The sequence below is a fragment of the Ruegeria sp. A4 genome (genome assembly GCF_056543025.1).
Map to the genome: position 1 here is coordinate 1 of NZ_JBQGAW010000012.1, position 55,972 is coordinate 55,972.

At 58.3% G+C, this 55,972-nt stretch carries 54 protein-coding genes, 1 other RNA gene and 1 riboswitch (1 of these 56 cut by a window edge); of the genes, 35 read left to right on the forward strand and 20 right to left on the reverse strand.

Going from position 1 to position 55,972, the window contains the following annotated elements:
- Both ACR0E2_RS19455 and pdxR read right to left on the reverse strand, forming a co-directional pair.
- Positions 1–211, reverse strand: a 211-nt coding sequence (locus ACR0E2_RS19455; RefSeq protein ID WP_480447016.1) for a thiamine pyrophosphate-binding protein, incomplete at its 3' end; no start/stop codon positions are given.
- 125 nt (positions 212–336) lie between these two features.
- Positions 337–1,797 carry a MocR-like pyridoxine biosynthesis transcription factor PdxR gene (gene pdxR / locus ACR0E2_RS19460; protein ID WP_480447592.1) on the reverse strand — a complete coding sequence of 487 codons (1,461 nt, stop codon included), beginning with the start codon at positions 1,795–1,797 and terminating at the stop codon, positions 337–339.
- 133 nt (positions 1,798–1,930) lie between these two features.
- Here pdxR and ACR0E2_RS19465 point away from each other — a divergent pair, with 133 nt between their 5' ends.
- Together ACR0E2_RS19465 and ACR0E2_RS19470 are read left to right on the forward strand one after the other, a co-directional pair.
- Positions 1,931–2,239: an ArsR/SmtB family transcription factor gene (locus ACR0E2_RS19465; RefSeq protein ID WP_480447593.1), complete on the forward strand. Its 309-nt coding sequence runs from the start codon at positions 1,931–1,933 to the stop codon at positions 2,237–2,239.
- On the forward strand, positions 2,232–3,263 hold the full coding sequence (locus ACR0E2_RS19470; protein WP_480447594.1) for a permease: 1,032 nt from the start codon (positions 2,232–2,234) through the stop codon (positions 3,261–3,263). Before ACR0E2_RS19465 ends, ACR0E2_RS19470 begins: the two co-directional genes overlap by 8 nt.
- A gap of 56 nt (positions 3,264–3,319) precedes the next feature.
- On the opposite strand, the gene ACR0E2_RS19475 is transcribed toward ACR0E2_RS19470, so the two are convergent.
- The gene (locus ACR0E2_RS19475; RefSeq protein ID WP_171331869.1) at positions 3,320–3,709 is read right to left on the reverse strand and encodes a hypothetical protein; all 390 of its coding nucleotides are present in this window, start codon (positions 3,707–3,709) and stop codon (positions 3,320–3,322) included.
- Positions 3,710–3,760: 51 nt separating this feature from the next.
- Complete coding sequence (locus tag ACR0E2_RS19480) at positions 3,761–4,522, reverse strand: DUF1013 domain-containing protein (RefSeq protein ID WP_152459211.1); 762 nt, start codon at positions 4,520–4,522, stop codon at positions 3,761–3,763.
- 130 nt (positions 4,523–4,652) lie between these two features.
- On the opposite strand from ACR0E2_RS19480, the gene ACR0E2_RS19485 reads away from it, so the two are divergent.
- Positions 4,653–5,294: a ribonuclease T2 family protein gene (locus ACR0E2_RS19485; RefSeq protein WP_480447595.1), complete on the forward strand. Its 642-nt coding sequence runs from the start codon at positions 4,653–4,655 to the stop codon at positions 5,292–5,294.
- Here the strand turns inward: ACR0E2_RS19485 and ACR0E2_RS19490 are convergent.
- A complete protein-coding gene (locus ACR0E2_RS19490; protein ID WP_152459209.1) occupies positions 5,291–5,779 on the reverse strand; it encodes a hypothetical protein in 489 nt (162 codons plus the stop codon). The genes ACR0E2_RS19485 and ACR0E2_RS19490 overlap by 4 nt on opposite strands.
- 206 nt (positions 5,780–5,985) lie before the next feature.
- Here ACR0E2_RS19490 and ACR0E2_RS19495 point away from each other — a divergent pair, with 206 nt between their 5' ends.
- Positions 5,986–6,483 (forward strand): lactoylglutathione lyase family protein, encoded by a 498-nt coding sequence (locus ACR0E2_RS19495; RefSeq protein WP_152459208.1) that lies wholly within the window; start codon positions 5,986–5,988, stop codon positions 6,481–6,483.
- Positions 6,484–6,552: 69 nt separating this feature from the next.
- Here ACR0E2_RS19495 and recR read toward each other — a convergent pair whose 3' ends face one another.
- The 3 genes from recR to ACR0E2_RS19510 form a co-directional block, all read right to left on the reverse strand.
- The gene (gene recR / locus ACR0E2_RS19500) at positions 6,553–7,146 is read right to left on the reverse strand and encodes a recombination mediator RecR (protein WP_480447596.1); all 594 of its coding nucleotides are present in this window, start codon (positions 7,144–7,146) and stop codon (positions 6,553–6,555) included.
- A 61-nt stretch (positions 7,147–7,207) separates the two neighbouring features.
- The gene (locus ACR0E2_RS19505; protein WP_152459206.1) at positions 7,208–7,561 is read right to left on the reverse strand and encodes a YbaB/EbfC family nucleoid-associated protein; all 354 of its coding nucleotides are present in this window, start codon (positions 7,559–7,561) and stop codon (positions 7,208–7,210) included.
- A 400-nt stretch (positions 7,562–7,961) separates the two neighbouring features.
- The gene (locus ACR0E2_RS19510; protein WP_480447597.1) at positions 7,962–9,725 is read right to left on the reverse strand and encodes a DNA polymerase III subunit gamma/tau; all 1,764 of its coding nucleotides are present in this window, start codon (positions 9,723–9,725) and stop codon (positions 7,962–7,964) included.
- A 171-nt stretch (positions 9,726–9,896) separates the two neighbouring features.
- Here ACR0E2_RS19510 and ACR0E2_RS19515 point away from each other — a divergent pair, with 171 nt between their 5' ends.
- Positions 9,897–10,409, forward strand: a complete 513-nt coding sequence (locus ACR0E2_RS19515) for a protein-tyrosine phosphatase family protein (protein ID WP_480447598.1) — start codon at positions 9,897–9,899, stop codon at positions 10,407–10,409.
- Here ACR0E2_RS19515 and ACR0E2_RS19520 read toward each other — a convergent pair.
- A complete protein-coding gene (locus tag ACR0E2_RS19520; protein WP_480447600.1) occupies positions 10,401–10,808 on the reverse strand; it encodes a hypothetical protein in 408 nt (135 codons plus the stop codon). The genes ACR0E2_RS19515 and ACR0E2_RS19520 overlap by 9 nt on opposite strands.
- A 91-nt stretch (positions 10,809–10,899) precedes the next feature.
- Positions 10,900–11,121, reverse strand: a riboswitch (cobalamin riboswitch).
- Positions 11,122–11,191: 70 nt separating this feature from the next.
- Here ACR0E2_RS19520 and ACR0E2_RS19525 point away from each other — a divergent pair.
- A complete protein-coding gene (locus ACR0E2_RS19525) occupies positions 11,192–12,112 on the forward strand; it encodes an alpha/beta hydrolase family protein (protein ID WP_480447601.1) in 921 nt (306 codons plus the stop codon).
- Positions 12,113–12,151: 39 nt separating this feature from the next.
- On the opposite strand, the gene rsgA is transcribed toward ACR0E2_RS19525, so the two are convergent.
- From rsgA to ACR0E2_RS19540, 3 genes are all read right to left on the reverse strand, one after another.
- Entirely contained in the window at positions 12,152–13,177 is a 1,026-nt protein-coding gene (gene rsgA / locus ACR0E2_RS19530) for a ribosome small subunit-dependent GTPase A (protein WP_480447602.1), read from the reverse strand.
- A 158-nt stretch (positions 13,178–13,335) separates the two neighbouring features.
- An RNA gene (ffs, locus tag ACR0E2_RS19535) (signal recognition particle sRNA small type) lies at positions 13,336–13,434 on the reverse strand.
- A 39-nt stretch (positions 13,435–13,473) separates the two neighbouring features.
- On the reverse strand, positions 13,474–15,342 hold the full coding sequence (locus ACR0E2_RS19540) for a bifunctional 2',3'-cyclic-nucleotide 2'-phosphodiesterase/3'-nucleotidase (RefSeq protein WP_480447603.1): 1,869 nt from the start codon (positions 15,340–15,342) through the stop codon (positions 13,474–13,476).
- 182 nt (positions 15,343–15,524) lie between these two features.
- Here ACR0E2_RS19540 and nudC point away from each other — a divergent pair, with 182 nt between their 5' ends.
- From nudC to ACR0E2_RS19555, 3 genes are read left to right on the forward strand one after another with little or no spacing between them, the layout of a single operon-like run.
- Entirely contained in the window at positions 15,525–16,508 is a 984-nt protein-coding gene (gene nudC / locus ACR0E2_RS19545; RefSeq protein WP_480447604.1) for an NAD(+) diphosphatase, read from the forward strand.
- A gap of 37 nt (positions 16,509–16,545) precedes the next feature.
- Positions 16,546–17,013, forward strand: coding sequence for an SRPBCC family protein (locus tag ACR0E2_RS19550; RefSeq protein WP_480447605.1), 468 nt, complete (start codon positions 16,546–16,548; stop codon positions 17,011–17,013).
- A gap of 48 nt (positions 17,014–17,061) precedes the next feature.
- Positions 17,062–17,604, forward strand: a complete 543-nt coding sequence (locus ACR0E2_RS19555; RefSeq protein ID WP_480447606.1) for a chloramphenicol phosphotransferase CPT family protein — start codon at positions 17,062–17,064, stop codon at positions 17,602–17,604.
- Between the two features lie 4 nt (positions 17,605–17,608).
- On the opposite strand, the gene ACR0E2_RS19560 is transcribed toward ACR0E2_RS19555, so the two are convergent.
- Positions 17,609–18,442: a prephenate dehydratase gene (locus ACR0E2_RS19560; RefSeq protein ID WP_480447607.1), complete on the reverse strand. Its 834-nt coding sequence runs from the start codon at positions 18,440–18,442 to the stop codon at positions 17,609–17,611.
- A gap of 120 nt (positions 18,443–18,562) precedes the next feature.
- On the opposite strand from ACR0E2_RS19560, the gene ACR0E2_RS19565 reads away from it, so the two are divergent.
- The 5 genes from ACR0E2_RS19565 (at position 18,563) to ACR0E2_RS19585 (ending at position 24,928) form a co-directional block, all read left to right on the forward strand.
- The gene (locus ACR0E2_RS19565; protein ID WP_152459925.1) at positions 18,563–19,075 is read left to right on the forward strand and encodes a c-type cytochrome; all 513 of its coding nucleotides are present in this window, start codon (positions 18,563–18,565) and stop codon (positions 19,073–19,075) included.
- 171 nt (positions 19,076–19,246) lie between these two features.
- Positions 19,247–21,151, forward strand: a complete 1,905-nt coding sequence (locus ACR0E2_RS19570; RefSeq protein WP_171207020.1) for an extracellular solute-binding protein — start codon at positions 19,247–19,249, stop codon at positions 21,149–21,151.
- Position 21,152: 1 nt separating this feature from the next.
- Positions 21,153–22,247 (forward strand): microcin C ABC transporter permease YejB, encoded by a 1,095-nt coding sequence (locus ACR0E2_RS19575; RefSeq protein ID WP_480447609.1) that lies wholly within the window; start codon positions 21,153–21,155, stop codon positions 22,245–22,247.
- Complete coding sequence (locus ACR0E2_RS19580) at positions 22,248–23,354, forward strand: ABC transporter permease (RefSeq protein WP_480447610.1); 1,107 nt, start codon at positions 22,248–22,250, stop codon at positions 23,352–23,354.
- Complete coding sequence (locus ACR0E2_RS19585; protein ID WP_480447611.1) at positions 23,351–24,928, forward strand: ABC transporter ATP-binding protein; 1,578 nt, start codon at positions 23,351–23,353, stop codon at positions 24,926–24,928. Before ACR0E2_RS19580 ends, ACR0E2_RS19585 begins: the two co-directional genes overlap by 4 nt.
- A gap of 28 nt (positions 24,929–24,956) precedes the next feature.
- On the opposite strand, the gene ACR0E2_RS19590 is transcribed toward ACR0E2_RS19585, so the two are convergent.
- From ACR0E2_RS19590 to hemN, 3 genes are all read right to left on the reverse strand, one after another.
- Positions 24,957–25,436, reverse strand: a complete 480-nt coding sequence (locus ACR0E2_RS19590; protein WP_170328828.1) for a DUF995 domain-containing protein — start codon at positions 25,434–25,436, stop codon at positions 24,957–24,959.
- A 94-nt stretch (positions 25,437–25,530) separates the two neighbouring features.
- The gene (locus tag ACR0E2_RS19595) at positions 25,531–27,462 is read right to left on the reverse strand and encodes an elongation factor G (RefSeq protein WP_480447612.1); all 1,932 of its coding nucleotides are present in this window, start codon (positions 27,460–27,462) and stop codon (positions 25,531–25,533) included.
- A gap of 212 nt (positions 27,463–27,674) precedes the next feature.
- The gene (hemN, locus tag ACR0E2_RS19600) at positions 27,675–29,030 is read right to left on the reverse strand and encodes an oxygen-independent coproporphyrinogen III oxidase (RefSeq protein ID WP_480447613.1); all 1,356 of its coding nucleotides are present in this window, start codon (positions 29,028–29,030) and stop codon (positions 27,675–27,677) included.
- Positions 29,031–29,091: 61 nt separating this feature from the next.
- On the opposite strand from hemN, the gene fnrL reads away from it, so the two are divergent.
- Both fnrL and ACR0E2_RS19610 read left to right on the forward strand, forming a co-directional pair.
- Positions 29,092–29,835 (forward strand): transcriptional regulator FnrL, encoded by a 744-nt coding sequence (gene fnrL / locus ACR0E2_RS19605; protein ID WP_152459193.1) that lies wholly within the window; start codon positions 29,092–29,094, stop codon positions 29,833–29,835.
- A gap of 70 nt (positions 29,836–29,905) precedes the next feature.
- Positions 29,906–30,160, forward strand: coding sequence for a GlsB/YeaQ/YmgE family stress response membrane protein (locus ACR0E2_RS19610; protein ID WP_152459192.1), 255 nt, complete (start codon positions 29,906–29,908; stop codon positions 30,158–30,160).
- A 52-nt stretch (positions 30,161–30,212) separates the two neighbouring features.
- On the opposite strand, the gene ACR0E2_RS19615 is transcribed toward ACR0E2_RS19610, so the two are convergent.
- On the reverse strand, positions 30,213–31,052 hold the full coding sequence (locus ACR0E2_RS19615; RefSeq protein WP_171119850.1) for a universal stress protein: 840 nt from the start codon (positions 31,050–31,052) through the stop codon (positions 30,213–30,215).
- Between the two features lie 200 nt (positions 31,053–31,252).
- Between ACR0E2_RS19615 and ccoN the strand changes: the two genes are divergently transcribed.
- The 4 genes from ccoN to ccoP are packed head-to-tail and all read left to right on the forward strand — an operon-like array spanning position 31,253 to position 34,661.
- Positions 31,253–32,860, forward strand: coding sequence for a cytochrome-c oxidase, cbb3-type subunit I (ccoN, locus tag ACR0E2_RS19620; RefSeq protein ID WP_152459190.1), 1,608 nt, complete (start codon positions 31,253–31,255; stop codon positions 32,858–32,860).
- Positions 32,861–32,874: 14 nt separating this feature from the next.
- The gene (gene ccoO / locus ACR0E2_RS19625; protein ID WP_152459189.1) at positions 32,875–33,603 is read left to right on the forward strand and encodes a cytochrome-c oxidase, cbb3-type subunit II; all 729 of its coding nucleotides are present in this window, start codon (positions 32,875–32,877) and stop codon (positions 33,601–33,603) included.
- Positions 33,604–33,615: 12 nt separating this feature from the next.
- Positions 33,616–33,801: a CcoQ/FixQ family Cbb3-type cytochrome c oxidase assembly chaperone gene (locus tag ACR0E2_RS19630; RefSeq protein ID WP_050605006.1), complete on the forward strand. Its 186-nt coding sequence runs from the start codon at positions 33,616–33,618 to the stop codon at positions 33,799–33,801.
- A complete protein-coding gene (gene ccoP, locus ACR0E2_RS19635; protein ID WP_480447614.1) occupies positions 33,798–34,661 on the forward strand; it encodes a cytochrome-c oxidase, cbb3-type subunit III in 864 nt (287 codons plus the stop codon). Before ACR0E2_RS19630 ends, ccoP begins: the two co-directional genes overlap by 4 nt.
- A gap of 3 nt (positions 34,662–34,664) precedes the next feature.
- Here ccoP and ACR0E2_RS19640 read toward each other — a convergent pair whose 3' ends face one another.
- Positions 34,665–35,045, reverse strand: coding sequence for a hypothetical protein (locus ACR0E2_RS19640; protein ID WP_480447615.1), 381 nt, complete (start codon positions 35,043–35,045; stop codon positions 34,665–34,667).
- Positions 35,046–35,080: 35 nt separating this feature from the next.
- Here ACR0E2_RS19640 and ccoG point away from each other — a divergent pair, with 35 nt between their 5' ends.
- From ccoG to nusG, 6 genes are all read left to right on the forward strand, one after another.
- Positions 35,081–36,508 carry a cytochrome c oxidase accessory protein CcoG gene (gene ccoG, locus ACR0E2_RS19645; RefSeq protein WP_480447616.1) on the forward strand — a complete coding sequence of 476 codons (1,428 nt, stop codon included), beginning with the start codon at positions 35,081–35,083 and terminating at the stop codon, positions 36,506–36,508.
- 2 nt (positions 36,509–36,510) lie between these two features.
- Positions 36,511–36,969, forward strand: a complete 459-nt coding sequence (locus tag ACR0E2_RS19650; RefSeq protein ID WP_480447617.1) for a FixH family protein — start codon at positions 36,511–36,513, stop codon at positions 36,967–36,969.
- Positions 36,970–36,971: 2 nt separating this feature from the next.
- Positions 36,972–39,149 (forward strand): heavy metal translocating P-type ATPase, encoded by a 2,178-nt coding sequence (locus tag ACR0E2_RS19655; protein WP_480447619.1) that lies wholly within the window; start codon positions 36,972–36,974, stop codon positions 39,147–39,149.
- Positions 39,150–39,154: 5 nt separating this feature from the next.
- Entirely contained in the window at positions 39,155–39,313 is a 159-nt protein-coding gene (ccoS, locus tag ACR0E2_RS19660; RefSeq protein WP_152459183.1) for a cbb3-type cytochrome oxidase assembly protein CcoS, read from the forward strand.
- Between the two features lie 99 nt (positions 39,314–39,412).
- Positions 39,413–39,610 carry a preprotein translocase subunit SecE gene (secE, locus tag ACR0E2_RS19665; RefSeq protein WP_050605011.1) on the forward strand — a complete coding sequence of 66 codons (198 nt, stop codon included), beginning with the start codon at positions 39,413–39,415 and terminating at the stop codon, positions 39,608–39,610.
- Positions 39,611–39,809: 199 nt separating this feature from the next.
- The gene (gene nusG, locus ACR0E2_RS19670) at positions 39,810–40,343 is read left to right on the forward strand and encodes a transcription termination/antitermination protein NusG (protein WP_152459924.1); all 534 of its coding nucleotides are present in this window, start codon (positions 39,810–39,812) and stop codon (positions 40,341–40,343) included.
- A gap of 86 nt (positions 40,344–40,429) precedes the next feature.
- Here the strand turns inward: nusG and ACR0E2_RS19675 are convergent, their stop codons facing one another.
- The gene (locus ACR0E2_RS19675) at positions 40,430–41,659 is read right to left on the reverse strand and encodes a peptidoglycan-binding domain-containing protein (RefSeq protein ID WP_480447620.1); all 1,230 of its coding nucleotides are present in this window, start codon (positions 41,657–41,659) and stop codon (positions 40,430–40,432) included.
- Between the two features lie 382 nt (positions 41,660–42,041).
- Between ACR0E2_RS19675 and rplK the strand changes: the two genes are divergently transcribed.
- From rplK to ACR0E2_RS19720, 9 genes are all read left to right on the forward strand, one after another.
- The gene (rplK, locus tag ACR0E2_RS19680; protein WP_010440985.1) at positions 42,042–42,491 is read left to right on the forward strand and encodes a 50S ribosomal protein L11; all 450 of its coding nucleotides are present in this window, start codon (positions 42,042–42,044) and stop codon (positions 42,489–42,491) included.
- Between the two features lies 1 nt (position 42,492).
- The gene (gene rplA, locus ACR0E2_RS19685; protein ID WP_152459180.1) at positions 42,493–43,191 is read left to right on the forward strand and encodes a 50S ribosomal protein L1; all 699 of its coding nucleotides are present in this window, start codon (positions 42,493–42,495) and stop codon (positions 43,189–43,191) included.
- 122 nt (positions 43,192–43,313) lie between these two features.
- On the forward strand, positions 43,314–44,078 hold the full coding sequence (locus tag ACR0E2_RS19690; protein WP_480447621.1) for a nuclear transport factor 2 family protein: 765 nt from the start codon (positions 43,314–43,316) through the stop codon (positions 44,076–44,078).
- 322 nt (positions 44,079–44,400) lie between these two features.
- Entirely contained in the window at positions 44,401–44,919 is a 519-nt protein-coding gene (gene rplJ / locus ACR0E2_RS19695; RefSeq protein WP_152459179.1) for a 50S ribosomal protein L10, read from the forward strand.
- Between the two features lie 79 nt (positions 44,920–44,998).
- Positions 44,999–45,376 (forward strand): 50S ribosomal protein L7/L12, encoded by a 378-nt coding sequence (gene rplL, locus ACR0E2_RS19700; protein WP_152459178.1) that lies wholly within the window; start codon positions 44,999–45,001, stop codon positions 45,374–45,376.
- 250 nt (positions 45,377–45,626) lie between these two features.
- Positions 45,627–49,763, forward strand: a complete 4,137-nt coding sequence (gene rpoB, locus ACR0E2_RS19705; protein ID WP_171230644.1) for a DNA-directed RNA polymerase subunit beta — start codon at positions 45,627–45,629, stop codon at positions 49,761–49,763.
- A gap of 50 nt (positions 49,764–49,813) precedes the next feature.
- Positions 49,814–54,055, forward strand: coding sequence for a DNA-directed RNA polymerase subunit beta' (gene rpoC / locus ACR0E2_RS19710; protein ID WP_152459176.1), 4,242 nt, complete (start codon positions 49,814–49,816; stop codon positions 54,053–54,055).
- Positions 54,056–54,246: 191 nt separating this feature from the next.
- Entirely contained in the window at positions 54,247–54,729 is a 483-nt protein-coding gene (locus tag ACR0E2_RS19715; RefSeq protein ID WP_480447622.1) for a hypothetical protein, read from the forward strand.
- A gap of 90 nt (positions 54,730–54,819) precedes the next feature.
- A complete protein-coding gene (locus ACR0E2_RS19720; RefSeq protein WP_480447623.1) occupies positions 54,820–55,689 on the forward strand; it encodes a DMT family transporter in 870 nt (289 codons plus the stop codon).
- Here the strand turns inward: ACR0E2_RS19720 and ACR0E2_RS19725 are convergent.
- Positions 55,674–55,972, reverse strand: partial view of a putative rhamnosyl transferase gene (locus ACR0E2_RS19725; RefSeq protein ID WP_480447625.1) — the 3' portion only. It continues 508 nt past the right edge of the window; 299 of the gene's 807 nt are visible here — the last part of the coding sequence; the start codon falls outside the window, past its right edge — the gene reads right to left on this strand; it ends in the stop codon at positions 55,674–55,676. The genes ACR0E2_RS19720 and ACR0E2_RS19725 overlap by 16 nt on opposite strands.

Below are 55,972 nucleotides of genomic sequence, written 5' to 3' on the forward strand. Positions count from 1 at the left end.
CGATCATCATCGACATCTTGCCGGTGGCGCGGGTGTAGCCATCCGCCATCATCCCCGCGCTGCCTTCATGCGCGCAGTCCCAGAACATGATCCCGGCCTTCGGGAACAAGTCCGAGATCGGCATCATCGCAGATCCAATGATCCCGAACGCATGCTCGATCCCGTGCATCTGCAAAACCTTAACAAACGCCTCTTCCGTCGTCATCTTCATGTGAGTGCTCTCCAACCAAGAGTGAGTGAAACCGGGCACTGTGCCCGGCGTTTGATATGGTTTTGGCGCAAGGGTGCGACCTGCGTTAGGGCCAAAACGAAAGCCGGATTAGGTCCAGATGAGGTTCAAACGGCCCGAATTGCGTCTGCGATCAGTTTCACGCCCGGCGCGATGCGGTCAGTTGGAATTGAGGAATAGCCCAGGCGATAGAAATTCTGTGGCCTGTCCGGCCCCGAGAAGAACGGTGCGCCGGGCTCGATGTGAACACCCTGGTTTTGCAGCCTTAATGCCATTTGAGTTGTGTCGACATGTTCAGGGGCTGACATCCACATTGAAGAGCCGCCGATCACACCCCGTCCAGCCACGGTCAGCCCACTTTCCGCGATGGCTTTGTCCATCGCGTCGCGCCGTTCTTGCAGGGCCTTCGACATTCGCCGAATTTGCGCGTCGTAGTGGCCCAGCGACAGGAAATACGCCGCCGTGCGCTGAATGTGGCCTGGTGGGTGGCGCAGAACCAACGAGCGCAGCGCGCGTGCCTCGCGGATAAAGGGCTCTGAGCCGACCATGTATCCAAGTCGCAATCCTGGAAACAGCGACTTGGAAAAGCTGCCGACATAAATCACGCGCCCATCCCGATCCATGGATTTCAGTGCTGGCGAAGGTGCGCCTCGGAAGGCCATTTCAAACTCATAGTCATCCTCGACGACCATCGCGTCGAGTTCGCGTGCTCGGTCCAGCAACTGGTTGCGGCGGTCGATCGGCATCGTTGCGGTTGTCGGGCTTTGATGGCTGGGGGTGGTAAAGATGACGTCCGCTTCGTCGGGAATCGCCTCGGGAGGCAGCCCGTCCCGGTCCACGCTCAAGGGCGTAACCGCGCAATCCCAATGGTTCAGAAGGCTTCGAAGCGCATAGTAACATGGGTCTTCTATGACGGCCGTGCGATTGTGCGTCAGCAAGATGCGCGATGCCAGCCAGAGCGCGTTCTGCGCGCCCAGAGTGATCAGGATCTCTTCGGGGCGGGCCGCGATGCCACGGCGAGGTAGAGTGTGACGGGCAATAAATTCGATCAACAACGGATCATCCTGATCCACGTAATCTCCGGTCAGCGAATCGAAATCCTTGTGTCCCAACGCGCGGACGGCGCATAACCTCCAGTTGGCGTGGTCAAACAAGGTTCGGTCAGCCTGCCCGTAGATGAACGGATAACGGTACTCTCGCCAGTCGCTGGGTTTTGGCAGAACGTCACTGTCCAGAAAGCGGCGCGCCAGTGCATTGTCCCAGTCAACGGATTCTGTGCCGCGCTGGACAGGCGAATACTTGGGGGGGACAGGTGCGTTTTGCGAAACGTAATACCCGGACCGCCCCTTTGCCGTCAGATAGTCATTGGCCAAAAGTTCGGTGTAGGCCAACGTCACCGTTATTCGGCTGACACCCAGATGCGCGGCCAGTTTGCGTGACGAAGGGAGTTTTTCTCCGACGTGAAAGCGACCGGACAAGATGCCTTCGGCAATCATCTGCTGGATCTGGGCCTGCAATGTGCCCTGACCATTGAGCTCAAGAAAGAATGTATCGACCGAAATCCCCATGCCTGCTTATAGGGTGGACTTAAGGTCGGGGCAATCTGGACTTACATCGCAGTCACGAAATTTTGTCGGCGGGGTTGACCGGCGAGTTCCTTTGGACTAAATAACTAGAAATCTAGTTTAAAGGAGATAGTGGATGTGGGAAGCTGCTGCGGCCGGATTTTCTGCCATGGGCTCTGAAGCTCGGCTGAAAGTCCTCAAGACGCTGGTCCGGGCTGGCAAAGCCGGATTGACCGTTGGCGAGATACAGGACCGGACAGGGATTGCCCCGTCGACCCTGGCCCATCACCTGCGGTTTCTTGCAGCCGGTGGTGTGGTCGAACAGGAAAAGGTCGGTCGAACCACGATCAACCGCGCCAATTACGACGAATTGAGAAATCTGGCGCTATTCATTCTCAGCGAGTGCTGCGCTGACGAAGTTGGAAAGGCTGCGAACGATGGCTGAATTGACACAGAACCCGCGCATGACTGCCAAAGTGGCGCTGGACCTGATCAAGACACCCTGGACGCTGATCGTCGTCATTCTGGCGGCGGTGGCAATCCTGGATCCCGGAAACTTGCCCGAGGTGGTGACATTTGCAGCCAAGGCTCTGGCGCATACAGGGCAGTATATTCTGTTTGCAGTGCTTCTGCTGTCTTACCTCAAGGCGACCGGCGCAGAGGTGATGGTGGCGCGTGCCTTTGAGGGGCGCGAAACCCGGATGATCTTTCTGGCTGCCTTGTTCGGTGGTCTTGCACCGTTCTGTTCTTGCGAGGTTATCCCCTTCATTGCGGGTCTTCTGGCCCTTGGTGCTCCTTTGTCCGCAGTCATGGCGTTCTGGCTCAGCTCACCTTTGATCGATCCGCCGACGCTTTTGATTACCGCCGGTGCGCTGGGATGGCCCTTTGCCATCGGCAAGGCTGTTGCGGCGGTTGCGCTTGGCCTGTTCGGCGGGTTCGCGGTTCGGTTGCTGATGCGCAACGGCGCGTTTGCCCAGCCCTTGCGCGAATACAAGCCCGCCGGGTGCTGCGGATGTGGTCCGAAAACGGATGACAAACCGGTCTGGAAATTCTGGCAGGAGCCCGAGCGCCGCGTCCGGTTCCGTTCGGAATTCGTGCACAACGGTCTGTTCCTGTTGAAATGGCTTGCGCTGGCTTATGTGCTTGAGGCGCTCTTGGTCAACTATGTCCCCGCCGACCTGATCGCAGGCTTGGTTGGCGGAGAAGGCGTGCTGCCGATCATCGTTGCTGCGCTGGTGGGTATGCCGGCATACCTGAACTCCTACGTGGCGCCGCCTTTGCTGGCAGGGTTGATGGAGCAAGGTATGACAGAGGGTGCGGCCATGTCGTTCATGGTTGCCGGTGCCGTCAGTTCCATCCCGGCGATGGCTGCAGTCTGGTCGTTGGTCAAACCACGTGTCTTTGCAACCTATCTGACCCTGGGGGTCGGTGGCGCAATCGTGGCTGGTATCATCTTTCAATTGGTATGAACGCAAAAGCCGCCCGGTGTCACATCGGGCGGCTTTTATCCGTTCGGTTCCGTCGATCAACTACCGTCGCACAGACGTGGCAGTTTGAACCGGTATCGGGCTTCTCCGCTTTCGACGTAAACGCGTTTTTCGACACAGGCCGTCGTTCCCACTGTCTGCGAAATCTGCGCATCTGTGGACGTAATCGATGTGGCGGACCCATCCGGCAAGCGGACCGATGCCACGACGCCGTTCTTCAGATCTCCGTTCACCGGAGTTGCAGACAGAACCGGGACGATCAGAAACGCCTCATGCTCGTGTTCGCCTTCATCCCCCAGCAGAAACAATGTCGTGACGATGGCAATCATGACAACGCCGCCGGCCAGACCAAGCCCCCACGTTTTCAGAAAGGCATAAATCGTGACGGCGCGGTGCGGGCCAAATACCGCAGATAGAACGTTCAGCATGGCAAGTCCGTGAAAAAAGCCCCAGCCGAAATGGCCGAGGCTGTTTGCGCGTTACGGGCGAAGATCGTCTTCGTCTTCGTCATCCGCCCCACCCTTGGGCAGGTTGAAAAAGCTGTCTGCGTCGATGATCGGTTCATCTTCTTTCTCTTCCGACGGCTCGTCGGACAGCGAGAAGGTTTCCAGACCTTCAATTGCGGTCGGGATTTTCGGCGCTGCGTCCATTTCCAGCGACTGCTCGGTCGATACCAGCTTGCGACGTTCGTCATCGCTCATCACGCCGCCTTCAGCTGCCTTCTTGGCCGCCGCTTTCTGTACGGCCGTGTCCAGTTCGGACTGTTTGCACAGACCCAGAGCAACCGGATCAATCGGCTGCATGTTGGCGATGTTCCAGTGCGTGCGTTCGCGGATCGACTGGATGGTGGGCTTGGTGGTGCCCACCAGCTTGGCAATCTGGCCGTCGCTGAGTTCCGGGTGGAACTTGACCAGCCACAGGATCGAGTTCGGACGGTCCTGGCGTTTCGAAAGCGGCGTGTAGCGCGGACCCCGGCGCTTTTCCTCGCCGGCGGCCGATGGGTTGAACTTGAGCTTCAGCTTGTGAAGCGGGTTGTTCTGTGCCGCGTCGATTTCTTCCTGGGTCAGCTGGTTGTTGGCGATTGGGTCAAAGCCCTTGACGCCGGCGGCGACGTCGCCATCAGCGATACCCTGCACTTCCAACTCGTGCATTCCTACGAAATCCGCGATCTGCTTGAAGCTGATCGTGGTGTTGTCCACCAGCCATACGGCGGTTGCCTTGGCCATAAGCGGTTTTGCCATCAGCCCGTCTCCTATGCATACATCTGTCCCGTCGCCGGAATTCGGCGGCCCCTTGGTTTTGGGGCAGGTTTCCGTTGTCGGGGAACTTCGCCCGTATATAGTCGCGCAAAGGCAAGAAGGGAAGAGGCGAATGCGCCAAGGGATTACGGGGCTGGTTTTGTGGGTCTTGAGCGCGGTCGCTGCGCTGGCCGAGGGCGAAAAGGCGGGCGAGTTCGATTACTACGTGCTGTCGCTCAGCTGGTCGCCCAACTGGTGCGCCCGCGAAGGTGACGCGCGCGGCTCGGATCAATGTGACGATCGGCATGATCACGGCTGGATACTGCACGGGTTATGGCCACAGTTCCATCAGGGCTGGCCGTCCTACTGTCGTACCCCCGAAAGCCCACCTTCGCGACGCATGACGCGGGAAATGGAGGATATTCAGGGAAGTTCCGGCCTTGCTTGGCATCAATGGAAGAAACACGGCACATGCTCGGGATTGTCGGCATCCGACTACTTTGCCTTGTCCCGGCGGGCTTATGAAGCGGTCAAGCGCCCTGAGGTGTTCCGCAAGCTGGATTCATCCGTCAAACTGCCGGCTTCGGTGGTCGAGGAGGCATTCCTGAAGGCCAACCCTGAGTTGAAGCGCGACATGATCACGATCACCTGCAAACAGGGCTATATCGAAGAGGTCCGCCTGTGCCTGTCCCGCGATCTTGATCCCGTACCCTGTGGCCGCGGCGTGATCCGTGACTGCACCGCCAAGGACGCCCTGTTCGATCCGATTCGTTAAAGCTTTTTGTTCTGGCAGTCCCGCGCATAGTCCAGCGCCTTGGCGGTGCCTTTCAGATCGATGGCCATCACCACTTCACCTGCCGGATTGTAGACGGTCATCGTTTTGTTCTGAGCGATGGCGTTCACAAAGCTCCGGTCGGTGAAAAACACGGTTGCGCCCGGCACGTCGCGTTCGTTGAACCCGATGGCCGTCGCATCATAGCTTTTGCCGTCCAGATCAAAGCGGATCGGATAACTCTCACCCTGTTTAATGTCGCCCCATGCCTTGTTGTACACGGCGAAATACCCACGATTGCCCAGCGCATCATAGCCCAGCCGCACCACCGAGAGATCCTGATACACCGTCTGGATCAAGCACCCGTTGCCAAGCGCTGGGTCCATCATGATGTTCCAACCTTCGACAAAGCCCTTGTCCACAAGGTCCTGCGACAGGGCGGCGGTTGCAGTGAACGTGGCGAAGGCGAGGGCGAGAAGGCGGGCCATAACGTATTCCAATCAAAGGGATCAAGTCCGAGGCATTCTACTACGCGCGCACAGAAGGCAAAGCCCCTTTTGCTTTGTAGCGAGTATTTTGTCTCCGGGTCATGACCCATGCAGCGGGGTGAACCCTGCTATGAAGGCATGGGAAGCAACTTGAAAACTAAACGCTGTCCAATAGTTTTACGTCTTAGCAGATTAAGGAGCCTTCTATGTCTCAGTTTCCAAGGACTTTTTCACATATCGGGTTGTCCGTTCCAAACGTGGACGAAGCCGTGAAGTTCTATTCCGAGGTCTTGGGTTTTTACGTCATCATGCCGCCCACCGACGTGGTCGAGGATGACTCGGATATTGGCGTTATGTGCACGGATGTCTTTGGCCCGGACTGGAGGAAACTGCGTATCGCACATCTCGCGACAGCGGACAGGATTGGAATTGAACTCTTCGAGTTTGACGGGAATTACGAGCCTGAAAACAACATCGATTTCCGCAGAAATGGCACGTTTCACTTTTGCATTCAGGACCCTGACGTCGAAGGTCTGGTCGAAAAGATTGTGCAGGCTGGTGGAAAGCAGAGGATGCCGATACGGCACTACTATCCCGGAGAAAAGCCTTACCGAATGGTCTATGTTGAAGACCCCTTTGGTATCGTATTCGAAATCTACAGCCACTCGTATGAGCTGACCTACTCGTCTGGCGCATATACCTGAAGCCCGTAGGCCCGCGTCGATACGTGCTGGGGCGATGGCGCGGTTATCGCCCCGATCCTCTGAGGTTAGCTAGATTTCCTTCCGCGCCCGCAGCGCGGCCGTGATCGTCCCGTCGTCCAGATAATCCAGTTCTCCGCCAATCGGCACACCTTGCGCCAGTGAGGTCAGGCGCACCTGCCCCTCCAACTGATCGGCGATGTAATGGGCGGTGGTCTGGCCATCTACGGTGGCGTTCAGCGCCAGGATGACTTCGGAAATCCCTTCGGCCACAACCCGGTCCTTGAGGCGGGGAATGCGCAACTCGTCGGGGCCGACCCCGTCCAACGCCGACAGCGTGCCACCCAGAACGTGATAGCGCCCTTTGAACACTCCGGCACGCTCCATCGCCCACAGATCGGCGACGTCTTCGACCACGCAGAGCTCGCCGGTTGCGCGGGCTTCATCGTTGCAGATGTCGCAGATGTCAGTGGTGCCCACGTTGCCGCAATTCAGGCATTCCCGGGCGGTCACGGCGACTTGTTGCATGGCATCAGACAGGGGCGTCAGCAGCAGGGCGCGTTTTCGGATCAGGTGCAGAACCGCGCGGCGGGCTGAGCGTGGGCCGAGGCCCGGCAGTTTGGCCATCAGGTCGATCAGATTGTCGATGTCGCTGTTCGAACTCATGGCCAATCCTGTCTTGCGCCGGAGGGAGCCTCCGGCGGGAGTATTTCAGAAAAGATGAAGCTCAGAACGGCAGCTTGATGTCTGCGGGCAAGCCCATGCTTTCGGTCAGCTTGGCCATTTCTTCCTGCGAACGTTCGGTTGCCTTGGTCTGCGCATCCTTGATGGCGGCCAGGATCAGGTCTTCGACCACTTCCTTGTCATCGCCGTTGAAGATGGACGGGTCGATATCCAGACCTTTGAGTTCACCCTTGGCTGTCGCCGTTGCCTTGACCAGGCCTGCGCCGGATTCGCCGACAACCATCATGTTGTTCAGCTCTTCCTGCATCTCGGTCATCTTGGTTTGCAGGTCCTGCGCGGATTTCATCATCTTGGCCATGTCGCCCAGACCGCCAAGCCCGCCGAGTCCTTTCAGCATAGTATTCTCCTGTGTCTCCGTTTGCGCTCTAGATACGGGCAGCAGCCACATGGCACAAGGGTTCTCCCGCCGGTCGGAGGTTCTATCGTTCCGGCCGACATGTTGATCGGCGCAGGCGTCAGCAGGAACGCGCCGCCCATCTGCGACGCCATATTTGCCAGCAGGCCCGACACGCGCGGATCGTCCTTGGCGCGCATATGGTCTGCAACCGAGACTGATTGCATGGAGCACAGAAAATCTGGGCGGGGTTCGAATGGCTACGCGGCATCCGGATCAGAATTGTCACGGGCCGCCTTCCGTTCGCCGGTGTCGCAACGAACGATCTGAGACATGCAGGCGGATGTGTTCGAACGAAACCTCGATCAGTTTCGTTTGAAACAAGGGGTGACGGGCGGTGAGGTCAGTCTTCCTCGAACGGGTCCCACTCGTCTTCCACCTCGGGAAGCGCTTCGGTCTCGACCTTGGCGGCGCGTTGCTCCGGCGTTTCGATCCTGGTGATTTTCGCCTTTGGGAATTGCGCCAGTACAGCCTGCACCAACGGGTGTTTTTCGGCCTCGGATTTCAGAGCCAGCTCGGCCTCGTCCCGTATTTCTGCAATTGTGGGGGCTTCTCCGTCCGAGACGATCGAGACAGCCCACCGATTTCCTGTCCAGCGTTGCAGGGCAGAGCCCAGTCGTGGCGCCAGATCGGCCGGTGCCTGGGCGGCGGGCGTAAATTCGATTCGCCCCGGTTGATAGGAGACGAGGCGCACGCCGTTTTCCACCTCGACCAGCAACTTCACGTCGCGATTTGTCCGGATCAGTTCCACCACGTGGTCGAAGGTCGGGTACCGGGCAAGAGCCGTCTGGGCATCCTGCGCCAGGGCTGCAACCGGTGCGCCACCGGCACCGCGAGGGGACGGCGCATAGGTAGGTGGATGGGCTGCGCCAGCCGGCGCCGGACCGGTGCCCGGTCGGGATATCGAAACGCCGCCATTGGGCCCGCCCGGCGGCGGTGGCGGGGCATCTTGCAATCGTTTGATCAGCTCTTCGGGGCTGGGCAAATCCGCCACATGGGTCAGGCGAATAACGGCCATTTCGGCGGCCATCATGGCGTTGGGGGCTGCCGAGACTTCCTCGAGCGCCTTCAGCAGCATTTGCCACATCCGGGTCAGAACCCGCATCGGCAGAGCCTCGGCCATGTGTTGGCCCCGGGTCCGTTCGTCCGGAGAAACCGTCGGGTCCTGCGCCGCGTCAGGCGTGATCTTCACGACGGACACCCAATGCGTGATCTCGGCCAGATCGCGCAGCACCGCCAGCGGGTCTGCGCCTTCGGCGTATTGGCCGCTCAACTCGGTAAGTGCTCCGGCGGCATCGCCGCGCAGGATCATGTCCATAAGGTCCAGAACCCGGCCACGGTCTGCCAGTCCAAGCATCGCACGGACCTGATCAGCGGTCGTCTCGCCAGCCCCGTGCGAAATCGCCTGATCCAGCAACGAGGTTGCGTCCCGCGCCGATCCTTCTGCTGCTCGGGTGATCAGCGCCAGCGCGTCTTCGGCGATCTGGGCGTTTTCCGCTTCGGCGATCTTGCGCAGCAGGCCAATCATGTCTTCGGGTTCGATCCGGCGCAGGTCGAAACGCTGGCAGCGGGACAGCACGGTGACAGGCACTTTGCGGATTTCAGTGGTTGCGAAGATGAACTTCACATGCGCGGGCGGTTCTTCCAACGTCTTGAGCAGCGCGTTGAACGCGCTGGTCGAGAGCATATGAACCTCGTCGATGATATAAATCTTGTAACGCGCGCTGGCGGCGCGATAGCGGACACTGTCGATGATCTCGCGGATGTCGTTGACGCCCGTACGGCTGGCGGCGTCCATCTCCATCACGTCGACATGGCGGCCCTCCATGATGGCGACACAATGTTCACACTGACCGCAGGGCTCGGTCGTGGGGCCACCGGTTCCGTCGGGTCCGATGCAGTTCATCCCCTTGGCAATGATCCTTGCGGTCGTGGTTTTGCCGGTGCCGCGAATACCGGTCATGATGAAGGCCTGCGCGATCCGGTCGGCCGCGAACGCGTTTTTCAGGGTGCGCACCATGGCATCCTGACCCACCAGATCGGCAAAGGTTTCCGGGCGATATTTGCGGGCGAGAACCTGATAGGCGGGGCTGGAGCTGTCTGTCATGTCTTCTCGTTGGGATTCGGTGCTTGGGCACAGCGTAGTGGCCACCGTTGCCCGCGTCCACAGCGTGGCGCGATGATTTTTGATTTAGAAACGAGTCGCTTTCGCACTAAACTGCATCAGCGGATTTAATGGCTCATTTTTGTAAAGAGTTCTTTGGGGAGGACAGGATTCATGTCGCAGTTGGTGATCTACGCCCTGCAAGTCGGTGGCGGAACGCTGGCACTGACCTCGATGCCCGGACGCGGCGGAGATTACTCCAGCGATCTGGATATGATCGCAGCCTGGCAGCCGGGGCTTGTTGTTTCGATGACGACGGATGTCGAAATGCTTCAGGACGGGGCGCAGGAATTTGGCAGCGATATTCAAAGCCGCGCCAGCCGATGGGTTCACCTGCCCATCGAAGATTTCGGAGCGCCGACAAAAGCGATCGATGACGCGTGGCCGTCCGTCAGCGCCGCGGCCCGGCATGCGCTGTCCGGCGGAGGTCGCGTATTGGTGCACTGCCGCGGGGGATGTGGCAGGTCAGGTATGGTTGTCCTGCGGCTGATGGTCGAATGCGGCGAACGCGCGGACACGGCGCTGCAACGATTGCGGGCGGTGCGCCCTTGCGCCGTCGAAACGGATGCGCAAATGGCCTGGGCCTCTCGGCGCGCCCAGGCACAGGTCAGTCTGGATTCAGATTGAAATCTGCGCGGGCGCGCAAACAGGTTTTCGCGGCCGGATCGTGGAAACTTCGATCATCGCGCAGGGTGGGGTTTTCACGACGCCGGATGGCATCGCACTGACCGTGTTTCCGAAGATCAGGTCGGCATAGCCGTTCAGCGGCTCAATCGCGGTTTCGGGCTGCGTCCCGCAAAAGACACGAATGCTGTCTGATCGCGCGCGGAAAATTGCATGACATCCTTCGGTGCAATGTGACAGCTCGCTGCTGCCCTCAATCTCGAAATCGTCACTGGTGGCCGAGGTCGCCTGGGCCATGGCTTCGGATATCGAGCGCGCCAGCCGCGCCAAAGCGGGGCAGGTTTTGCCCGTCCGCTGACATACCGTTGCACTGAATTCATGTGTTTTTGTCTTCCAGATCATCCTGCGCCCTCCGCGCTTGGTGGACAGGATATTTGGGACAGGTGGAACAGCGTGATGCCGTCAGGACCTGCCCGGACACCCCGCCCGAGTTTCGGTTTCGTTTCCGATGGCAGGTCTCCTGACTTGCGGGTCATCGCTTTGCCGACCTTCCCAGCCGTCGGGGCCAGTGGTGTTTCGGCATCGCTTACCGCTTACAGTTGCGGGGGCAGTCGCGGATTTGGTTGTTGCCTGCATGACCAGACATTACCGCACCGTGTTCCCTTTTCATCCCGACCCCTTGTGGAGGCCGGAAACCATCACACAACCGCTAGCGTTTGAGTACGCACCGAGTCAAGCCGATCTTTTGGCCGGACGCTTGGTCATGCTGGATACGGTGTTGGTTCATGCATAGTGTCGAGGGTGTTGAGGTTCTGAAACCGGATTTACCAAGCGCAAAGCCAGAGAACATGTTGGACACAGAGCAAACGGTATTGACCGAAGAGTTTCGCTTTCCGTCCGGGCAGAAAACACTGTCTGCCCGGTTGTACAGCCCGCTGACTTCGCCCGAAATCGTCGTCGTTCTGAACAGTGCAACGGGTGTGCCGCGCGATTATTACCGTCATTTCGCACGATGGCTTGCTGCCGAGCAGGGTATGGCCTGCCTGACCTATGACTATCGCGATTACGGGCATTCCTTGACCGGCCGCCTGAAAGATTCGCGTGCGACCATGGCGGATTGGGCCTTGATCGACATGCCCGCGGCACGGGCGGAAATGCGCAGACGGTTTCCCAATTCGCAGCATTGGACCATCGGCCATTCGATCGGCGCGATGTTGGGGCCTGTGCAGCCGGATATCGATCTGATTGACCGGATGATCTGTGTGTGTTCGGGGCTGGTAACCCTAAGCGACCATCCATGGCCCTATCGGGGTTTGGCAGGATTGTTCTGGTATGGTCATGCGCCGCTTTTGGCCCGAGCCCTTGGCTACCTTCCCGGAAAGGCGATCGGGTTCGGCTCGGATCTGCCGGCATCGGTCTATTGGCAGTGGCGCAAATGGTGTACCGCGCCTTTGAACTATGTGCCTGAAATCGGGCATGAGTTACCTGCGGCGCAGTGGAAGGATTCTGGAACGCCCGTGGATTTGTTCACCTTCGAGGACGACCAGATGGTGCCGCCGGACGCGGTTTGGCGGCTTGCGGATCTTTACGGCCCCGATGCCAACCGCCACCTGCTGAGCCCTGCCGATTTCGGGTTGCCCGAGGTTGGTCATATCGGCGCATTTGCCCGGCGCAATGCAGCGGTTTGGCCGCGACTGATCGCTTGATCAGACGCGGCGCAGGACGGGCCGGGCACCGACCCGCCATCACCGGTTGCGAAGTTTCTTTTCCTTCATGACGCCACGGACCATCTTGCCGAACGCTTTGTCCCGCGCCCGAGACTGCGCGACGGTTTCAGAATTGCGCTGATCTTCGCGCCGAAGCTTGCGCCACCGGTCCAATCGAGCCGGATCAAGCGTGCCGTGGCTGATCGCCTTTTGCACGGCACATCCGGGCTCGGAGCTGTGCTGGCAATCCGAAAAACGGCAATCCCGGCTCAACTCGGCAAGGTCCGAGAAAACGTCGTCGATCCCGTCCTGAGCGTCCAGCAGGCGCAACGCGCGCATTCCGGGTGTATCGATCAACCAGCCGCCGTTGCGCATCCGGTGCAATGCGCGTGCGGTCGTCGTGTGCCGGCCCCGCGCGTCATCCTCGCGAATGTCCGAGGTGGCGAGATCCTGATCGGTCATGGTATTGGCAAGTGTCGTCTTGCCAACGCCCGACGAACCAACCAGCGCTCCGGTCTGGCTTTTGGGACACCAGGACAGAACCTTTTCAACCTCTGTCGGGTCCAGCGCGTTGATCGCCAGAACCGTCAATAACGGGTCCAGTGATTGCACCTGTCCCGAGAAACTTTCAGGGTCCGCCGATTTGTCGGCCTTTGTCAGAACGACGACCGGGTAACACCCGGCCTGATGCGCAAGCGCCAGATATCGTTCCAGCCGGGGCAGGTTGAAATCGGCATTGCACGAGCTGACGATGAACAACACATCGACATTGGCTGCGATCAGTTGCGTCGCGGCACCTGTCCCGGCGGCGCGCCGGTGCAGCAGGCTGCGCCGGTCGAGCAAATGGCGCACGCGTTTGTCGTCATCGGCGAGAACCCAATCGCCAACGGCATAGCTGCCGGTCGTTTGATCGGGGGTCAGCAACGGGACTTCGCCGCCAGGGTTCAGCCCGATCAGGCGGTCCCGATGAACGGAAGTGATGCGAAAAGGTGTGCAGGAAGGATAAGCCGCGTATTGCGCAGCAAAGTGAGAGGACCATCCCAGGTCCGAAAGTGCAAGAAACATTGGTTTGCCTGTCGTCAGAAACAGCACTCCCGACGGATGGCGATCGCTCATCCCCGGGTCATGTGTTCAGGCAGTCAGTCGATACCGTGAGGTCAGAACCGTGCTGCCCGAAGGGTCTTTGCTACAATCATAAAGCCCTCCTGCGGCCAAGGTTCGTAAAGTGAGAGGTTGGACATCGACCCAAGCGGGGCTCGTTGTGGCTGCTTCCTTCCGGACCTGACCAGGTTGGCGAGGCGCTCGCCCGCGCCAACCTCTCGACTTTGGATATAGGGAAGGCTTCGGCAAAAGACAACCCGTCAGAGCGTCAGCCGAATGCGTGCAAAACCGTTTTCGTCAGGGTCCAGAATCTTGGGGGCAAACCTGTTCAATTCGTCGACATACTTGAAAGCACCGGGACCGGTCCGAAGAATGGTCGTCACCCCCGATTTCGGCATCAGAGAGAACGGGTAAGGTTGTCGGGCCAATGGGTCGGGCGGCAGGCGGTGCGTCATGTAATCCCGCAAAATGTCCCGGATATCCAGCGGGGGCAGATCGATGGCCGGGGCCGATGACACATGCGGGAAATGTCCGCCCCCGCTTGCGCGATAATTATCGAGCGCAACGACAAATGCCTGATCGGGTTGCACGGCCTGGCCTGCGCAAGTCAGATGATGCACCCGCCTGTGGCCGGGATGGATCATTTGCCCCCCGACATCGTAACGCGCCGGTTGCGATGGGTCGATCTGATAGGACAGGCCAAAGATCACATCGAAATTGTATCCCGCCCGATCCCGGTCGAACAGCTCTGCCTCGGCGTCGGGGAATTGTTGGTTGAATGCGCTGGCTGACATCTCCAACCACTCCAGCAGCTGCGCGCCCGTGATCTGAACCGCGCGCAACTCGTTGGGAAAGACATGCAGGTCTGCCACGTGACGCAGACAGATTTCACCGGGCGGCACGTCCGTATAGTGCCTGGGGCCAGAGCGTCCGCCGCATTTGGCCGGCGACGCGGCTGACAACAGCGGCAGCTCTGCAAGCGTGGTGACGTGTAAAAAAGGGCGCAACGCGGCTGCCTGTGCGGCGGCCACAAGCGCCAACCCACGATCCGGCGCACAGAAGCTGAAATAGCTGTGCAATGTGTCCGAGACGTGCGCAACGGGCGCGGCCATGTCCTGACGGGTCTGCTGATGTGCGGGTTCAACCAGATGCGCGATTTCCAAATCTTCGCCAATCGCGGTGCCGCCCACCGAAACCGGGCGCAATTCGGCGTTGCTGTCGACAACACACAGCCCCGACTGGGGCTGTACGGTAACGGCCAGATCGATTACTCCAAGATATGCGCCTGCCGAGCCGGGCATGACAACCGGCGTTCCATGCACCAGCCCTTTCACGTAATCCACATTCGGGGTTTGCGCGCCGGTGCGTGCGGGAAGGGTCAGGTGAGTGTGCCCGGCGACAACAGCGTCGATGCCCTCGATCGCGGCCAGGGGAATAACGGCATTTTCAGTGTCGGTCGCTGCGTCCGGGTGTCCAAGCCCGGAATGGGCGAGCGCCACGATCAGATCGCACCCCTTTTCGCGCAAGATACGCGTCAGGGACTGTGCCGCGACAACGATGTCGTCCGCCGCTACGGTTTCGTTCAGATTGTGTTCTTCCCAACGCGTCGTCTGCGGCGGCAGAACCGAAAACACGCCGACGCGAATGGGCACATCCTTGTTTCCCACTCTCACGACACGGTCAAGGATCGTAAAACGCTGCCATGATTGTTGTTCTCCGGACCGATGAAGATTGCCGCACAGAACCGGGCACGGGGCTTGTGCAAGGGTCTTGTCCAATGTCGGCAGCCCGAACCCGAAATCATGGTTGCCCAGACCAATCGCATCATAGTCCAGCGCCTTGAATGCCTGCATCATCGGGTGGGGATTGTCGTTCCGAACGGCCCATTCGCCCATCGGCGTTCCCTGGAGCGAATCCCCGTTGTCGAAAATCAGCACCAGCGCGTCTGTGGCCTCGTGTCGGGCCTTGCGGATCAGGCTTGCGGTGCGTGTCAGCCCAAGCGTCGGGTCCGGTGTGTCCGCGTAATAGTCAAAACCGGTCAGATGCATGTGCAGGTCGGAGGTGGCAAGAATACGAATACGCCCACGGTCTTTTGTGGGTTGAACCTGCGTCGATGGGTTTTGCTTCACTTTTTTTGTTCTGCTTTTGAATGTGGTAATGGGCTAAAATCATCAAAGCGCAGTCTAGATGATTTTTCCGAGGCCGCCATGCGGCTTTTCGGCGGCGCGTCTGTGCGTTTTGCGTCTTGAATTGCCATTGCAACAGGGCCTGAGACATGGCAGCCCTGTGCGCAAGACCAGAAGGAATTCCAATGAAAAACGCAGAGCAGGTGACTTTCGGTGGCTCGGGTCTGAATCGGGCAGCGCATCTTCGTGGGGATTCAGAGAAGCTGGCCGAGATGGCGCTCGACCCCGCTGCGCGATGCATATTGCTGTGGCGAGGCAAGCTTTTGGTCGTGGGCGCGGCGCTGGATCAGCTTGCCCTGACGCAGATGACTCACCCTTTGGTCAGCGATGGCCCCGGCGGCGTGATCGAAGCACCGGTTTTTCTGGGCCTGAGCGCAGAGGGCGCACCCCTGTTTGCCGCGGATATCTCGGCCTGGGGGGCAGAGGGATTGGATCTGACCGGCCTGGGAGAGTTCGTGGACAGATCCGAACAGCATCACCCGGATTTGCCTGAAGGGCATGTTTTTGCCGAGCTTCGCCGGATCATGGCGCGATTGTCGCCTCGTGATGCCGAACTGGCCGCATCGGCCAAGGCGGTTGTCGGTTGGCACGAAACACATCGCTTCTGCGCCCGCTGCGGCGCAGCCAGCGATATGTCGCAAGGGGGATGGCAGCGCAGTTGCCCGTCATGCGGCGGGCAACATTTTCCGCGCACGGATCCGGTTGTGATCATGTTGATTACGCATGGGGACAATGTGCTTATGGGACGGTCTCCGGGTTGGCCCGAGGGCATGTTTTCCTTGCTGGCGGGATTTGTCGAACCCGGCGAAACGCTCGAAGCGGCGGTGCGTCGCGAGGTGATGGAAGAGGCAGGCGTACCTGTTGGCGCGGTGTCTTACCTGTCCAGCCAGCCCTGGCCGTTCCCGGCATCCCTGATGTTCGGATGCGCCGGCGAGGCCCTGTCGCGCGACATCGTTATCGATCCGGTCGAGATCGAAGAGGCGATGTGGGTCAGCAAATCCGAAATGATGCAGGCATTTGCCGGCGAACATCCCCGGTTGTTGCCCGCTCGCAAGGGGGCTATCGCTCATTTTCTGCTTCAGAACTGGCTTGCGGATACGCTGGACTGAGGAAAAACTGGTGAAGCCATAAACAGCAAAGGTCATTATGCAGTTTTCAGCGCGCGAAGATATCGAAGCCCCGATCAATTCGGTGTTCGACATGGTGTCGGATTTCGAAAGGTTCGAACGTATGGCGATGCGTCGTGGTATCGACGTGCGGCGTCTGGAGGCTGATGCGACGGTGGTTGCCGGCACTGAATGGAAAACCGAATTCAAGTTGCGTGGAAAGCCGCGTCAGATGTCGGTGGTGATGACGGACTATGACAAGCCGTCGCAAATGCGGTTCGAGGCGGCCAGCAAAGGGATGACCGGCCTGACGACAGTTGATTTTCTGGCCCTGTCTCCGCGCCGGACGCGCCTGAGCATCGAGATGTCCCTGGCCGCAAAGTCCTTGCCCGCGCGGTTGCTGTTGCAGTCCATGAAGCTTGGACAGTCAAAGTTCCGCAAGCAATTCCAGCTGCGGTTCAGCGAGTTTGCGCGTGAACTGGAGCAGCGTCACCTGCACGGGGCGTGAATGGGGTCCACTGGCTGGTCTGGGCAAGGCTTGGAAAAGAAACCGCAGATGTCGCAGATCATTTTTCTGCATGGCGCATCAAGCAGTGGAAAATCGACGATCGCACAGGCTTTGCAACAGAAGATAGCGAAGCCGTTCTGGCATATCTCGATCGACCACTTGCGAGATTGTGGTGTTCTGCCGCTGGATCGCTATCGCCGTGGCGAGTTCGATTGGTCCGACGACCGATCGGCAGTCTTTGATGGGTTTCATCAGTCGCTGGCTGCCTACGCGGCCTCGGGCAACAATCTGATTTTGGAACATATTCTGGATACGCCGGGGTGGGACAAAGATTTGCGCGACCTTTTCCGCCCGTTTGATGTTCTGTTCGTGGCTGTCCATTGCCCGGTTCCCGAGTTGAACGCGCGCGAACGATTGCGCGGCGACCGTCCGGTGGGAAGCGCCCAACGGGACCAAACCATGATCCACGCTGGCAGAGTTTACGATATCGAAATTGATTCCATGGACGGCATCGAGGCCAACGTGCAGGCAATTCTTCAGGCATGGCGCAGTGACCTGCGCCAATCGGAATTCAACCAGTCTTTCGCGTGACCTGTCAGCCGCGAGGATGGGCCGCAGGGTAGACGCCAAGAACCTCGACATTGGTCGTGAAATGTTCCAGCTCGTCCATTGCCAGCTGCACGTTGCGGTCTTCGGGATGTCCAACGATATCCGCATAAAACTGCGTTGCAGTGAAGGACCCGTCGACCATATAGCTTTCCAGCTTGGTCATGTTGATCCCGTTGGTGGCAAAGCCACCCATGGCCTTGTACAGCGCGGCCGGGATGTTGCGGACCTGAAACACGAAGCTGGTGATCATTCCATACTCACCCCGACGTGACAGATCCGCCTCTCGTGACATGACAAGAAAACGGGTCGTGTTGTCGTCATTGTCCTCGATATGGCGGGCCAGCACGTTCAGGTCGTAGATTTCAGCCGCAAGCTCGCTGGCCAGAGCGGCGGAATGCAAATCCCCGATTTCGGCCACTTCGCGCGCGGCGCGGGCATTGTCGGGACTGACACGGCCGCGAATACCGTATTCTTTCAGAAAGCTGGAACATTGCGGCAGCAGCACCAGATGGGAATGCGCTTCGGTGATGTCTTCCAGTTTTGCGCCGGGTACACCAAGTAGGTTGATGTGAACACGCACGAACGCTTCATCGATGATGTGAAGCCCGCTATGGGGCAACAGCCGGTGAATATCGGCAACCCGGCCATAGGTCGTATTTTCGACCGGCAGCATCGCCAGATCGGCCGCGCCCGAGCGAACTGATTCGATCACATCCTCGAATGTGCGGCAGGGCAGGGCCTCCATTTCGGGTCGTGCGTTGCGGCAGGCCTCGTGACTGTAGGCGCCGGGTTCGCCCTGAAAAGCAATGCGATTGGTCATTTGGTCGATTCCATGCAACAAGTTCGCGATTTGGTCGTTTCGTCGCGGTGTCTATACCTTGCCTCTCGCAAGTGGAAGCCTTAGACACCTGCGCAGACAGCTGAAATGGACACGCGATCAATGTTCGACACGATGACAGTTACGAAGGCCGCCGCTGGCCTGTTCGGCACTTTCCTGGTGCTGCTTCTGGCCAAATGGGGGGCTGACATCCTCTATTCTTCCGGTGGCCATGGCTCGGCTGAGGCCGCCTACATTATCGAAACCGAAAGCTCGGGCGAAAGCGCCGACGGCGAAGAAGTGGTCTTTGAAGATCTGCTGGCCGCCGCTGACGTTGAGAAGGGCGCGAAAGTATTCCGCAAGTGCACCGCGTGCCACAAGCTGGAAGACGGGGCGAATGGAACCGGCCCTTACCTGTATGGCGTAGTTGATCGCCCGGTTGCCTCGGCAAAAGGTTTCACCGGTTACTCAGCCAGCATGCAGGCCCATGGCGGCAACTGGACGCCCGAAGCGCTGGATGCCTTCCTGGAACGCCCAAGCGCCTATATCTCGGGAACATCGATGAGTTTTGCTGGCTTGAAAAAACCTCAGGACCGCGCGGACTTGATTGCTTATCTGCAGACAATTGGCAACTGATTGCCTGAGAGACCATTGAAGTTCAGAGCCGCTGCCCCGCGCAGCGGCTTTTTTTTGTCTGAAGGGAACTTCACAAAGCGCTCACGCATTCTAAACTTGAAACTGTCAGCGTTGGCACTTTAGCTAGCGTATGCGACATAAAAGATTACAATAACCCAGAGGATGAGCCCCATGATATCCCTAATGCCTGCTGCACGTGATCTTAAGGTCAGGCCATTGGCTGGCATATTCGGGCTTTGTGCTGTTCTGCTCTCACCGCAAGCTGCTTTGGCATTGGATGAGGGGGTTACCCGCAGTCATGGATACTCGTATTTCGGCAATCTGGATTACCCTGCTGACTATCCGCATCTGAATTACGTGAATCCAGATGCGCCCAAAGGTGGTGAGTTGTCCTTGGCGGCTTCGGGGACGTTCGATTCCTTGAATCCCTATTCCCGCAAGGGGCGCGCAGGCGCCTTGACGACGCTGCAATATGACCGCCTGTTCGAAAGCTCTGATGACGGTGTCGGACAGTATTACGGCGTGCTGGCGGAAAGTCTGGAATATGATGAAGGGCGCAACTACGTCATTTTCCATTTGCGACCCGAAGCAACCTTTTGGGATGGCACGCCGGTGACGGCCGAGGATGTTGTCTACAGCCACCGCCTGTTCATCGAACAGGGCCTGCCTTCGTACGCCCAGGCCGTGGGCCGCATGGTGACGGGGGCCGAAGCGTTGGATGATCACACGGTCAAGTTCACGTTCAATCCGGAAGTCACACGCCGCAGTTTGATCGAGACCGTTGGGTCGACCCCCGTCTTTTCGAAAGCATGGTTCGAGGCGGACGAGTCCCGGCGTCTGGATGAGCCGCGTCTGGAAGTTGCGGTCGGCTCGGGCCCCTACAAACTCGACAGCTATGACATTAATCGCCGTATCGTTTACAAGCGACGCGACGACTATTGGGGTAAAGATCTGCCATTCAATGTCGGTCGCAACAATTTCGATACCATTCGCGTCGAGTATTTCGCCGATCAGACAGCGGCGTTCGAGGGGTTCAAGGCCGGTGAATACACGCTGCGGATTGAAAGCGATCCCAAGCTTTGGGCGACGGCGTATGATTTTCCGAAGCTGAACGAAGGTGTGATCGTACGGGACGAGATACCGGATGGCAGCCCGCCAACACCGTCAGGCTTCGTCTTCAACCTCGGAAAACCGCAGTTTTCCGACAAGAACGTACGCAAGGCCCTTGCACTGGCCTTCAATTTCGAATGGGCAAATGAATCCCTGCTGTTTGGTCTGAATTCACCGCGCAATTCCTTTACACAAGGCACCCCGCTGGAAGCGCAAGGCCTGCCCGAGGGCGATGAACTGGCGTTTCTTCAAGCGCTGGGTGAGGTTGTGCCCGAGGACCTTCTTTCAGAACCTGCCGTGACGGTCCACGAGTCAAACCCCGCGCGCCTGAACGATCGCAGAAATCTGCGAAAAGCCGCGAAATTGCTGGACGAGGCCGGGTGGCCCGTCGGCGATGGCAACGTGCGGCGCAACGCGGAAGGGCAGACGCTCAAGGTGGATATCCCCTATCCTTCAAACCTGCCGACCTCGACGGCCACGATGATTGAAACCTATGTCCAGAACCTGCAAGCCATTGGCGTGGATGCGTCGGCGGAAAAGGTTGACCCGGCGCAATACACGCTGCGCAGCCGCGAGCGGGATTATGACATGGTTTATTCCACACGTTACGGGTCTTTTTTGTCGACCGGTGGCGGGTTGAGCCAGATGTACGGGTCGGAAGAGGCCGCATTCAGTCTTTTCAACCCGGCCGGACTGGCCAGTCCACTGGTTGACGCAATCATCGAAGCATCCTTTGATACCGACAATCAGGCGGATCAGGACATGGCGTTGAAGGCGTTGGATCGCGCTTTGCGGTACGAGTTCTTCGTGATCCCCGTAGGATACATCGCTGACCACTGGGTGGCATATTACGATATGTATGAATACCCGGAAAACCTGCCGCCTTATTCGCTGGGCTATCTGGATCTGTGGTGGATCAATCCGGAAAAAGAGGCCGCACTGAAAGCGAAAGGCGCGCTGCGATAACATGGGCGCCTATGTTCTAAGACGTTTGTTGCTGATCATTCCGACCCTTCTGGGCATCATGATCGTCAACTTCACGCTAGTACAATTCGTGCCTGGCGGACCGGTCGAGCAGATCATTGCCCAGATCGAAGGTCAGGGGGATGTTTTCGCCGGTTTTGCGGGTGCGGGCGATGCCGGCGCGGGGTCAGAGCCGGCGGGCGGTGTTTTCGACGACAAATATGTCGGTGCGCGGGGCCTGCCGCCCGAGTTCATCGCTGAACTTGAAAAGGAATTCGGCTTCGACAAACCGCCCCTGGAACGTTTTCTGATCATGATGGGCAACTATCTGACGCTGGACTTCGGCGAGAGCTATTTCCGCTCGATCAGCGTGATTGATCTGGTGCTCGAGAAAATGCCGGTCTCGATCTCGCTGGGCCTGTGGTCAACGCTTATCGCCTATCTGGTTTCGATCCCTCTGGGCATTCGCAAGGCGATCAGGGACGGTTCGCAGTTCGACACGTGGACCAGCGCAGCGATCATCGTGGCCTATGCGATCCCTGGCTTCCTGTTTGCCATTTTGCTGCTGGTGCTTTTCGCCGGTGGATCCTATTGGCAGATCTTCCCGTTGCGGGGGCTTACATCCGACAACTGGGACAGCCTGAGTCTTTTTGGCAAGATCGCAGATTATTTCTGGCATATCGCGTTGCCGACCATTGCGCTGACGATCTCGGCCTTTGCGACATTGACGCTGCTGACCAAGAACTCTTTTCTTGATGAAATCAAAAAGCAATATGTCATGACCGCCCGCGCCAAAGGCCTGAGCGAACGCAAGGTGCTGTATGGCCATGTGTTCCGCAACGCGATGCTGATCGTCATAGCCGGATTTCCGGCTGTGTTCATCGGCGTGTTCTTCGGAGGTTCGATCATCATCGAAACGATCTTCTCACTTGATGGTCTGGGACGTCTGGGTTTTGAAGCCGCCGTGGCGCGTGATTACCCGGTGATCTTCGGCACGCTGTTCATCTTCGGCCTGATGGGGCTGGTGGTCGGCATCATCAGCGATCTGATGTATGTGCTGGTCGACCCGCGCATCGATTTTGAAAAGCGGGAGGGGTAAATGGCATTGTCCCCCCTGAACCAGCGCCGCTGGAGCAATTTTCGCCGAAACAAGCGCGCCTTCTGGTCGTTGATCATCTTCGCCGTGTTGTTCGGCCTGTCGCTGTTTGCCGAGTTCATCGCCAACGACAAACCGATTCTGGTGAAATACCGGGGCGAGTTTTACATGCCGGTCTTCAACTTCTACGCGGAAACCGAATTTGGCGGAGACTTCCAGACAGAGGCGATCTATCGCGACCCCGAGGTTCAGTGCCTGATAGACAGTGGCGGGCTTGAGCAGTGTTTTGACGATCCCGAAGGCATTATCGAACAGATCGACGCCGGCACGTTCCAGGCGGAGGGGTTCGAGCGTGGCTGGTCGCTTTGGCCGCTGATCCCCTATTCCTACAACACGTCTGTGGATCGCCCCGGGGCTGCACCTTTGCCGCCCAATGGCCAGAACCTGCTGGGCACCGATGACACCAAGCGCGATGTGCTGGCACGGGTGATTTACGGCTTCCGCCTGTCGATCCTGTTCACGCTGCTGGTGACGGGCGCCGCCAGTCTGATCGGTATTTTTGCCGGTGCCATACAGGGTTTCTTTGGCGGTTGGCTGGATCTGATCTTTCAACGGATCATCGAGATCTGGTCAGCGACACCATCGCTTTACGTCATCATCATCATGTTCGCGGTATTGGGGCGAAGTTTCTGGCTGCTGGTCGCGTTGATGATCCTGTTCAGCTGGACCGGGCTGGTTGGCGTGGTGCGCGCAGAATTCCTGCGGGCGCGAAACCTTGAATATGTGCGCGCTGCACGGGCATTGGGTGTGGGCAACATGACCATTATGTTCCGCCACATGCTGCCCAACGCAATGGTGGCCACGCTGACCTTCATGCCCTTCATCGTCACGGGCACCATAGGCGGGCTGGCTTCGCTGGATTATCTGGGTTTTGGTCTTCCGTCTTCGGCCCCCTCGCTGGGGGAGCTCACCTTGCAGGCAAAACAGAACCTTCAGGCCCCATGGCTGGCGTTTACGGCCTTTTTCACCTTTGCCATCATGCTGTCCCTGCTGGTCTTCATCTTTGAAGGCGTGCGGGATGCGTTCGATCCCAGAAAGACCTTCTCATGAGCCTGCTGGATGTAAACAACCTGAAGGTCTCGTTCCGGCAGGATGGTCAGATCAGTGCCGCGGTTCGGGGCGTGTCATTCCATGTCGATCGCGGGGAAACCGTGGCGCTGGTGGGCGAATCCGGATCGGGCAAATCGGTCACCGCGCTCAGCACCGTATCTTTGCTGGGCGACAGCGCGATCGTCGAAGGGTCCGTCACCTATGACGGGCAGGAGATGATCGGCGCCTCGGAGCAACGCCTGATGGAGGTGCGCGGCAATGACATCAGCTTCATTTTCCAAGAGCCGATGACGTCGCTGAACCCGCTGCACACGATCCAGAAGCAGATGGCGGAATCGCTGGCCCTGCATCAGGGGGTCATGGGTGATGTCGCGCGCGAACGGATTCTTGAACTGTTGAACAAGGTCGGTATTCGCGACCCCGAAGACCGGCTGGACAGCTATCCGCACCAGTTGTCGGGCGGACAGCGGCAGCGCGTGATGATCGCCATGGCGCTGGCGAACAAGCCGGACATCCTGATCGCCGATGAACCGACAACGGCGTTGGATGTGACCATTCAGGCACAGATCCTCGAGTTGCTGGCCAGTTTGCAGAAATCCGAAAACATGGGGATGCTGTTCATCACCCACGATCTGGGCATCGTGCGGCGCATCGCCGACCGGGTCTGTGTGATGAAGGATGGTGAGATCGTCGAGACCGGCGCGACCGCCGAGATCTTCGACAACCCGCAGCACCCCTATACCCGCAAGCTCCTGGCTGCGGAACCTTCGGGCCAGCCAGACGCCGTTGCGACAGATGCCGAGGAAGTCGCGCGCACCGATCACCTGAAGGTCTGGTTCCCGATCCAGCGCGGGTTTCTGAAACGCACGGTCGGCTATGTGAAGGCGGTGAATGACGCCACGCTGAGCGTGCGCGCGGGTGAGACCTTGGGGATCGTGGGCGAAAGCGGGTCGGGCAAGACCACGCTGGCGCTGGCGATCATGCGTCTGATCGCGTCCGAAGGCGGCATCACCTTCCGCGATCAGGATGTTCGAAAATGGTCCACGCGAGAGCTGCGCCGGCTGCGCAAGGATATGCAGATCGTGTTTCAGGACCCGTTCGGCAGCCTCAGCCCACGCATGACCTGTCAGCAGATCATCGCGGAAGGTCTGGCCATTCACAACATTGATCCTCATCGCGCGCCGCGTGAACTGGTCGCTGAAGTGATGACCGAGGTGGGCCTGGATCCTGCGGCGATGGACCGGTATCCGCACGAGTTTTCGGGCGGTCAGCGTCAGCGCATCGCCATTGCGCGCGCGATGGTCTTGCGCCCCAAGCTGCTGGTTCTGGACGAACCGACCAGCGCGCTGGACATGACGGTTCAGGTTCAGATCGTCGATCTGCTGCGCGATCTGCAAAAGAAATACGGGCTGGCGTATCTGTTCATCAGCCACGACCTGAAAGTGGTGCGGGCGATGTCGCACAAGGTGATCGTCATGCGAAACGGAGATGTGGTTGAAATGGGCACGGCCGAGGATTTGTTCGAAAATGCCCAGACCGACTATACCCGCGAATTGATTGCTGCGGCGGGGTAGGGCGGGTTGTTACCCGCCCGGCCAGAGATCAAAGCCCCAGATCTTTCTTGATCTTGTTGAATTTTCTTTTTTGGGTGTCGCCTTTGACCTGTTTTTCGTACTTATGCTTGTACCAGTCTGATTTCTCAGGAAGGTAACGTTCCCAAATGGTTCCGTCTGGCGCTGTTACGAACTCCCAGCACTCATTGTACAATTCTGACTTTGTTTGACCGTTCTCAGGCCAATACCAAGTCGTCTCGTTGCACAGTTTTCCTTTGTTGGTGACGTACCACTTACCGATACCGATGGAGTCGCCATTTTTGCCAACGCCATGCATGACACCGTTGGGAGCCCAATAAAATTTGCTGCCCCGGCTCCAGTTTGACGTTTTCCCTGAAAACAACTGTGCAATTTGCTGGGGATCAGTTGCCGATGCGCCCTTGGGTTTTCCTTTCGCAAGGCCTTCACTGGCAAACAGTGCTAAGGATACTGCGGCAGCTGTGCTCAGGATGGCTTTTGAATATCCCATAACAAAGACTCCTCTCTAGCTCTTTTTAAAGAAATGGGACGTGGTCCCGGATGCCCTCTGACCGGCGGGGCCGATCAGAGGAATTCTGGAAATGTCAGTGTGCGTTGGCCGCTTCGCGTGATGCCGACTTTGGCACCGGCCCGCGCAGTTCTTCATAGTGATCAAAGCTCAGCTTGACCCACCCGGTTCCACGCGTGGCACTGGCAAGGGTGCGATGCAACTCATCCTCGGCCACGGCGGGAATCAGAGCGTTGAAAATCTCCCAGCCTGACGCGTTTGGGTTGCCCTCGAACCCCAGAACCTGCCCTTGCAGAGAGCTGATCGTCGGCACGAGGTCGCCAACAAAATCAGAAGGCAGGTGGATTTCGGCGTTCAGGATCGGCTGCAAAACAACGGGCTTGGCCTGTGGCAGCGCTTCGCGCACGGCGTTCTTGCCCGCGGTGCGGAAGGCATAATCGGAACTGTCCACGTTGTGATGTTTGCCGTCATGCAGCGTGACCTTCACATCCACCACCGGAAAGCCCTCGGGGCCTTGCTCCAGCGCGTCTCTGGCGCCCTGTTCCACGGATGGGATGTAATTCTTGGGCACCGCGCCGCCCTTGACCACCTCTTCGAACTGGAACCCAGATCCGCGCGGCAGCGGCGCGACCGAGATAACGACATCCGCGAACTGCCCGGCCCCGCCGGATTGTTTGCGGTGTCTGTGGCGGTGTTCGACAGGTGTTCGGATGGTTTCGCGATAGGCGGTTTCGACCGGGTCGGCTTCAATCTCGATCCCGAAATCCTCGGCCAGCTTGGCGGTCACGCGTCGCATGTGCTGCGGACCTTGAGACCCAAGAACGGCGTGGCCGGTAAGCTCATCCTGTTGCAGGTGAAGGCCGGGGTCGATCTCGGCCAGACGGCTCAGGGCGTTGGACAGGCGTACATCGTCCCGCTCATGCGCGGGCGAGACGATCTGACGATGCGCCACCGGATGCGAGGCCGCCCATTCCGGCAGTTCCGTCGCCGAATTGCTGTCGTAGATAAAGCCGGGGTTGAGGTGATCGGATTTCACCGCCAGACCAATCTGCCCGGCCTCCAGCGTGGCGATCTGGGTTTTGGCGTCCAGCGTTGTCAGATTGCCGACGGTCTCACCTCCCAAGGCTTCATGGGCTTGCACGCCGTCGCCCAGGCCGCGCAGAACGACGATTTTTCCGATGTGCTTTTTGACATCCGCAAAACCGGCAATTGCGCGGGCGCTGTCTGCGGCTTCGTCGCGCCCGGCGGCGATGTCAAATTCGGGGGCTTCGTGCCGCAGCGCCTTCATCAGACGCGTCAGCCCGTTGCCGTGACTTGCGGCACCCAGGCAGGCGGGAATCAACTGATGGTTCTTCAGGACCTGTGCTGCCAGATCATAGACCTCGTCACTTGGCGGCTGTTTGTCTTCGATCAGCTGTTCTAACAGGTTGTCATCGAAATCGGACAGGGTTTCGAGCAGCTCGGTTCGCGCTTCCTGCTCGCGGTCTTCGACGGATTGAGGCAGTTCGATCAGGGCCGAGGGCTGGCCCTCCTGATATTTCCAGGCCCGTTCCGAGATCAGATCAACCGCCCCGATGATCGTATCCCCTTCGCGGATCGGCACCTGACGCAGGGCGATGTGATGGGTGCAGTATGTTTGCAGAGCGGCGATGATATCGCGGACGCGGCCATTGGGGTTGTCCATCCGGTTGATGAACAGAAAACAGGGGATGCCGGCCTCTTCGACCAATCGCAGGTAGGGCGCGCACAGAACGGCGGCATTCGGGTCGGGGGGCACCACGACCACGGCGGCGTCCGAAATCGCCATTGCAGGGCCGACATAGGCCAGTGCATCGCCGCCCCCATCGACGTCGATCGCGCACCAGGGCTCGTCCAGGTAAGAAAAACCGTGCAAATGCACGGTTCCGGAAACATCGAATGTGGTGGGGCGCCCGTCGAGGCGGCTGATGGCCTCGACAAGCGTAGATTTGCCCGATTGGCTGGGCCCGAGGACGGTGAAAACGCGCATGAGTGTTGTCCCTCTTTCAGGTTGCAGATTGGCTACACGAAAGGGACCGACCGACGCGTTGGCGCCGACAAGGATTGTCTGTATTTTGCCCGCCTCAGACCGCAGAGCGAGATGCCGCCCTACAACATGAGTGTGGGAAAAACCGCAGGCGTGCGTCAAGCCCCTGATGTGTTTTGCGCGTCACGGGCCGAATGTTGCCCGCCGAAAAAGGGTCAGATGGCCGAGCTGTGCCCGGCTTTGCTGAGGTCATAGGCGTCAAAGCTGCGGGCGATCATCCGGGTCAGCGCCCGCGCTTCGGGCGGTATGAAAAGCCCGGCTTCGGTGATTTGCAGCATTCCGTCAAAAGATGCGTTGGCTGCGCGGTACATCTCGTCCAAGTCAGAGGCCGAAATATCGTGATCCCGCAGGATTTCCGCCGAGTCGATCTTGAAATCGCACATCAATGCCTCGATCAGACGGGCACGCAGAATGTCCTGACCTTTGAAAAGGTGCCCTCGGGAAGTCGAAAACTGCCCATCGCGAATGGCTTTGGTATGGGCAGAGGTGGCCGGAGCGTTCTGCGCGTAACCTTGCGGGAAACGAGAGATCGAGCTGGCCCCGACACCAATCAGAACATCGGCCTGATCGTCGGTGTAACCCTGGAAGTTCCGCTTGAGGCGGCCCGCGCGCAAAGCGTGGGTCAGACCGTCATCCTGAGTGGCGAAATGGTCGATACCGATCTCGGCATAATTGTCCCAAAGGAACAAACGTCGGGCCGTGTCGAACAGTTCAAGGCGCTGTTCCGGTGTGGGCAGGGCGTCCGACGGAATCAGCTGCTGCCGCTTGGCCATCCAAGGCACGTGGGCATAACCGTAGAGTGCCACGCGATCCGGGTTGAGCGACAGGAGTTTCTGCACGCTTTCCGTCATGCGCGCCTTGGTCTGATGTGGCAGACCGTAAAGGATATCCGCATTCAGGCTGGTGATGCCACGTTCACGGATCATGTCGATGGCGTCGCGCGTGGTGTCATAGCTTTGAATACGGCCTATGGTTTTTTGGATTTCGTCATCGAAATCCTGCACCCCGATCGAGGCGCGGTTCATGCCCGCCTCTGCCAGCGCATCCAAACGCGCCTCGTCAATCTCGTTCGGGTCGATCTCGACCGAGAATTCGGCATTCGGCCCCATGGGCACGATACCCAGGATGTGTTGTGCCAATTCGCGCATCAATTGGGCGTTCAGCAATGTTGGTGTGCCGCCGCCCCAGTGCAGGCGCGACAGAACCACTCCTTCAGGTAGACGTGCCGCCAGAAGGTCCAGTTCGGCCTTCAGAACATCGACATAGGCGATTACCGGATTATCGGTTTGTGTCCCTTGTGTTCGGCAGGCACAGAACCAGCATAGCCTGCGGCAGAATGGGACATGAATGTACAGCGAAATTGCACTGCCGGGTTTGATCCCGGAAATCCAGTCGCCGAACATATCTGCTCCCACGTCGTTGCTGAAGTGGGGGGCGGTGGGGTAGCTTGTGTAACGCGGTACTTTCGCGTCAAAAAGTCCAAGCTTTGCCAATTGTGGTTTCACTATCATGGCGATACCCTTATGCGACAGGCGACACAGGTGCTTTGATGGAGATCAAGTGGGAACGCGCATGACAGTAAAAGCACAATTTGACCATTCAAATTGCGGAGATTGCCCGATTCGTCATCGCGCCGTCTGTGCCCGGTGTGATGCCGATGAGCTGGAAGAGCTTGAAAGCATTAAATATTACAGAAGTTTCGAGGCTGGTCAGACGATCATCTGGTCTGGGGATCAGATGAGTTTTGTCGGCTCGGTTGTGGCCGGAATCGCATCGTTGACCCAGACGATGGAAGATGGCCGCACCCAAATGGTTGGTCTGCTGCTGCCAAGCGACTTCGTTGGCCGCCCGGGTCGCGATACTGCGCCCTATGATGTTCAGGCCACGACGGATGTCGTGATGTGCTGTTTCCGCAAGAAACCGTTCGAAGAGTTGATGGACCACACCCCGCATATCGCCCATCGTCTTTTGCAGATGACTTTGGACGAGCTTGATGCCGCCCGCGAGTGGATGCTGGTTCTGGGGCGCAAAACGGCGCGTGAGAAGATTGCCAGCCTGCTGTCGATCATTGCGCGCCGGGACGCTTCGGTCAGCCAAAAGGGTCTGACTGGATCTATCGTGTTCGACCTGCCCCTGACCCGAGAAGCAATGGCGGATTACCTGGGTTTGACATTGGAAACGGTCAGTCGCCAGATATCAGCTTTGAAAAAAGACGGGGTGATCACACTTGAAGGAAAGCGACACGTGACCATCCCCGATCTGGGCCGCCTGATGGAAGAGGCAGGTGACGATTCGGATGGCGGCTTTCCGGTCTGACGTAATCGGCTTTTGACCACGAACAGCCGCCGCAGTCTTTTTCGCGAGATATCTAATTCAGGAGCTCGGCATGGAATTTACCAGTTTGTTGGCAATGCTTTTGGTCGGCGCAATCGCCGGTTGGCTTTCCGGAAAGATCATGGAGGGCAGGGGTTTTGGTCTTTTCGGAAACATAGTTGTCGGAATCGTAGGTGCGTTTCTGGCGGGGTTGATTTTTCCGGCGCTTGGATTCGCCGTTGGCGGCGGCCTGCTGTCATCTATCCTCTTCGCAACAGCAGGTGCCGTGATCCTGTTGTTCCTGATAGGCCTGATCCGCAGAGGATGACAAAAGAGAGGATGACAAAAGCCGCCACGTCGGGCGGCTTTTGAAGGGCGGATCAATGGGCCAGGAATACCGGTACGGTAGACTGCTCCAGCATGTTGCGGGTTGCACCGCCCAGAATGGCCTCGCGAAAACGGGAATGACCGTAAGCGCCCATGACGATCAGATCCGATTCTGTATCGGATGCGTGACGGTTGAGAATATCCGACACGCGCGTCATGCTTTTGCTCAGCACATCAATCTCACATTTGACCCCGTGTCGGGCCAGCATCTGTGACAGCATTCCGCCCGGATCAGACCGGTCCGGCCCATGGCGGGGCGGATCGATGACCACGATTCGGACCAGCTCGGCCTGTTTCAGGAAGGGCAGGGCGTGACGAATGGCGCACATGGCCTCTACGCTTTCGTTCCAACCTATCATGATGTTGCGCGGCACCGTCAGCGGCTCGGCGTCGTCCGGTACGACCAGAACCGGGCAATGCCCTTCGAACATGGCGGCTTCGATGATGGGCTCGGCCTCGGCGCCGCGGTCTTTGCCATAAGGGTGCGGCAGGACCACCAGATCGGAAAACCGTGCCCTATGCGCAACATGGCGTCCGATATCGGCGATCTGCGCGACGCCGTGCTCGGCGGACCAACGAACGCCGGACTTGCCAAGGTAGTCATTGGCAAAGTTCAACAGCTCCTGGGCCTCGGCATTGGCCCGGCTCAGTGTTTCCTGAACGATAAGCGCATTGGCACCCGCATAGTAATAACCTGTCTGACTGCGATCGACGCCAAGGCACAGGGCTTCGGCATGTGCATCCTGCGATTCTGCCAGGGCCACCATCTGCGCCAGAGCGGCGGGTGCCGTCTGTGTTTCGGTCATGACAGTGAGTAGTGATTTGTAAGTCATTGCGACCTCATGATTCGGGCATTTGGTCTCATGTGACCAGTCGGCCTATTTCCTCTACAATGCGTGTCACAGAAAACGCAGAACTGTCTTGATACAGATCAAAGCAGTAACAGCTGCCGTGCTTCAGAACGGCAGCCAGTCAAATGGGTTTCGCGCGTACAAGAATCAAAAACGCGCGGGGCATGGCAAAGGGACGCAATATGTCGAATTACATCAAGCTGATCGTGCTTGGTCTGATCGCGCTGTTTGCAGCGATCGGAACCAATTATGCACGCGATTTGGCGTATCAGGTACATGCACTGCTGGTGATGCTTATCGCCGGTGGCCTGTTTATCTGGACGCTTCGAAACACTGACGAGCCAGATATTCTAGTCGATCGCTCGGGCGAATACATGGATGACGTGATCCGCTATGGCGTGATCGCAACCGCCTTCTGGGGCGTGGTCGGGTTTCTGGCCGGGACCTTCATCGCGTTTCAGCTCGCCTTTCCGGTGCTGAACTTTGAATGGGCACAGGGATATCTGAATTTCGGTCGTTTGCGTCCGCTGCATACATCGGCAGTGATTTTTGCCTTTGGTGGCAACGCGCTGATCGCAACGTCGTTCTACGTCGTTCAACGTACCAGCGCCGCGCGTCTTTGGGGCGGCAATCTGGCCTGGTTCGTTTTCTGGGGCTATCAGCTGTTCATCGTGCTGGCGGCGACGGGCTATGTCCTGGGCGGAACGCAGTCCAAGGAATATGCCGAGCCTGAATGGTATGTCGATCTGTGGCTGACCATTGTCTGGGTCGCCTACCTGGCCGTGTTCCTGGGTACGATCGTCAAGCGGAAAGAGCCGCATATCTACGTAGCCAACTGGTTCTACCTGGCCTTTATCGTCACCGTTGCGATGCTGCACCTGGTCAACAACATGACCGTTCCCGTCAGCATCTGGGGTTCGAAATCGGTCATCGTCTGGTCGGGCGTACAAGACGCCATGATCCAGTGGTGGTACGGCCACAACGCGGTGGGATTCTTCCTGACTGCCGGCTTCCTAGGCATGATGTACTATTTCATCCCGAAACAGGCCGAACGCCCGGTATTCTCGTACAAGCTGTCGATCATCCACTTCTGGGCACTGATCTTCCTGTATATCTGGGCCGGTCCGCACCACCTGCACTATACCGCGCTGCCTGACTGGGCTTCGACGCTGGGCATGGTGTTCTCGGTGGTCCTGTGGATGCCGTCCTGGGGTGGTATGATCAACGGTCTGATGACCCTGTCGGGCGCATGGGACAAGCTGCGCACCGACCCGGTGATCCGGATGATGGTTATCTCGGTCGGCTTCTACGGCATGTCCACTTTCGAAGGCCCGATGATGTCGATCCGCGCGGTGAACTCGCTGAGCCACTACACCGACTGGACCATTGGTCACGTGCACTCGGGCGCGCTGGGCTGGAACGGCATGATCACCTTCGGTGCGCTGTACTTCCTGGTGCCCGTCCTGTGGAAGCGTGAGCGTCTGTACTCGCTGCAAATGGTCAGCTGGCACTTCTGGCTCGCCACCATCGGTATCGTGCTTTACGCCGCTTCGATGTGGGTCACCGGTATCATGGAAGGCCTGATGTGGCGCGAAGTGGATGCCAACGGCTTCCTGGTGAACTCGTTCGCCGACACCGTGGCTGCCAAGTTCCCGATGTATGTGGTGCGTGCTCTGGGTGGCGTGATGTTCGTCGCCGGTTCGCTGATCATGTGCTACAACCTGTGGATGACTGTGCGGAAAGCGCCGGCCAAAGAGGCCAGCCTGACCGTCGCGGTCCCGGCTGAATAAGGAGGGCCGGAGCAATGGCAATTCTCGACAAACACAAGATCCTCGAGACCAACGCGACCCTCCTGCTGATCTTCAGCTTTCTGGTCGTGACCATCGGTGGCATCGTTCAAATCACCCCGCTGTTCTATCTTGAGAACACAATCGAAAAGGTGGAGGGCATGCGGCCCTACACCCCCTTGGAAATGGCGGGGCGCGAGATCTACATCCGCGAAGGCTGCTATGTCTGCCACAGCCAGATGATCCGTCCGATGCGGGATGAGGTCGAACGCTATGGCCACTACTCGCTGGCGGCGGAATCGATGTACGATCATCCGTTCCAGTGGGGGTCCAAACGGACCGGACCGGATCTGGCGCGTGTCGGTGGCCGCTATTCTGACCAATGGCATGTCGACCACCTGCGGGATCCGCAATCCGTTGTGCCGGAATCGGTGATGCCGAAATACGGCTTCCTTGAACATCGCAAAATTGACGGCAAGTACATCGGTGATGTGATGGCCGCCAATGCTCTGGTCGGGACGCCTTATTCCGAAGAGATGCTGGAAAACGCACAGGCCGACTTCCTCGCTCAGGCTGACCCGGACAGCGACTATGACGGGCTGCTCGAGCGCTATGGCGACAAGGTCAACGTGCGCAACTTCGACGGCCAGCCCGAGTTGACCGAAGCTGATGCGCTGGTTGCCTATCTTCAGATGCTGGGCACGTTGGTCGATTTCTCGACCTTCACCCCGGACGCAAGCCGCTAAAGGAGGATCGTGATGGAAGAATACACAATTCTCAGGCAGTTCGCGGATAGCTGGATGCTGCTGCTGTTGTTCGCCTTCTTCGTTGGTATCGTCATCTGGGTTTTCCGCCCCGGTGCCAGCAAGGAATACAAGGACACCGCCAACATCCCCTTCCGGCATCAAGACAAACCCGCCACATCCAAGGAGGCGCGGCAATGAGCAAGACACCTGAAAAACAGCCGGGTGATCCGAATACAACCGGGCACAGCTGGGACGGGATCGAAGAGTTCGACAACCCGATGCCGCGCTGGTGGCTGTGGACCTTCTACGCCACTATCTTCTGGGGCGTGATCTACACGATCATGTATCCAGCATGGCCCCTGGTGCAGTCGGCAACTGCTGGCGTGCTGGGCTGGTCTTCACGGGCTTTGGTCCAGCAGGAGATGGTCGCATTCGAAGAGGCAAACGCACCCTGGAACGCCAAACTGGTGGAAACACCGCTGGAAGACATCGCGAAGGACGCTGAGCTTCAGCAATATGCCGTGAACTCTGGCGGTGCCGTGTTCCGTACCTGGTGCGCACAGTGCCACGGTTCCGGTGCACAGGGCGCGCCGGGTTTCCCGAACCTGCTGGATGACGCCTGGCTGTGGGGTGGTACGATGGAAGATATCGTCTACACCGTCAGCTATGGTATCCGGAACGAAGAAAGTGACGATGCGCGCTATTCCGAGATGCCTGCCTTCGGTGAAATCCTGGAGCATGACGAAATCACGCAGGTGGTTCAGTATGTCATGTCGCTGAGCAACGCTCAGACCGATGACGCGGCGGCACAGGCGGGCAAGGTTGTCTTCGAAGACAACTGCGCGGCCTGCCATGGTGAAGATGGAAAAGGTGACATCTTCCAGGGGGCGCCGAACCTGACCGACGCGATCTGGCTTTATGGCGGTAGCGAAGAAGCTCTGACCGAAACTGTGACTTACAGCCGCTTTGGTGTCATGCCGCCATGGGATACCCGACTGACCGAGGCGCAGATCCGTGCGGTTTCCGCCTATGTCCACCAGTTGGGTGGTGGCCAGTAAGACCTAGAGGGCACCTTCGGGCGGTTGGCCGCCCGAAGGCTGTAGCACCGGCTGTTCCATCTGTTCGCGCGTTTCCTGAACAGCCGGTGCTTTTTTACACTGAATTCCTGTTGTTTTGCCATTCCGTTCTTTGCAACGACGGCTGATCACCCGCGTCCGGGCAGGGCTGACCCGGGGCTGCGACAATTGGTCGGCACTTGGAAAACTGCATGTACCACGTGCAACTGGTATCGCGCCACAAGTAGATTTTCCGCCAAAATGGGCTGAAAATCGGGTAAAATACCTGATTTCCAGCGCCGGCAAGATGGGCTGATATTCAAAAGATGTTTGCTCGATGCGCTTTTTGACCCATGTCAAAGTTCGCCTAGGCATGATCTGGAACAAGACGTCTTCAGAAGACCCATTTGTGGAGCCAGCCAGTGAGCGATTCCGATCCCGCCCCCAGCCTTTACGCCGCGCGTGAGCCGATTTTTCCAAGACGTGTTTCGGGGCCGTTTCGAAACCTGAAATGGATCATTCTCATCGTGACACTGGGTATCTACTATGTGACACCCTGGATCAGATGGGATCGCGGCCCCAGCCTGCCTGATCAGGCTGTCCTGCTGGATCTTGCAAATCGACGTTTTTATTTCTTCTGGATCGAGATCTGGCCGCACGAATTCTACTTTGTCGCTGGTCTGCTGATCATGGCAGGGTTGGGTCTGTTCCTGTTTACGTCCGCTCTGGGTCGCGTTTGGTGCGGATACGCATGCCCGCAAACCGTCTGGACGGACCTGTTCATTTTGGTCGAGCGGTGGATTGAAGGCGACAGAAACGCCCGCCTGCGCCTGCACCGTCAGGAAAAGCTTGATTTCCGAAAGGCTCGCCTGCGGGTCACCAAATGGGCGGTCTGGTTTCTGATCGGTTTGGCGACAGGTGGTGCCTGGGTGTTCTATTTCGCGGATGCACCTACGCTGGCCCGTGATCTTGTGACGGGCAACGCGCATCCCATTGCCTACACGACGATGTTGATCCTGACGGGTACAACCTTCTTCTTCGGCGGGTTCGCCCGCGAGCAGATCTGTATCTATGCCTGTCCATGGCCGCGCATTCAGGCGGCGATGATGGATGAGGACACGCTGGTTGTCGGCTATCGCGAATGGCGGGGTGAACCGCGCGGCAAAGGCAAGCGGACGGCCGATTCTGAATTGGGGGATTGCATCGACTGTATGGCCTGCGTGAATGTCTGCCCTGTCGGGATCGATATTCGGGATGGTCAGCAGCTGGAATGTATCACCTGTGCCCTTTGTATCGACGCTTGTGATGACATGATGGCCAAGATCGGAAAGCCACGAGGGCTGATCGACTACATGGCGCTTAGCGATGAAGAGCATGAGCGATCCGGCGAGCCCGCCAAGAATGTCTGGAAGCACATTCTGAGGCCGCGTACGATCATGTACACCGCATTGTGGGCGCTGGTCGGGTTCGGGCTGTTGTTTGCGCTCTTCATCCGTTCTGACATCGATCTGACGGTCGCGCCGGTCCGCAACCCCACTTTCGTCACCCTGTCGGACGGTACAATCCGCAACACCTATGACGTTCGTCTGCGCAATAAGCACGGTGAGGACCGTCTGTTCAAACTGTCTTTGGCGGGCGATCCGGCGATGCGACTGGAAATCGAGGGAACCAAAATCGATACTGTGAATGTCACGGCGGATACGGCACAATTGACCCGTGTATATATCGTGGCCTCTCGCGATAGCGATCCGGCCACAGCAGAGGCGACACCAGTACGGATCTGGGTCGAAGACCTCAGCAGCGGCGAACGCGCCTACAAGGACACCACGTTTAACGGACGAGGAAACTGATCATGGCCGAACGTAAATTCACCGGAAAGCACGCTTTGGCCGTGTTTGTCGGCGCTTTTGGCGTGATCATCGCGGTGAACCTCGTGCTGGCGTATAATGCGGTGAAAACCTTTCCCGGGCTGGAGGTCAAGAACTCCTACGTCGCCAGTCAGGAGTTCAACGAGCGCCTGAAAGAGCAGCAGGCGCTGGGCTGGACAGTTCGGGCGGAAACCAAAGGCGGCCTTCTGATCCTGCACATCACCGACGAAAGCGGTGTGCCGGTTGAGGTGAGCGAATTGCAGGCCGTGGTCGGCAGGGCAACCCATGTGCGCGACGACTTCGTGCCGGATTTTACGTTCGACGGTACAGCCTATGCCACGCCTGCTACACTGGGTAAGGGCAACTGGAACATCCGATTGGTGGCGCGTGACGGAAACGGTGCCGAATTCTCGCAGCGCGTCCCGCTTTACGTGAAGGGGTAAGCATGACGGCTCAGCTTTCATCCGGCACAGCAGCCTGTCCGGGCTGCCTTGCGGCCCCGGCCGAACCGGCCCGGCCCATACCGGAGGATGTGCAGATCGCTTTGTCGCTGCCGGGCATTCATTGCTCGGCCTGTATCGCGACGGTCGAGCGTGAGCTGAACGCGCATCCCGGCGTCGAAGACGCCCGGGTGAACCTGACGCTCAAACGCGCGATGATCAAAGCCACGCCGGAAACGCGTGCAAGCGATCTGATCCCGGTGCTTGAACAGGCAGGATTCGAAGCACATGAGCTTGATCCGGGGGCTTTGTCCGCAACGCAGACGGACAAGGCCGGGCGTGATCTTTTGATGCGGCTGGCCGTGGCCGGGTTTGCATCCATGAACGTGATGTTGCTGTCGGTGTCGGTCTGGTCCGGTGCGACGGATGCAACGCGGGACATGTTCCACTGGATTTCAGCGGCCATCGCGCTGCCCGCCATTGCGTTCTCGGCACAGCCGTTCTTTGCCAATGCCTGGAGCGCCCTGCGCGTGCGACGGCTGAATATGGATGTGCCGATTGTGCTGGCGATCCTGTTGGCGCTGGTCACGTCGCTGTGGGAAACCGCGTTGAGCGGCGAGCATGCCTATTTCGACGCAGCCCTGACATTGACCTTCTTTCTGCTGGCCGGACGGTATCTGGACTACCGCACCCGTGCCGCGGCGCGATCTGCGGCCGAGGAATTGACCGCGTTGGAAGTTCCCCGCGCCATTCGTGTCGCCGATGGGGTTGAAGATGAAGTTCCCGTTGCCGAGTTGCGCGTCGGTGATCTGATCCTTGTGCGACCGGGTGGGCGCATGCCCGTGGACGGCCAGATCGTGACGGGTCAGTCCGAACTGGATCGATCCCTTCTAACAGGTGAGACGGTGCCAGTCTTTGCCGAGGCCGGGCAGACTGTGAGCGCGGGTGAAGTCAACCTGACGGGTCCGTTGACAATCCGGGCAACGGCGGTGGGTGAAGACACGTCGCTCCATCGTATGGCTGATCTGGTCGCCATTGCCGAGTCTGGCCGGTCCCGGTACACCTCGTTGGCCGACAAGGCCGCCAAGCTGTATGCGCCCGGCGTTCACATTCTGTCGGTGCTCAGCTTTGTTGGGTGGTATATCTATTCCGGTGACTTGCGCACGGCGCTGAATATCGCGGCGGCTGTTCTGATTATTACCTGCCCCTGTGCGTTGGGTCTGGCCGTGCCAGCGGTAACCACGGCCGCGTCGGGCCGGTTGTTCCGCAAGGGAATGCTGATCAAGCACGCCACGGCACTGGAGCGGCTGTCCGAAGCCGACACGGTTGTATTCGACAAGACAGGCACGCTGACATCCGGCGCGCCGGAACTGGTCAATCTGGCAGACCATGCACGCGCCAAGGTCGAGGTCGCTCTGGCGCTGGCCGAGGCTTCTGCACATCCCTTGTCCGTATCACTGGCAAAAGCGGCGCGCGCGGCAGGGATCAAACCAGCAAATGTGCGGGGAATAGCCGAGGTTCCCGGCTATGGCACCGAGGGCGAATTCCGTGGTCAACGTGTTCGTCTGGGGCGGGCGGCCTGGGTCGGCGCGGATCAGGGCACCGATACTTCGGCCTGGCTTGCAATCGGCGAGGACGCACCCGTGGCCTTCCGATTCTCGGACGCGTTGCGCCCGGGCGCCGCTGAGGCGGTGGATGCCCTGCGTGCCTCGGGCAAACGTGTACTTTTGATTTCAGGGGATTCGCAGGGGGCGGTGCGCGCCTTGGCCGAAAAACTGGGAATCACGGATTGGATCGCCGAGGCTTTGCCGCAGGACAAGGCAAGACGCATTCAGGATCTCAGCGATGAAGGCCACAAAGTTCTGATGGTTGGCGACGGGCTGAACGATACCGCCGCTTTGGCCGGGGCGCATGTGTCGATCTCTCCGGCCTCTGCGCTGGATGCGGCGCGGGTCGCGTCGGATATCGTGCTGTTGGGCAATGATCTTTCGCCCATTGCGGATGCGTGTGACACGGCCGTCAAAGCCACCAGACGCATTCGCGAAAACTTCCAGATCGCAACCGTTTACAACGTGATCGCCGTTCCTCTGGCCGTGATCGGATTGGCGACACCGCTGATCGCGGCCCTGGCGATGTCGACCTCGTCCATTACCGTGTCCCTGAACGCCCTGCGGCTGAGGTAACCTGAATGGAAGTGCTTGCTTATCTGATCCCGATTTCCCTGTTCCTGGGGGGCGTTGGTCTGGCTGCCTTCGTATATACCGTTCGTACGAACCAGTACGAAGACCCCGAAGGTGATGCGCGCCGGATCCTGAGCGACGAATGGGATGACAAACCCAAACCCTGAACGAATGCCCCATAGAGGCAGAGTTGAACCAACTGCCCTTGAAATTGCCGCAATGCCCGGCTATGTCCGGCCCATCCGCTAGCAGAGAGAACACGCCAAATGGCCACCACCAATCCGATCCAGTTCATTCAGCAAGTCCGTGCCGAAGTCTCCAAGGTCGTCTGGCCGACCCGGCGCGAGGTGCTGTTGACCACGGTAATGGTCTTCATCATGGCGGCGCTGACGGCTGTATTTTTCGCTTTGGTCGATTTGGGTATTCGGGGTGGTCTTCAACTGATCCTGGGTGCTTTCAGCTAGACGGGATCAGCGCGCTGAAACGTCTCTGCCCCCTTGCGCTGCGGGCAATGTCAGAGTAGGTGACGCGGTACTATTCGGAATGGGCGTGTGGCGATTCGGGCTGCGCGCCGCTTTTTATTCCGGATGGTGTGACAAGATTTTAATGACGGGTGTGTCCGGTACGCTTGATGCCCCGAAGACAAACAAGGACGACAGGTTCATGGCGAAACGGTGGTACTCGGTCAGCGTTCTTTCGAATTTCGAAAAGAAGATCGCAGAACAGATCCGCACGTCGGTGGCTGAACAGGGCCTTGAGGACGATATCGACGAAGTTCTGGTGCCCACCGAAGAGGTGATCGAAGTGCGCCGGGGCAAGAAGGTCACGACCGAACGCCGCTTTATGCCTGGTTACGTTCTGGTGCATATGGAAATGTCGGATCAGGGGTATCACCTGATCAACTCGATCAACCGCGTCACTGGTTTCCTGGGCCCGCAAGGCCGCCCGATGCCGATGCGCGACGCCGAAGTGAATCAGATCCTGAACCGTGTTCAGGAAGGTGAAGAAGCACCCAAGCTGATGATCAGCTTCGAGGTCGGCGAGAAGGTCAAAGTCAACGACGGCCCGTTCGAAGATTTCGACGGTATGGTCGAAGGTGTGGACGACGAGAACCAGAAGCTGAAGGTTTCGGTTTCGATCTTCGGCCGGGAAACTCCGGTCGAGCTGGATTTCACGCAGGTCACCAAGCAAAGCTGAGGAAATGTTTCTCGAGAATTGAAACGCCGCGATGCCAAGGGCAACGCGGCGTTTTTTGTTTGGGTATTCGCTGAAAACGTATCGACCTATTGCGCCTGAACCATGGCCGCGCGCAAGAGTTGCGGGCGGTCGGTCTGGGAAGGCAGGAACACAGCCTGCGATCCGGCGTCCAGTGCCGACAGGCTTGCGTCATACCACTGCATCGCAAGATCGCGACGTTTCTGCACACCGAAGCCTTCGCGCAGATGGTGGCCAATCAGCTCGCCATAGGCGGGCTCACCCATTGCGACCAGCATCAGGGCAGACCCAAGCGCGGCATCCATGTTGTCCTGACGATAGCCAATCGCAAGGCAGACCTTGCTTGTTGCGGCAAGATCTTGGGGGCTGAGGCCCGAGTCCAGCGCCAGCTTGCGCATCTGGGTTTCAGCCTCGGTTTTCGAGTTGATCGACAGGGCATCAACCTGAGGCGCCACCATTTCACCATACGAGTCGCATTGGGCACTCACCTGATCCGGCGTGAGCCCCTGGATATCCTGAATCAGATCTTCACCGCGCGCCATCGCGTAGCTGCGGGCAAGACAGAACTGTTCGCTGAGCGCAAAGTCGGGATCGGACATGTTCGCCAGGGTCGTATAGCCGCCATTGGTAGATGTTTGCAGCATGACCCCGCTACAGCGATTGGCCAGCGACGGGCCTCCGGTGCCGCCGGAAAACAGGCTCGGTAGGCTGGCAGACGTTGTTTCGGTTGTCTCGGGCTCAGGTTCTTGCGGTGTCGCAACCGGAACAGGTTGTGCCGGGGCGTTTTGTGCCGGAGCCTGAGGGGCAGTAGCCAAAGCGGATCCCGTTTGCACCTGACGGCGATACGCCATTAGAAGCGGTTGGCCCGCAAGTTGAGTGGCCGCCTGTCCACCGCTTGTGGCCCAATAGTAGGCTTGCATCAGAAAGTCATACTGATACGGCTGAAAATCGTAGCCGTTTACAGGATAACCCATCGAGGCCTGATAGCGTTCGATTGCGGACCGGGTGCCACGACCGACCTGACCATCGACCCTTCCTGCATTGTACCCGAAGTAATTGAGCGCGGTCTGAGTTTGCGCGCCTTGCGTGGTCGATGGAATACCTGACCGATAGGTGCGGTTCGATGAAGTTGTTCTCTGAGATTTTTTCTTTTGTTGGTCCTTGCCGATTGCGTAACCAACGATCCCGCCGACGACCGCACCACCAAGAAACTCTCCAGCGTCGGCCCGTGCCGTTTGAGGGATGGCAGCAGCAAGAGAAAAGGCGATGCCAAGAGTTAAAGCTAAACGAAGTATCATAATTAACCTCCACCAATAATCACAATTTTTTAGGAGTATAGCACGGTCATCTGCGTTGTGGCGAAGCAAGCGCCAATGTCGCGTTCAATTGGCGGCAAACTGGCGGTTTTACGTGTCTTTGCAGATTGTTAGAGGAATTTGAAACTGCGCGGACACTCGCGTGAAATCACGCAGGCAGCAAGAATCCTCTCAGGGTTTGATTCGGCACAACCCGAATGGTGCGCCAACCACTTGTCATCTCTCCTGATCCCATGTAAACGCCGCCTCTATCGTCTTCGGGCGAGATTCTCTCGTGGGAGGTTGCCGGGGTCGCGATCCCGGACCGGACCACGCAACATAATCTGGGTGGGACGCGTTTCACCCAAGTTGAAAGGAAAACCAAATGGCCAAGAAGCTTGCTGGTACAATGAAACTGCAGGTTCCTGCAGGTCAGGCGAACCCGTCGCCGCCAGTTGGTCCGGCGCTGGGTCAGCGCGGCATCAACATCATGGAATTCTGCAAGGCGTTCAACGCCAAGACAGCAGACATGGAGCCCGGCGCTCCGTGCCCGACCGTGATCACCTATTATCAGGACAAGTCCTTCACCATGGACATCAAGACGCCGCCCGCGTCTTATTACCTGAAAAAAGCAGCTGGCCTGAAGCCGGTTGGCAAGCGTAACCGTCCCCGCGGCGCGGAAAACCCAGGTCGTGAGACCGTGGCAACCGTGACCTCGAAGCAGGTTCGCGAAATCGCCGAAGCCAAAATGAAAGATCTGAACGCCAACGACGTCGAAGGCGCAATGCAGATCATCCTGGGCTCGGCCCGCTCCATGGGCATCGAGGTGAAGTAAGATGGCAAAACTCGGTAAACGTACCCGCGCTGCGCGCGAAGCCGTCGTCGGCAAGGAAAACCTGTCGGTTGATGAGGCAGTTGCCCTGGTCAAAGCCAACGCAACCGCGAAATTCGACGAGACCATCGAAATCGCGATGAACCTGGGCGTTGACACCCGTCACGCAGACCAAATGGTTCGCGGTGTTGTCGGCCTGCCGAACGGCACCGGCAAAGCGATGCGCGTTGCTGTGTTCGCTCGTGGCCCCAAGGCAGACGAAGCAAAAGAAGCAGGCGCCGATATCGTCGGTGCAGAAGACCTGATGGAAACCATTCAGGGCGGCACCATCGAATTTGATCGCTGCATCGCGACCCCGGACATGATGCCGATTGTCGGTCGTCTGGGTAAAGTTCTGGGTCCTCGCAACCTGATGCCGAACCCCAAAGTTGGCACCGTGACTATGGACGTGAAAGCGGCCGTGGAAGCAGCCAAGGGCGGTGAAGTTCAGTTCAAGGCGGAAAAAGGCGGCGTTGTGCATGCCGGTGTTGGCAAAGCGTCGTTCGACGAAGCCAAACTGGCTGAAAACGTCCGCGCGTTTGTCTCAGCTGTTGCCAAGGCGAAACCGTCGGGCGCCAAAGGCACCTACATGAAGAAAATCGCGCTGAGCTCGACCATGGGCCCCGGTGTGACCGTTGATGTAGCAGAGGCCTCGGGCGAGTAAGTCAGACAAATCTGATGAAAAGAATTGATCCCGGGTGGTGCAAACTGCCCGGGATTTTCATTTTGCCGGGTTCGGTGCGAAGATAAATCGCATGCATTTCAGTTCTAGGAATCGAACGGACCATGGCTATGGAAACTAAGCGCGAACTCCTCCAAAGATTTCTTAAGGGTTTGGAGACCGGTGACGCCATGGCGGCAGCGGTTGTGAATGAAGAGAAGTACATCCAGCACAACCCTCAAACTCACGAAGGCAGCGAAGGTATTGCCGACCTGTTCGCAAGGCTGTCCAAAACCTCACCCAAGGTTACATTTAAAAGGGTTTTCGAGGATGGCGACTTTGCCTTTGCGCATATTGAGTACGATTTCAGTAGCCTGCGCGCCGCGTTCGAGGTGTTTCGGTTCGAAGATGGCAAAGCCGTAGAGCATTGGGACAACATTCAGCCCTTGCGCGGTCCAAACCTTTCTGGGCGTGGAATGCTGGATGGTCACACCGAAGTAACGGACCTGGAGAAGACGGAAGAAAACCGGGCCGCTAGCAGCATGTTTGTAACAGACGTTCTGATAAAGCGCAGGTTTGACAGATTGGCGGACTTTGTTGCAGAGGATCTAAAACAGCACAATCCGGACATGGCCGACGGAATCGTAGCGCTCAAGAACGTGTTGGAAGGAACAAGCGAAAGCGGGACAAAATTTGTCTACAAGCATTTGCATCGGGTTTTGGCAGAGGGAAATTTCGTCCTTTGCATGTGTGAAGGGGAAAGAAATGGGGTGCATTCCAGCTTTTATGATTTGTATCGTTGGGACGCTGATCAGATCGTCGAACACTGGAGCACCATCGAAGCGGTTCCGCCGCGCGAGGAATGGAAAAACGACAACGGAAAGTTCTGAAAACATGCCCTTGGAATTTGGGTGCTGTATGATCTGAATTGGGTGCAAATTACCCCTTGGAAACCCCCTCCATCTGCCCTAAGAAGACCTGCGGAACAAAGCGTGCGATTCGTCGTGCGCTTTGTTTCGTTTCGTCCAAGACGGTGGGTGGGTCCATTCGGTCCCTTAATTCCCTGCCTGAGACGGGTAAGACCAAAGAATTCTGGGGGTCCCACCCTCGGGCGCATTTTGGCCAATCCCGTAACAAGGACCTGAACGCCGGAGCGAAAGCTGCGGCAAATATGAGCCGGGGTGAGATTTCGCCCCTAACTTGGAGAGAACTGTGGATAGAGCCCAGAAAGAGAAAGTGGTCGAGGAACTCGGCCAAATCTTCGAAAGCTCTGGCGTCGTAGTGGTTGCCCACTACGCCGGTCTGACAGTTGCCGAGATGCAGGACCTGCGCGCGCGTGCACGCGAAGCGGGCGGTTCCGTGCGTGTTGCCAAAAACAGGCTCGCCAAAATCGCCCTTGAGGGTAAGCCGTGTGCAAACATGGCCGACCTGCTGACAGGGATGACCGTTCTGACCTATTCCGAGGACCCCGTGGCAGCAGCCAAGGTGGCCGAGGACTTCGCCAAGGAGAACAAAAAGTTCGAAATCCTTGGCGGTGCAATGGGCGAGAACGCTCTGGACCGCAAAGGCGTCGAAGCTGTTTCGAAAATGCCGTCTCGCGAGGAGCTTATTGCTTCGATCGTTGGCTGCATTGGCGCACCTGCTTCGAACATCGCCGGCGCGATTGGCGCACCTGCAAGCAATATCGCAAGCATCCTTTCCACCATCGAAGAGAAGGCGGAAGCTGCGTAAGCGGTTGGCACTGAATGATCTGCGTGGGGCATGTGCCCTGACGTTGGAACACACACTGTAAACGGAAAGAGCTGATAAAATGGCTGATCTGAAAGCACTCGCAGAAAGCATCGTGGGTCTGACCCTGCTGGAAGCACAAGAACTGAAAACCATCCTCAAAGACGAATACGGCATCGAGCCCGCAGCTGGCGGCGCCGTAATGGTCGCAGGTGCAGCTGGCGACGCCGGTGGCGCAGCTGAGGAAGAAAAAACCGAATTCGACGTCGTTCTGAAGAACGCCGGCGCATCGAAAATCAACGTCATCAAAGAAGTTCGCGGCATCACCGGCCTGGGCCTGAAAGAAGCCAAGGAACTGGTCGAAGCCGGCGGCAAGATCAAAGAAGGCGTGGACAAAGCAGAAGCAGAAGACGTCAAAGCCAAGCTGGAAGCAGCTGGCGCCGAAGTCGAACTGGCCTAAGCTTGGTCTCAGGTGCATCGCTGATGTGCCGAAAAATTTGGCTGGGTCCGGAGAAATCCGGGTCCAGCCGAACCTGTCTTAGAAAGGGCCTCAAGACGCGAGGCGTTTTCTAAGACACGGTTTTCGGATCGGGAGGCCGCCTTCGGGACGGTGGCCATGAATTGATCCGGACGTGTTGTCTCGATTGTGCAAGATGCCGGGGCCCGACGGTGTCTTTGCCCGCTGAGAACATCGAAAGGTGACATCTGACATGGCTCAAACGTTCCTTGGCCAGAAACGTCTTCGTAAATATTACGGCAAAATCCGCGAAGTGCTGGAAATGCCGAACCTCATTGAGGTCCAGAAATCTTCTTATGATCTTTTCCTGCGCTCCGGCGATGCAGAGCAGCCCACCGACGGCGAAGGCATCAAAGGCGTGTTCCAGTCGGTTTTCCCGATCAAGGATTTCAACGAAACCTCCGTTCTGGAATTCGTGAAATACGATCTGGAAAAACCCAAATACGACGTTGAAGAATGTATGCAACGCGACATGACCTACAGCGCGCCGCTGAAGGTAACACTGCGTTTGATCGTTTTTGATGTCGATGAGGATACTGGCGCAAAATCGGTAAAGGACATCAAGGAACAGGATGTCTTCATGGGCGATATGCCTTTGATGACGCCGAACGGCACCTTTGTCGTGAACGGGACCGAGCGTGTGATCGTATCCCAGATGCACCGTTCGCCCGGCGTGTTCTTTGACCACGACAAAGGCAAGACCCATTCCTCGGGCAAGCTGCTGTTTGCCTGCCGCATCATCCCGTATCGCGGCAGCTGGCTGGACTTTGAGTTTGACGCCAAGGACATCGTGTTCGCCCGGATCGACCGTCGCCGCAAACTGCCGGTGACAACCCTGCTCTATGCGCTGGGTTTGGATCAGGAAGCGATCATGGACGCGTATTACAACACCGTGTCCTACAAGCTGGACAAGAACAAGGGTTGGGTGACACCGTTCTTCCCCGAGCGCGTGCGCGGCACCCGCCCGACCTATGATCTGGTTGACGCTAAATCCGGTGAAGTGATTGCCGAAGCGGGCAAGAAAGTTACCCCGCGCGCGGTCAAGAAGCTGATCGACGAAGGCACCGTCACTGATCTGCTGGTTCCGTTTGATCACATCGTCGGCAAGTTTGTCGCCAAGGACATCATCAACGAAGAAACCGGCGCGATCTATGTCGAAGCCGGTGATGAGCTGACCCTGGAATACGACAAGGATGGCGACCTGATCGGCGGTACCGTCAAGGAACTGATCGACGCGGGTATCACCGACATCCCGGTTCTGGACATCGACAACGTCAATGTCGGCCCATACATGCGCAACACCATGGCTCAGGACAAGAACCTGAACCGTGAAAGCGCGCTGATGGACATCTACCGCGTCATGCGTCCGGGTGAGCCGCCCACCGTCGAGGCCGCGTCGGCTCTGTTCGACACGTTGTTCTTCGACAGCGAGCGGTATGACCTGTCCGCTGTTGGCCGCGTGAAGATGAACATGCGTCTGGCACTGGATGCGCCGGACACCCTGCGTACCCTGCGCCGCGAAGACATCGTGGCCTGCATCAAGGCGCTGGTGGAACTGCGCGACGGCAAAGGCGATGTGGACGATATCGACCACCTCGGCAACCGTCGTGTGCGTTCGGTCGGCGAACTGATGGAAAACCAGTACCGCGTCGGCCTTCTGCGCATGGAGCGTGCCATCAAAGAGCGTATGTCGTCGGTCGAGATCGACACCGTCATGCCGCAGGACCTGATCAACGCGAAACCGGCGGCGGCCGCAGTTCGTGAATTCTTCGGCAGCTCGCAGCTGTCGCAGTTCATGGACCAGACCAACCCGCTGTCCGAGGTTACCCACAAACGCCGTCTTTCGGCGCTTGGCCCCGGTGGTCTGACACGTGAACGTGCGGGCTTTGAGGTGCGCGACGTTCACCCGACCCACTATGGCCGGATGTGCCCGATCGAAACGCCCGAAGGTCCGAACATCGGTCTGATCAACTCGCTGGCCACCTTTGCCCGCGTGAACAAGTACGGCTTCATCGAAACACCTTATCGCGTCGTAAAAGACGGGCAGGTGACCGACGAGGTCCACTACATGTCCGCGACCGAGGAAATGCGTCACACCGTGGCGCAGGCCAACGCGACGTTGGATACGGATGGCAAGTTCATCAACGATCTGGTTTCGACCCGTCAGGCTGGTGACTACACGCTTGCCCCGCGCGAGAATGTGGACCTGATCGACGTGTCGCCGAAACAGCTGGTCTCGGTTGCTGCATCGCTGATCCCGTTCCTTGAAAATGACGACGCCAACCGCGCTCTGATGGGCTCGAACATGCAACGTCAGGCGGTTCCACTGCTGCGGGCCGAGGCGCCGCTGGTCGGTACCGGCATCGAGGAAAAGGTAGCGATCGACTCGGGTGCTGCGATCCAGGCGAAACGCGCCGGTATCATCGACCAGGTCGATGCCCAGCGTATCGTGATCCGCGCCACCGAGGATTTGGAACTGGGCGACGCTGGCGTTGACATCTATCGTCTGCGCAAATTCCAGCGTTCGAACCAGAATACCTGCATCAACCAGCGTCCGCTGATCAAGGTGGGTGACACCGTCCAGAAGGGCGAGGTCATCGCTGATGGTCCGTCGACCGATATGGGTGAACTGGCCCTTGGTAAGAACGTGGTCGTCGCGTTCATGCCGTGGAACGGTTACAACTACGAAGACTCGATCCTGATCTCGGAACGTATCGCGCGTGACGACGTCTTTACCTCGGTCCATATCGAAGAGTTTGAAGTCGCCGCCCGTGACACCAAGCTGGGCCCGGAAGAGATCACCCGCGACATCCCGAATGTCGGTGAAGAAGCGCTGCGCAACCTCGACGAGGCTGGCATTGTTTACATCGGCGCGGATGTTGAGCCGGGCGATATTCTGGTCGGCAAGATCACTCCGAAGGGCGAAAGCCCGATGACCCCGGAAGAAAAGCTGCTGCGCGCCATCTTTGGTGAAAAAGCATCTGACGTGCGCGACACTTCGCTGCGCGTGAAGCCGGGCGACTACGGTACGGTCGTTGAAGTCCGCGTGTTCAACCGTCACGGTGTCGAGAAAGACGAGCGTGCGCTGCAGATCGAGCGTGAGGAAGTCGAACGTCTGGCCCGTGACCGGGACGATGAGCTGGCGATCCTTGACCGCAACATCTATGCGCGTCTGCAAGGTCTGATCCTGGGCAAAACCGCTGTCAAAGGCCCGAAAGGCGTCAAGGCAGGGTCGGTGATCACCGAGGAGCTGCTGGAAACCCTGACCCGTGGTCAGTGGTGGCAGCTGGCGCTGGAAGACGAGCAGGATGCACAGATCGTCGAAGCTCTGAACGAGCAGTACGAAGTGCAAAAGCGCGCTCTGGACGCCCGTTTCGAGGACAAGGTCGAGAAAGTCCGTCGTGGCGACGATCTGCCGCCGGGTGTGATGAAGATGGTCAAAGTCTTCATCGCCGTGAAGCGCAAGTTGCAGCCGGGCGACAAGATGGCTGGTCGTCACGGGAACAAAGGTGTGATTTCCAAGGTTGTTCCGATGGAAGACATGCCGTTCCTGGCCGATGGTACGCCGGTCGACTTCTGTCTGAACCCGCTGGGCGTGCCGTCGCGTATGAACGTCGGTCAGATCCTTGAAACCCATATGGGTTGGGCCGCACGCGGTCTGGGCCTGAACATCGATGAGGCGCTACAGGAATACCGCCGTTCGGGCGATCTGACGCCGGTACGTGACGCGATGAAACACGCCTATGGCGAGGATGTCTATGAAGAGGGCATCAGCGGCATGGACGAGGACCAGCTGATCGAAGCGGCCAGCAACGTCACCCGCGGTGTTCCGATCGCAACCCCGGTCTTTGACGGCGCCAAAGAGGCTGACGTCAACGACGCGCTGGTACGCGCGGGCTTCTCGGAAAGCGGTCAGTCGATCCTGTTCGACGGTCGTACCGGTGAGCAATTCGCGCGTCCGGTGACCGTGGGCATCAAGTACCTGCTGAAACTGCACCACCTGGTGGACGACAAAATCCACGCGCGTTCGACCGGGCCGTACAGCCTGGTTACTCAGCAGCCGCTGGGTGGTAAGGCGCAGTTCGGTGGTCAGCGCTTTGGTGAGATGGAAGTCTGGGCTCTGGAAGCTTACGGCGCCGCCTACACCTTGCAGGAGATGCTCACCGTTAAATCGGATGACGTCGCCGGCCGGACCAAGGTCTATGAGTCGATCGTCAAAGGCGAGGATAACTTTGAAGCGGGCGTACCGGAATCGTTCAACGTTCTGGTTAAAGAAGTCCGTGGCCTCGGCCTGAATATGGAACTCCTGGATGCGGAGGTTGAGGAGTAAGGGCGCTGCCCTTTCTCCCGTCCCCCCTTCCGCAAGATTTGAGGTAACAAATGAACCAGGAAATCACCAACAACCCGTTCAACCCGCTGACGCCCCCGAAGGTTTTCGACGAGATCAAGGTCTCGCTGGCGTCGCCCGAGCGGATCCTGTCTTGGTCCTATGGCGAGATCAAGAAACCCGAAACCATCAACTACCGGACGTTCAAGCCTGAACGCGACGGTCTGTTCTGCGCGCGTATCTTTGGCCCGATCAAAGACTACGAATGCCTGTGCGGCAAATATAAGCGGATGAAGTATCGCGGCGTTGTCTGCGAGAAATGCGGTGTGGAAGTCACCCTGCAAAAAGTCCGCCGCGAGCGTATGGGCCACATCGAACTCGCCGCGCCCGTCGCACATATCTGGTTCCTGAAATCGCTGCCGTCCCGCATCGGTCTGATGCTGGACATGACGCTGCGCGATCTGGAACGCGTTCTGTACTTTGAAAATTATGTCGTCATCGAGCCCGGTCTGACCGACCTGACCTATGGCCAGATGCTGACCGAAGAAGAGTACATGGACGCGCAGGATGCCTATGGCATGGACGCGTTCACGGCGAACATCGGTGCGGAAGCTATCCGCGAGATGCTGGCCCAGATCGATCTGGAAGCCGAAGCCGAGCAGCTGCGCGCTGATCTGGCCGAAGCGACCGGCGAGTTGAAGCCCAAGAAGATCATCAAGCGTCTGAAGGTTGTTGAATCCTTCCTCGAGTCGGGCAACCGGCCCGAATGGATGGTGATGACCGTGATCCCGGTTATTCCGCCGGAACTGCGTCCGCTGGTTCCGCTGGATGGTGGCCGTTTCGCGACGTCTGATCTGAACGATCTGTATCGCCGCGTCATCAACCGGAACAACCGTCTGAAGCGTCTGATCGAGCTGCGCGCGCCTGACATCATCGTCCGCAATGAAAAGCGGATGCTGCAGGAATCCGTTGACGCTCTGTTTGACAACGGCCGTCGTGGCCGCGTGATTACCGGTGCCAACAAGCGTCCGCTGAAATCGCTGTCGGACATGCTGAAAGGTAAGCAGGGTCGCTTCCGTCAGAACCTTTTGGGTAAGCGCGTCGACTTCTCGGGCCGTTCGGTCATCGTGACCGGTCCGGAACTCAAGCTGCACCAGTGTGGTCTGCCCAAGAAGATGGCGCTGGAGCTGTTCAAACCGTTCATCTACTCGCGCCTTGAAGCCAAGGGTCTGTCTTCGACCGTGAAGCAGGCGAAGAAACTGGTCGAGAAAGAGCGTCCCGAAGTGTGGGATATCCTCGACGAGGTGATCCGCGAACACCCTGTCATGCTGAACCGTGCGCCGACGCTGCACCGTTTGGGCATTCAAGCGTTCGAGCCGGTCCTGATCGAAGGTAAAGCCATCCAGCTGCACCCTCTGGTCTGTTCGGCCTTTAACGCCGACTTCGACGGTGACCAGATGGCTGTGCACGTCCCGCTGAGCCTTGAGGCCCAGCTGGAAGCCCGTGTTCTGATGATGTCGACGAACAACGTTCTGTCGCCTGCAAACGGTGCGCCGATCATCGTTCCGTCGCAGGATATGATCCTGGGTCTGTACTATGTGACCCTGGAACGCGAAGGCATGCCGGGCGAAGGCAAGGTCTTTGGATCGATCGAAGAAGTTCAGCACGCGCTGGATGCGGGCGAGGTGCATCTGCACTCGAAAATCACGGCCCGGATCACGCAGATCGACGAGGAAGGCAACGAAGTTCAGAAGCGCTATGAAACCACTCCGGGCCGTCTGCGTCTGGGTGCATTGCTGCCGATGAACAACAAGGCACCGTTCGATCTGGTCAACCGTCTGCTGCGGAAGAAAGAAGTGCAGCAGGTGATCGACACCGTCTACCGTTACTGCGGTCAGAAAGAGTCGGTGATCTTCTGCGACCAGATCATGTCGATGGGCTTCAAGGAAGCGTTCAAGGCGGGCATCTCGTTCGGCAAGGATGACATGGTCATTCCGAAGGACAAGTGGAGCATCGTCGATGACACCCGCAGCCAGGTGAAAGACTTTGAACAGCAGTACATGGACGGCCTGATCACTCAGGGCGAAAAGTACAACAAGGTTGTCGATGCCTGGTCGAAGTGTAACGACCGCGTGACCGAGGCGATGATGAGCACGATCTCGGACGTTGCCAAGGCCGAAGACGGGTCGGACATGGAGCCGAACTCGGTCTACATGATGGCCCACTCGGGTGCGCGTGGCTCGGTCACTCAGATGAAACAGCTGGGCGGTATGCGTGGCCTGATGGCCAAACCGAACGGTGACATCATCGAGACGCCGATCATCTCGAACTTCAAGGAAGGTCTGACCGTTCTCGAGTACTTCAACTCGACCCACGGTGCCCGTAAGGGTCTGTCGGATACCGCTTTGAAGACGGCGAACTCGGGTTACCTGACCCGTCGTCTGGTGGACGTGGCGCAGGACTGTATCGTTCGCGAGATCGACTGCGGCACCGAGCGTGCGATCACTGCCGAAGCAGCCGTGAACGACGGTGAGGTTGTCGCCTCGCTGGCTGAACGTGTATTGGGCCGTGTAGCCGCTGACGATGTTCTGCGTCCGGGCACCGATGAGGTGATCGTGGCCGCAGGTCAGCTGATCGACGAACGTATGGCCGACACCATCGACGAAGCTGGTGTTCAGTCGATGCGTATCCGCTCGCCTCTGACCTGTGAGTCCGAGGAAGGCGTCTGTGCAACCTGCTACGGTCGTGACCTTGCGCGCGGTACCATGGTGAACACAGGTGAAGCTGTCGGCATCATCGCGGCGCAGTCGATCGGTGAACCCGGTACACAGCTGACCATGCGGACCTTCCACATCGGTGGTGTTGCGCAAGGTGGTCAGCAGTCGTTCCAGGAAGCAAGCCAGGAAGGTATCGTTTCATTCGAGAACCCGCAGATTCTGGTCAACGCAGCCGGCGAAAGCCTGGTCATGGGCCGGAACATGAAGCTGGTGATCAAGGACGAACACGGCGAAGAGCGTGCCAGCCACAAGCTGGGCTACGGCTCCAAGCTGTTCGTCAAGGACGGCACCAAGGTGGCCCGTGGCGACAAGCTGTTCGAGTGGGATCCCTACACCCTGCCGATCATCGCCGAGAAAGCCGGTACTGCGAAATATGTCGATCTGGTTTCGGGCCTCGCTGTCCGCGACGAGACCGACGAAGCAACCGGCATGACCCAGAAGATCGTGATCGACTGGCGCGCCGCCCCCAAAGGCAGCGACCTCAAGCCCGAGATCATTCTGGTTGGCGAAGATGGCGAGCCGGTCCGCAACGATGCGGGCAACCCGGTTCACTATCCGATGTCGGTGGATGCGATCCTGTCGGTCGAAGACGGCCAGAAGGTCGAAGCCGGTGACGTTGTCGCGCGTATCCCGCGTGAAGGTGCCAAGACCAAGGACATCACCGGTGGTCTGCCGCGTGTGGCCGAACTGTTCGAAGCGCGTCGTCCCAAGGATCACGCGATCATCGCCGAGGCCGATGGTTACGTGCGCTTTGGCCGCGACTACAAGAACAAGCGCCGCATCAGCATCGAGCCGGCTGACGAGTCCATGGAGACCATCGAGTACATGGTACCCAAGGGCAAGCACATCCCGGTCGCCGAAGGGGACTTCATCCAGAAGGGTGAATACCTGATGGACGGTAACCCTGCGCCGCATGACATCCTGTCCATCATGGGTGTCGAAGCGCTGGCGGATTACATGATCGACGAGGTGCAGGACGTGTATCGTCTTCAGGGCGTGAAGATCAACGACAAGCACATCGAGGTCATCGTGCGCCAGATGCTGCAGAAGTGGGAGATCCTGGATTCAGGCGACACCACCCTGCTGAAAGGCGAACATGTCGACAAGCAGGAGTTCGACGCAGCCAACGAGAAGACCATCGCCCGCGGTGGTCGCCCTGCTCAGGGTGAGCCGATCCTGTTGGGGATCACCAAGGCCTCGTTGCAGACGCGCTCGTTCATCTCGGCGGCGTCGTTCCAGGAGACCACCCGCGTGCTGACCGAAGCTTCGGTTCAGGGCAAGAAGGACAAGCTGGTCGGCCTGAAAGAGAACGTCATCGTCGGTCGTCTGATCCCCGCCGGTACCGGTGGGGCAACGCAGGCCGTCCGCCACATCGCGCAGTCGCGTGACAACGTGGTGATCGAAGCCCGCCGGGAAGAGGCCGAGGCCGCCGCCGCCCTGGCCGCACCGATCATGGATGATGATATGGTCGGGGATGAGTTGGACGTTCTGGTCGAAACACCGGAAAGCCGCGAATAAACCGCGTCATTCAGAATCAAACAGAAAAAGGCCCTGCGATTTCGTGGGGCCTTTTTTCCTCGCCTCTCCTGGTACGCAATTGTGAACCGGTGTGACAGAGCAAAGCCTTTGACCCGATTGCATCAGGCTTGTGGTTCTGCAATCGGTGGTTTAGCGCTGTACTGTGTTTTCGGATTATTTTGAGCTGAACAATGGACACCAAAAGCAACTCTTTCGAGGACCGTGTGGCGCGAATCAAGAAGCGTTCGGAAGAAAACACACGCAAGTCGCCTATGCCTCGAACCGAGAGTATCTGGCAACGTCTGGGGTATCCCGCTGCGTTTCTGGGGGCCTTTTTACTGGGTGTTTTTGCGGTCTTCCTGTCCCGACTGATTCAATATCAATCGGTCGGCATTCCGGTGCCCGGCAAGGTAGGAACGCAGGATTTCGTCAGCCTCGGCCTCGCAGGCGGGGCCTGCATCATGGTTATGCTGTTTCTGAAAGGTAAACTGCGAGAGTTCGCCGGGGCGCTCACGGTTGGCGCGTTGGTGACGACCTTTTCCTTTCATAATTTCGTGTGGAAATATCCTGTGATTTTCGAACTTGTATACGGGGAAGACTGGGTGGAGTTTGTGAAAGACACGACAGAGCCTTCCAGCCTGAATCTGTTCGGGACCATCCTTCCATTCGGTTGATGATCTTTGTACCCCTTGGAGCGTTGTTGACATCCAGCCCGACTCGGCGGCCAATGCGGGGCAATCAATTGCCCCGGAGCCCGAAGCAGCATGACCCCAAACACCAAAGGCGCTTTGCTGATGATGGGCAGCATGGCTGCCTTCACCCTGAACGACACGCTGGTGAAGGTTGCCTTGCAGGATCTGCCATTGTTTCAGCTGGTGGCCATGCGCGGGTTTCTGGCGGTATTTCTGATTTATGTGCTTGCCCGGTCACTGGGCACGTTGCATCTGAATTTTTCGCGCCATGACAAGTGGCTGGTTGCACTGCGCTGCCTTGCAGAGCTGGCGGCGACATTCTTTTTCCTGACGGCGCTGAAGAACATGCCGCTTGCCAATGTTACGGCCATTCTTCAGGCATTGCCTCTTACGGTAACATTGGGTGCTGCTTTGGTTTTTTCCGAACAGGTTGGTTGGCGACGCGCTTTGGCAATCGCCGTGGGTTTCGTCGGAATGCTGCTGATCGTAAGACCCGGGCCAGAGGGGTTCAGCGTGTATTCCATCTATGCGCTGGTTGCAGTGGTTTCGATTACAGTTCGGGACCTCATCACGCGACGCATGTCAGCCGACGTGCCGTCAATGCTGGTTACCCTGGCCACATCGGTTTCCATAGCGGGGGCCGCGGCAATAGCTTCGGTTTTCGAAGGATGGGTTGCGGTTTCGGCAACGGCGGGTTCCCTGGTCGCGGCGGCGGCCGTGTTTGTGCTGCTTGGCTATTTGTTCAGCGTCATGGTCATGCGGCAGGGAGATGTCGGATTCGTTGCACCGTTCAGATATTCCAGCCTGATCTGGGCGCTCGGGTTGGGTTGGGTCGTGTTTAACGAATGGCCTGACAGTCTGACGATGCTGGGTGCTGTCCTGATCGTGGGTGCCGGTCTGTTCACCTTGTTCCGGGCACGTGCGCGTCAGGGCTTGGCGTGACTCCGTCTGACCATGTCCGGATCAATGGCGAAACGGGTTTCAAACTCGAGCTCCTGCTGCCGGGTAAGAGGGTTGAGCGCGACATCCATGTTTCTGGTTCGCGGTGAGTCATTGAACCGGTTCAATCCCCTTACCCACATCGGACTATCGGGTCGGGTCACAACGGGCATCGCGCGGTTGATCCTGTTATGGGCAAAATTCATGATCGATTTCCGCTGCCCGCCCCGCACGTACATTCCCAGACCGGCAGTGATCAACGGGCGATGCACGCGCGTGGCCCGTA

Bases quoted from the DNA above. Each gene is read 5' to 3' on its own strand.
- pdxR (WP_480447592.1), bottom strand. From the start codon at position 1,797: ATGGGGATTTCGGTCGATACATTCTTTCTTGAGCTCAATGGTCAGGGC.
- ACR0E2_RS19465 (WP_480447593.1), top strand. From the start codon at position 1,931: ATGTGGGAAGCTGCTGCGGCCGGATTTTCTGCCATGGGCTCTGAAGCT.
- ACR0E2_RS19470 (WP_480447594.1), top strand. From the start codon at position 2,232: ATGGCTGAATTGACACAGAACCCGCGCATGACTGCCAAAGTGGCGCTG.
- ACR0E2_RS19475 (WP_171331869.1), bottom strand. From the start codon at position 3,709: ATGCTGAACGTTCTATCTGCGGTATTTGGCCCGCACCGCGCCGTCACG.
- ACR0E2_RS19480 (WP_152459211.1), bottom strand. From the start codon at position 4,522: ATGGCAAAACCGCTTATGGCCAAGGCAACCGCCGTATGGCTGGTGGAC.
- ACR0E2_RS19485 (WP_480447595.1), top strand. From the start codon at position 4,653: ATGCGCCAAGGGATTACGGGGCTGGTTTTGTGGGTCTTGAGCGCGGTC.
- ACR0E2_RS19490 (WP_152459209.1), bottom strand. From the start codon at position 5,779: ATGGCCCGCCTTCTCGCCCTCGCCTTCGCCACGTTCACTGCAACCGCC.
- ACR0E2_RS19495 (WP_152459208.1), top strand. From the start codon at position 5,986: ATGTCTCAGTTTCCAAGGACTTTTTCACATATCGGGTTGTCCGTTCCA.
- recR (WP_480447596.1), bottom strand. From the start codon at position 7,146: ATGAGTTCGAACAGCGACATCGACAATCTGATCGACCTGATGGCCAAA.
- ACR0E2_RS19505 (WP_152459206.1), bottom strand. From the start codon at position 7,561: ATGCTGAAAGGACTCGGCGGGCTTGGCGGTCTGGGCGACATGGCCAAG.
- ACR0E2_RS19510 (WP_480447597.1), bottom strand. From the start codon at position 9,725: ATGACAGACAGCTCCAGCCCCGCCTATCAGGTTCTCGCCCGCAAATAT.
- ACR0E2_RS19515 (WP_480447598.1), top strand. From the start codon at position 9,897: ATGTCGCAGTTGGTGATCTACGCCCTGCAAGTCGGTGGCGGAACGCTG.
- ACR0E2_RS19520 (WP_480447600.1), bottom strand. From the start codon at position 10,808: ATGATCTGGAAGACAAAAACACATGAATTCAGTGCAACGGTATGTCAG.
- ACR0E2_RS19525 (WP_480447601.1), top strand. From the start codon at position 11,192: ATGCATAGTGTCGAGGGTGTTGAGGTTCTGAAACCGGATTTACCAAGC.
- rsgA (WP_480447602.1), bottom strand. From the start codon at position 13,177: ATGTTTCTTGCACTTTCGGACCTGGGATGGTCCTCTCACTTTGCTGCG.
- nudC (WP_480447604.1), top strand. From the start codon at position 15,525: ATGAAAAACGCAGAGCAGGTGACTTTCGGTGGCTCGGGTCTGAATCGG.
- ACR0E2_RS19550 (WP_480447605.1), top strand. From the start codon at position 16,546: ATGCAGTTTTCAGCGCGCGAAGATATCGAAGCCCCGATCAATTCGGTG.
- ACR0E2_RS19555 (WP_480447606.1), top strand. From the start codon at position 17,062: ATGTCGCAGATCATTTTTCTGCATGGCGCATCAAGCAGTGGAAAATCG.
- ACR0E2_RS19560 (WP_480447607.1), bottom strand. From the start codon at position 18,442: ATGACCAATCGCATTGCTTTTCAGGGCGAACCCGGCGCCTACAGTCAC.
- ACR0E2_RS19565 (WP_152459925.1), top strand. From the start codon at position 18,563: ATGTTCGACACGATGACAGTTACGAAGGCCGCCGCTGGCCTGTTCGGC.
- ACR0E2_RS19570 (WP_171207020.1), top strand. From the start codon at position 19,247: ATGATATCCCTAATGCCTGCTGCACGTGATCTTAAGGTCAGGCCATTG.
- ACR0E2_RS19575 (WP_480447609.1), top strand. From the start codon at position 21,153: ATGGGCGCCTATGTTCTAAGACGTTTGTTGCTGATCATTCCGACCCTT.
- ACR0E2_RS19580 (WP_480447610.1), top strand. From the start codon at position 22,248: ATGGCATTGTCCCCCCTGAACCAGCGCCGCTGGAGCAATTTTCGCCGA.
- ACR0E2_RS19585 (WP_480447611.1), top strand. From the start codon at position 23,351: ATGAGCCTGCTGGATGTAAACAACCTGAAGGTCTCGTTCCGGCAGGAT.
- ACR0E2_RS19590 (WP_170328828.1), bottom strand. From the start codon at position 25,436: ATGGGATATTCAAAAGCCATCCTGAGCACAGCTGCCGCAGTATCCTTA.
- ACR0E2_RS19595 (WP_480447612.1), bottom strand. From the start codon at position 27,462: ATGCGCGTTTTCACCGTCCTCGGGCCCAGCCAATCGGGCAAATCTACG.
- hemN (WP_480447613.1), bottom strand. From the start codon at position 29,030: ATGATAGTGAAACCACAATTGGCAAAGCTTGGACTTTTTGACGCGAAA.
- fnrL (WP_152459193.1), top strand. From the start codon at position 29,092: ATGACAGTAAAAGCACAATTTGACCATTCAAATTGCGGAGATTGCCCG.
- ACR0E2_RS19610 (WP_152459192.1), top strand. From the start codon at position 29,906: ATGGAATTTACCAGTTTGTTGGCAATGCTTTTGGTCGGCGCAATCGCC.
- ACR0E2_RS19615 (WP_171119850.1), bottom strand. From the start codon at position 31,052: ATGACTTACAAATCACTACTCACTGTCATGACCGAAACACAGACGGCA.
- ccoN (WP_152459190.1), top strand. From the start codon at position 31,253: ATGTCGAATTACATCAAGCTGATCGTGCTTGGTCTGATCGCGCTGTTT.
- ccoO (WP_152459189.1), top strand. From the start codon at position 32,875: ATGGCAATTCTCGACAAACACAAGATCCTCGAGACCAACGCGACCCTC.
- ACR0E2_RS19630 (WP_050605006.1), top strand. From the start codon at position 33,616: ATGGAAGAATACACAATTCTCAGGCAGTTCGCGGATAGCTGGATGCTG.
- ccoP (WP_480447614.1), top strand. From the start codon at position 33,798: ATGAGCAAGACACCTGAAAAACAGCCGGGTGATCCGAATACAACCGGG.
- ACR0E2_RS19650 (WP_480447617.1), top strand. From the start codon at position 36,511: ATGGCCGAACGTAAATTCACCGGAAAGCACGCTTTGGCCGTGTTTGTC.
- ACR0E2_RS19655 (WP_480447619.1), top strand. From the start codon at position 36,972: ATGACGGCTCAGCTTTCATCCGGCACAGCAGCCTGTCCGGGCTGCCTT.
- ccoS (WP_152459183.1), top strand. From the start codon at position 39,155: ATGGAAGTGCTTGCTTATCTGATCCCGATTTCCCTGTTCCTGGGGGGC.
- secE (WP_050605011.1), top strand. From the start codon at position 39,413: ATGGCCACCACCAATCCGATCCAGTTCATTCAGCAAGTCCGTGCCGAA.
- nusG (WP_152459924.1), top strand. From the start codon at position 39,810: ATGGCGAAACGGTGGTACTCGGTCAGCGTTCTTTCGAATTTCGAAAAG.
- ACR0E2_RS19675 (WP_480447620.1), bottom strand. From the start codon at position 41,659: ATGATACTTCGTTTAGCTTTAACTCTTGGCATCGCCTTTTCTCTTGCT.
- rplK (WP_010440985.1), top strand. From the start codon at position 42,042: ATGGCCAAGAAGCTTGCTGGTACAATGAAACTGCAGGTTCCTGCAGGT.
- rplA (WP_152459180.1), top strand. From the start codon at position 42,493: ATGGCAAAACTCGGTAAACGTACCCGCGCTGCGCGCGAAGCCGTCGTC.
- ACR0E2_RS19690 (WP_480447621.1), top strand. From the start codon at position 43,314: ATGGCTATGGAAACTAAGCGCGAACTCCTCCAAAGATTTCTTAAGGGT.
- rplL (WP_152459178.1), top strand. From the start codon at position 44,999: ATGGCTGATCTGAAAGCACTCGCAGAAAGCATCGTGGGTCTGACCCTG.
- rpoB (WP_171230644.1), top strand. From the start codon at position 45,627: ATGGCTCAAACGTTCCTTGGCCAGAAACGTCTTCGTAAATATTACGGC.
- rpoC (WP_152459176.1), top strand. From the start codon at position 49,814: ATGAACCAGGAAATCACCAACAACCCGTTCAACCCGCTGACGCCCCCG.
- ACR0E2_RS19715 (WP_480447622.1), top strand. From the start codon at position 54,247: ATGGACACCAAAAGCAACTCTTTCGAGGACCGTGTGGCGCGAATCAAG.
- ACR0E2_RS19720 (WP_480447623.1), top strand. From the start codon at position 54,820: ATGACCCCAAACACCAAAGGCGCTTTGCTGATGATGGGCAGCATGGCT.